The sequence below is a fragment of the Polaromonas sp. genome, from assembly GCF_029945685.1.
Lineage (GTDB): Bacteria > Pseudomonadota > Gammaproteobacteria > Burkholderiales > Burkholderiaceae_C > Polaromonas.
Window position 1 is genome coordinate 111643 of sequence record NZ_JAQSDA010000003.1, and the last position, 56803, is coordinate 168445.

Here is a 56803-nt window from a genome sequence, read left to right on the forward strand (position 1 = left end):
GTAAGGTGGAGGACTCAGCCACCTGCCAAGGAGACCTCATGCGTGTCGACATTTACCGCCGGGCCGAAGCCAATCGCCAGTTTTCCTACCTCGCTGTGCCCGAAGGGCGGCTGATTCCCGAGGAGGCCACGAACAGCGATTGGGAGACTGAAGCCCGGGCGGTGGAAATGGGTGCCAGCGCCGAGAAGATCAGCCAGTACGCGATTCCCCGCCCCGAGCAGCAAATTGCCGAAAAAGGATATGCCATCACCAGCGTGAACGGCGCCGGTCACTGAAACCGCCTAGCCTGCGCGCGCTGCCGCAGCCCGGAGTTTGTCTTTCTTGCTGGGGCGTTTGCCCTTGATGCCGCCCGTCGCAGGCGAGCTGCCGGCCTCGTCAGTTGACGGTTCCGTCGGTACCGGTTCAAAACCTTCGATCTGCTCTAGCGGCAGGCTCAGCCGCTGGCGTTTTTCGATCAGGCGCCAGTGGGCAAGCGTGTCCGCGCTGACAAAACTCAGGGCGACGCCGCTTTCTCCGGCGCGGCCGGTGCGGCCGATGCGGTGGATGTATTCCACCGCCGAGCGCGGCAGGTCATAGTTCACCACCACCGGCAACTGCGCAATGTCCAGGCCGCGGGCCGCGACATCGGTGGCGATCACCACCTTGAGTCGCGAGGCCTTGAAGTCGGCCAGCACCTGCGTGCGTTTGCCCTGGCTCAGTTCACCGTGGAAAGGCTCGGCGTTGATCCGGGCCTTGCGCAGCTTGTCGGCGACCATTTCAGCCGCATGTTTGGTGGCCACGAAGACCAGCACGCGGCGCCAGCCGTTGGTCTGAATCAGGTGGCGCAGCAGCTGGGTGCGCCGGCCGGCGTCCACGGCCATGGCCCGCTGCACGATGTCGGGTGCCTGCTCCGGCCCGGCCAGCACGTCGATGCGGACCGGCTCGCGCAGCAGCTTCTGCGCCAGGGCCAACACGGCGGGCGGCAGGGTGGCCGAGAAAAACAGGTTCTGGCGCTGCGGCGCGAGCAGGGCGAGGACGCGCCCGAGTTCGTCCGCAAAACCGAGCTCGAAAAGGCGGTCGGCCTCATCAAGCACCAGCAGGCGGACGCTGGACAACACCACGGCGTTGTGGTCCACCAGGTCCAGCAGACGGCCGGGGGTGGCGACCACGATGTCGGCTCCGCCGCGCAGGTTCATCATCTGCGGGTTGATGGACACGCCGCCAAACACAGTCGCCACCTTCAGCGCCTGGGGCAGTTGCTGCGCCAGGCTGCGGACGGTCTCGCCGACTTGCGCCGCAAGTTCGCGTGTCGGCACCAGGACCAGCGCACGTACCCTGCGCGGCTTCTCGTGGGGGCCGGTCAGCAGTTGCTGCAGCAGCGGAAGCACAAAGGCTGCAGTTTTGCCGGAGCCGGTCTGGGCCGATCCGAGGACATCGCGTCCCTGCAGCACTGCCGGAATTGTTTCTGCTTGTATGGCGGTGGGTGCGAGATAGCCGCGCAGGCCGACGGCGCGCAGCAGGGGAGGGGATAAACCCAGGGAAGAGAAGGGCATGAGCGGCTTTGTGACGGGGGCGATGGCTCGGGCTAGCCTCACCGCAAGGGTCCAGTTTAAGCTGCCCCAGGTCGCATAATCGAAGGCTTGAGACTCAGGTCCGCCAGGACAGGGTCATCGATCGACATCAGAGGCCGCCGTGAAAAAGACATTTCAGTTGAATATCGAAGGAAAAAACCGCGATCGTGTGCTGGACGCCGTCAAGCATGACATTCGCAAATACGTCAAAAGGCAGCGCCGGGTACCTTTGCCGGAAGGTGTGGATTTCTGGGACTTCGACTGCCGCTTTGGCCCCACCCAGGAGACTGCCACGGTGGTGCATTTCGCAACCATCTTTCCGCTGGTGGATGGCGCCGCGAAAGAGGGCGCCGATACCTTCTACCTGGAATTGCTGGCCAAAGAGGGCCGGCGTACGCACCGACCCCGCCCGCTGGGGGTCGATGATGGAAGCGGTGTGACTGCGCAGGACGCCGAATCCGGCGAATGAGGCTGCAGTTTCTCGTTTTCGACCACAGCGAAGACCCACAGGGAGGCGGCAGCTTTGACGCCATGGCCTCGGTGCGTCAGCCGCAGCTTGTTGCGTTGCGCGCCGAAATTGCCGAGGTGGTGGACTGGGCCGAAACCGTGTTCGCCGGACAGCGCGCGCCGCTGGACGAGGGAGGAGAGTGGGATATGGACTTGCAGGAGCAGACCGATGCGGCTTCTCCGCTGTGGCATGTGCTGACTTTGTCCATCAGCGGCAGCGCGCTCTTTTGCGCCGCGTTCATCCAGCGCTTTGGGTTGGACTAGTCCTGCAGCACGGAAGTAGCGAGGGCGCTGGTTCTGCTGCCAACTGCGAACGACTGTTTATGGCGTGCGCGATAACTTGCCCAGGTCGACGACCTACTTCCACATGGCGAAAAAGCCTACGCCACCGTGTAAGAAAAAGTGACAAGCTGTCTATTGAGCCGATCACGGCTTCAAGGAAACACGCCATGACATATTTTTCATCCAAAACCCGCCTCGTGACATTGGCCATCGCCACCCTTTTACTTGCGGGGCCCGCATTGTCAAAGGGAAAGGACGATGACGACAACCATGGAAAAGGCAACGGCAAACACGCCCAGAAGTTTGAGGAAAAAGAGCAAAAACGCGAATCCAAGGAGCAGGATAAGGCCGCGAAGCGGGAGCGTAAAGAAATTCAACCGGGCAGCTATTTCAACGATCAGCAGCGTACGGTTGTGCGTCAGTACTACGTGCAAAATTACTCAAACGGCAAAAAATGCCCTCCAGGGCTGGCCAAGAAGAACAATGGCTGCATGCCCCCAGGCCAGACGCGCAACTGGGCTGTTGGCCAACCGATCCCGCGAGGCGTCACGATCTATTCCGTGCCTCAACCCGTCATTGTGCAGCTACCGCCCGCACCTTACGGCTACCGCTATGCGCGCATTGGCGGCGACATCGTATTGGTACAGCAACAAAACAACCTGATTGTGGACATTATTCAGGGTCTGCTGGGTGGCTGATGCAGGGAGATAGCCGGGTAGTCATGGTGATCCAGGCATGACAACCCGGGCCACATTCCAGGAACCGGGCCTATTGGTCTTCGCGCGCCCTAGCCCGGCGGCAATCCCAGCGCGTTAAAGGTCAGCATGGCGGCCCAGGCATCATTGGCGGCGTAGACCAGCTGGCTTTCGCTGAGCTGGCGGTTGGCCCAGTTGGAGGTGGTGGCCTTTTTCGATTTCAGGAAGCGGCGATTGAATAACACGGCCACCGCACCACGCACGCCAATCTCTTTCGCATAACCCCTTTTCCGGAACACCACGTTGAGGTCCAGCACATTGCGCGGCTCCACGCCCAGGGTCCGGCGGATCTGCGTATGGTCGCCGGCCAGGCCGAAGCCAACCTTGGTAATGTGGCCAGCTTCCAGCAGTGCTGCCACCACCTCCCGGCAGCGCGGATCGAAAAGCTGGAACACCCAGGCACGCTCCAGCGTGGACAATTGCACCACATGCGGACCCTCGGAGACCTGGTCTCGAAAAAACGTGGGCTTGGACTCGGTGTCGAAACCGAGTGCGCTGCAGCCCGACAGGAAATTCCAGGCGTCCTCGGCCTGCGCCGCAGTGGCGACCAGCACGATGTCCGCCAGGCCCAGGCGCTCCAGTGGCTCCAGCAGCGCGAGTTCATCGCGGCTCGGCGAGGTGAATTGCGGCATGGTCGACGCGGGCGCCCGGCCTCAGCCCGGCACCACCATGCTGGGAATGGTGGTGGCCGGCGGCGTGTTGCGGCTGCGGCCGCTGCGTACAATGCCGTCGATCATCACCATGCCCACACCGGGGATGTCGCCGCGCTGGACGCTGTCGAGCAGGTTCAGCCCGGATGAATGCTGGGCCTTGTCCATGAACACGAAGTCGGCATCGCGGCCGACCTCGATCAGGCCGCAGTTGAGCTGGCGGATACGCGCGGTGTTGCCGGTGGCAAAACAGAAGGCCAGTTCGGCCGGAATGTTGCCCAGGCTGGACAGCAGGGCGATGAGCCGCAACATGCCCAGCGGCTGCACGCCGGAGCCGGCGGGCCCGTCGGTGCCGAGAATCACCCGGTGCGGGCATTTGAGCTGCAGCGCGGCCTGCGCTGCGGCAATCGCGACCTTCTCGTTGCCGTTGTGCACGATCTCGATGGCGCGCGAGGACTTCTCACAGAGCTCGCAGACATGCTGCTCGGACAGGGCGGTGTGGCCGCCGTTGATGTGGCCGATCACGTCGGCGTCGGCTTCCAGCACCACGTCCTTGTCGATCAGGCCGGAGCCGGGAATCGACGGGCCACCGGTGTGGATGGTGCTCTGGATGCCGTACTTGCGGGCCCAGGCCACCATCTCCCTGGCCTCGTAGCCGGCCTTGACCGAACCCAGGCCGACCTCACCGAGCAGCGTGACGCCGGCCTCGGCCAGCTGTTTGAAATCGTCCTCGACCATGCCTTTTTCGATGATCGGGGCGCCAGCCAGCACCTTGACGCCGCCGGGACGGAAGTTGTCGAAAGCGCGCTGCGCGGTGATGGCCAGGGCCTTGAGCCCGACGATGTCCTTGGGGCGGCCGGGCAGGTGCACCTCACCGGCCGAAATCATGGTGGTGACGCCGCCGTGCATGGTCGAATCAATCCAGCCGATCTGGTTTTGCCGCGGCGTCCAGTCGCCGAACACGGGATGGACATGGCTGTCGATCAGGCCCGGGCAAACGCAGGTCTGGTGCGCATCGATGATGGTCTGTGCGCCCTCGGTGTCGCAGTCTTTGGCCTTGCCGACGGCGACGATCAGCCCGTCGTTCACGACAATCGTGTCCGCGTCCAGAATCGGCTGGTCGATGTCACCGGACAGCAGCAGTCCGATGTTTCTGATCACCACTTTTCCGGATTTTCCGGTCGATACAGCTTCTGCCATGTTGTTTGCCCTCTCAAAGGTCGTGTGTGGGAATGTCCGCCGGCGGCGCGCAGATGTCAGGGGTTGAGCATCACCGTGCGCAGCACGGTGCTGGTGATGAAAGCCTGCCAGTCGGCCAGGGCCTCGGGTGTCTGCAGGTCTTCCCCGAGAAAGGCAGACAGCGTGTGGCGGTTGGAGATGTAGAAGTAGCCGGTCGCCGCGATCAGCAGGTACACATTTCGTGCGGAGATGTCAGCGCGAAACACCTTCTTTTTCACCCCGCTTTCCAGCAGCTTCTGGATGATCGCGATGGCGGGCGACGAGTATTCCCGGGCACGCATGGACTTGGAGATGTGTTTGCCGCGGTGCAGGTTTTCGGTGTTGAGCAGCGTGATGAACTCGGGGTTCTTGCTGTAATAAGTCACGACAAAACGGATGACTTCCTTGAGCGACTCCACCGGCTGCTCCAGGTCGAGGTCGAGCTCCAGCTCGGCATCGTTCATCCGGCGGTACATGTCTTCCAGCACTTCGATGAACAGGCCTTCCTTGCTCCCGAAGTAGTAGTAAATCATCCGGTCGAAGGACTTGGCCGACAGCGAGATTTTTTCCACGCTGCCGCCCTCGTAGCCGTACCGCGCAAAGACCTTGGTGGCGGCACGCAGGATATTGTCGCGCGTGGTTTGCGCAGCCTGCTCCCGCACGCCCGGCCGCTTTGCTGAGGCGAGCCGGGCAGTCGCCGAGCGTGGGGATGTGGGTTTGGTGGCCATGGCGTCAGCTAGCAGGCAATAAGCGTGGAGGTCTTCTCTTCACCAGCCGGGTCCGCGGAGCCGGCTTTGCCGGGCCGCAGGCGAAGCGCCCCCTCGGTGGGCAGCGTCGTAGGCGTAGCGACAAGCGTGGGGGCCATATTCACTGCTCGGCAAACGCGCGTTCGATCACGAAGTCGCCGGGTCTGGAGGTGTTGCCTTCCACAAAGCCGCGTTTCTCAAGCATGTGTTTCAGGTCCTTGAGCATGCCCGGGCTGCCGCAGATCATGACGCGGTCCTGCGCGGGGTCCAGCGCAGGCAGCTTCAGGTCTTCGAACATCTTGCCGGTTTCCATCAGGTCAGTGACGCGGCCCATGTTGCGGTAACTCTCGCGCGTCACGGTCGGGTAATACAGCAGCTGCCTGGACACCATGTCGCCGAGGAACTCGTGTTGGGGCAGATGGTCCACGACCAGGTCGTGGTAGGCCAGCTCGTCGGCCTGGCGCACGCCATGCACCAGAACGATCTGCTCGAACTGTTCGTAAGTTGCCGGGTCGCGGATGATGCTCATGAAGGGCGCCAAACCGGTTCCGGTGGACAGCAGGTACAGCCGCTTGCCGGGAAGCAGGTAGTCGATCACCAGGGTGCCGGTCGGCTTGCGCCCGACAATGATGGTGTCGCCCACCTTGATGTGCTGGAGACGCGACGTCAGGGGGCCGTCGGGCACCTTGATGCTCAGAAACTCCAGGTGTTCCTCATGGTTGGGGCTCACGATGCTGTAGGCCCGCAGCAGCGGCTTGTCGTTGACCCGCAGGCCTATCATCGTGAAATGGCCGTTGCTGAAGCGCAGCGAGGTGTCACGGGTGGTGGTGAAAGTAAACAGGCGATCCGTCCAGTGATGCACGGACAGGACACGTTCTTCGTTGAAGGCGCTCATGGTGGTGAATGTAGGGGCTGAAGGTTCGGGTTGGATGATTCAGCCGTCGAGATGAATGCTCGCCAGCTTACCGGTTTTGTCTTTCCATTGCTCCGCCGTCGCCAGGGGCGCGATGCGCCTGGAAATGGTGGGCCATTGTCTGGCGAGGCGCTGGTTGAGCTCGAAAAAGGGTTCAAACTGCGCGGGCATGTCCGCGTCGGCGTAAATGGCGTTGACCGGACATTCGGGAATACACACGGCGCAGTCAATACACTCGTCCGGATCGATCACCAGAAAGTCCGGACCTTCCTTGAAGCAGTCCACCGGACAGACGTCCACACAATCCGTGTATTTGCATTTGATGCAGGCATCGGTGACGACGTGGGTCATGGGATCCTTGGGGAGGGGGCTGCAGGTCAGGCCGCTGGCGCTCGATGGCGTCAATGTGCCATACAAATGTAGTGAATGCAACATTTAAATGTAGTGCCCATAACATTTTTTGAGTGTTGCCGGACCTGACGCGTAAACACTATTGCACAGACCCGATGTATGCGCTACATTGATTTCAAATGTAGCGAGCGCAACATTCCAGTTAAGCAAGCGCTACATCCGGAATGACGTACAGGATGACCGGCGGTACGAAGGCAAACACGATGACCGAGCATACAAAAACGGACGGCTTACCAGGCATGGATTCCCCCGGGCTTCCCCAGGTCCTGGAAAAGGCCCGGCCGCGCAGCGAGCGAATGAACAGCGAGAAGATTGAATGCAATGCCTGTCCTGTGTTGTGTCAGATCTCCGACGGCCGCAGCGGCGCCTGCGACCGGTATGCCAACCAGGGCGGCACGCTGGTGCGGGTCGATCCGGTGCTCTTGCTGCGGCGCACCCTGGACGGCGGCGAGCCTGTGCTCGTGCCGTTCACGGCCCGACCTGTTGCTGCGGATGCGCCCGATGCTGCCGCATTGCCCGATGCCGCGCCGGAAGAAACCTCCTGGCGTGGTGATCTGCTGCTGGCCGACGAGGTGTTCGTCACCGGCGTGGGCTCCTCGACGACCTACCCCGACTACAAGCCGGCGCCTTTCATTGTGTCCTCCCGGGTAGCGGGGGTGGACCTGGTCACGGTGGTCACCGAGGGCATCTTCAGCTATTGCAGCCTCAAGGTGAAGATAGACACCGACCGCTTCCTCGGCGCCGAGCAGGCCAACGTGCGCTTCAAGGGCGAGGTCGTCGGCCATGTGACCACGGCGGAATACGGCTCCCAGATGCTGTCGCTGGGCGGAGTGCACCACCTGACCGGGGGCAGCAAGAAAGAGGGCCGGGTGACGGTCGAGATGATGATGGCGCTTGGCAACAAGCAGCCGGCTGAACTCACGATTGACGGCGGCTCCCAGATCCTGATCCAGGCCGGCCGGGCACCCGTCGTCAACGGGGTGGAGGAAAAGCGCATGCGTGTGGGTTGTGGCTCGGCCACCATCGGCATTTTCGCGAAACAGTTCTACGGCAAGCTTGACGAGGTGGTGGTGGTCGATGATCACATCACTGGCGTGCTGACCGAGCACCAGGCCGGCCGCTGCCTGGACATGCGTCCCTCGGGGATCAGGATGCAGGGCCGCAAGTCGACGCCCGGACGATATTTCCAGGTGGCCAACCCCGGGACGGGGTGGGGTGGCACGGACATCGCCGATCCACTGGCCATCATTGAAGGGTGGGACGCCGAGGCGGCCTGGCCGGGCCTGCGGCTGCTCATGACGTCGACCACCGGCGAGCACGCCGGCTGGTATGTCCTGGACGACCAACTCCAGCCGGTGGAACAGGACATGCCTGAAGAGGTGCGCCGCATCGTCGAGCGTATCGGCGAAAACTGCGAGCCTTCGCTGACCACCGTGCTTTTTCTGGGCGGCGCCGGCGGCAGCCTGCGCGCGGGGGTCACGGAAAACCCGGTTTTGCTGACGCGCGCCATCAAGAACGCGCTGGTCAATGTCACCTGCGGCGGGGCGCCCGCCTATATCTGGCCCGGTGGCGGAATCACCGTGATGGTGGACGTCATGCGCATGCCGGACAACAGCTTCGGCACCGTACCGACACCGGCCATCGTCGCCCCGATTGAATTCAGCATGAAGCTCGATGACTACCGTGCATTGGGCGGCCACATGGATCATGTGCGCACGCTGGACGATGCACTGCGGCGGGGAGCCTGGCACAACGAAGGTGCGCCCACGGCCCGTCAGTGGGTGCAGATGCCCGCAGCCAATCCGTGGCCGCTCGCGCGGCCGCCACTGCTGGGCTGAGCCAGGCGACCCATGGATGCCCAACGCACGCTTCTGCCCGACGGCCGCTGGCACTTCCAGCATGGTCCGATGGACATCGTCATTGGGGCCAGCGGCCGTCCGGCCTGTGTCGAGGCTGCCCATGCGGCGGCGTGGGAGCGCTTCACCGGCATGCTGGACGAACTGGTGCAGGAGCTCGCTGCCATGCGACAACCGGTGAGCGGCGACTGTCCCTTGCGGGGCCCCATCGCCCGGCGCATGTGGCACGCCTGCCAGCCTTATCAAAGCAGTTTCATCACCCCGATGGCCGCAGTGGCCGGCGCCGTGGCGCAGGAACTGGTGGCCTGTTACGCCGTTGATGGCGTGACGCGTGCATGGGTCAACAATGGTGGTGACATCGCCTTGCATCTCACCCCCTCGCAGTCGGTGCGCATCGGGCTCTATGCTGATCTTTCGCGCCTGAGCATCGGTGAAATTCTCGACGGGGTGCAGACCGATGGTCAGTTCGAGGTGGCCAGTGTGCTGCCCGTGCGCGGTGTGGCCACCAGCGGCTGGCGCGGCCGCAGCTTTTCGCTTGGAATTGCAGACAGCGTCACGGTTCTCGCACGCACCGCGTCCGAGGCCGACGCCGCGGCCACCGTCATTGCCAATGCGGTCAATCTGCAGGATGCCCGCATCCGCCGCCGGCCGGCCTGCGAATTGAAGGATGATTGCGACCTCGGCGCGATTCCCGTCACGGTGGATGTCCCGCCACTGGAGCCGGCGCTGGTGCAGCAGGCCTTGCGGGCCGGCCTGAAGCGCGCGCAGGCTTTGCGCGCCGCAGGCCTGATCTGGTCGGCCGCGCTGGTTTGCCAGAATCAGGTGATGACCACCGATGCGGCGGAACGGGTGACCCTGAAAAACCGGGTCGCCGACGGTCGCAGAATGCAACTTGGTTCAGTATTTGCTTAATGAAATGGATGGACGCCAACCGATGATTGAAATACGACGTATCTTCACGCATGTGGAGCAGATCTGGCACGAGTTCGGCCCGGTCGCCCCGGTGCCGCTGATGCGCGGCGCCATAGCAGCCGTGCTGACCAATCCGTTTGCCGGTCGTTACGAGGCCGACATCCTGCCCATGATGGACGGGCTCCAGCCGGTCGGCATCGACATGGCCGAACGGTTGCGCGCGGCGATGGGCGTGCCGGCGGAGCGCATCGAGGGTTACGGCAAGGGCGCCATCGTCGGCGCGGCGGGTGAGCTCGAACACGGTGCACTGTGGCACGTTCCCGGCGGCTACGCGATGCGGGAACTGCTGGGCTGGAAGGGTGATGCCGCGGCTTATGCCAAGGGGCAAGGCGAGGAAAAATCCGGGCGCCCCGGCAATGCCCTGTCCATCGTGCCTTCCACCAAAAAGGTGGGCGCGCCGGGCACTGCGCTGGATGTGCCGATGACGCACATCAATGCTGCCTATGTGCGCAGTCATTTTGACGCGATCGAAGTTCGCGTTCCCGGCGCCCCCCTGCCGGATGAAATTGTCTTTATTCTTGCCATGAGCACCGGTCCCCGTGTCCACGCCCGTGTGGGCGGGCTGGCAGCCCACGCCATCAGCAAGTGGGACGGTCTGCGCTAAAGCGCCATCTACACAACGACAATACGCAAGGAAGAAGCAGCATGACAGCCATGATCAGAAAAATCATCGTCCAGGTCGACGAGACCCGGATGGAAATGGGGCAAGCGGTCCATCCACCGACGCGGCGGGCGCTGGCCATGGCGGTGATCGCCAATCCGTTTGCCGGCAAGTACGTCGAGAACCTTGACGAGCTGATCGCCATCGGGGAAGAGCTCGGCGGACTGCTGGGTGAAAAATGCGTGCAGGCGCTGGGCATCTCGTCCGACCAGGCACAAAGTTACGGCAAGGCGGCGATTGTCGGCGAGGCTGGAGAACTGGAACACGCCGCAGCCATCCTGCACCCCAAGCTGGGTGCGCCCCTGCGCCTGGCGGTCCAGAAAGGCGCGGCGCTTGTGCCCTCCAGCAAGAAGCGGGGCGGCCTCGGGACCGCCATTGACGTTCCGCTCGGGCACAAGGACGCGGCTTTTGTGCGCAGCCATTTTGACGCCATGGAGGCGCGGGTCGCCGATGCACCGCGTGCCAATGAAATTGTGGTTGCTGTCGTCGTCACAGACAGCGGCCGGCCACTACCGCGCGTGGGCGGCTTGCAAGTCCACGACATCAAGGGCGAGGATGGGCTCCGCTAGGCGGCGCTCCTCACCATCCATTCCGATCCACGACAAGCAGGAGTTTTTTATGAAGATGCAATACAGGATGCTGGGCACCGTGACTTTTCTGGGTCTGATGGCCTCGCTGGGGGCCGCCCACGCGCAGGGGGTCATCAAGATTGGCGAGATCAACAGCTACAAGGCCCAGCCCGCCTTTCTCGAGCCCTACAAGAAGGGGATGGAGCTGGCTGTCGAGGAAATCAATGCCGCCGGCGGCGTCAACGGCAAAAAGGTCGAACTGATTGTCCGCGACGACAACGCCAACCCCGGTGATGCGGTTCGTGCTGCCGAGGAGCTGGTGTCGCGCGAAAAAGTGGACGTGCTCACCGGCTCCTTTCTCTCGCACATCGGCCTGGCACTGACGGACTTCGCGAAGCAGAAGAAATTTTTCTTTCTGGCTGCTGAGCCGCTGACCGACAAGATCGTCTGGCAAAACGGCAATCGCTACACCTACCGCCTGCGTGCATCCACCTACATGCAGGTGGCCATGCTGGTGCCCGATGCGGCCGCGATGAAGAAAAAACGTTGGGCCGTCGTGTACCCCAACTACGAATACGGCCAGTCCGCGGCCGCCAGCTTCAAGAAGCTGCTCAAGGAGGCGCAGCCCGATGTGGAGTTCGTTGCCGAACAGGCGCCGCCTCTGGGCAAGGTGGACTCGGGCAGCGTGGTGCAGGCCCTGGCCGATGCCAAGCCGGACGCCATCTTCAATGTGCTTTTTGGTGCCGACCTCTCCAAGTTCGTGCGTGAGGGCAACACCCGCGGCCTGTTCCAGGGTCGCGAAGTGGTCAGCCTGCTGACGGGAGAACCCGAGTACCTCGATCCTTTGAAAGACGAAACGCCCAATGGCTGGCTGGTCACCGGTTACCCGTGGTACGGCATCCAGACGCCCGAGCACAAGGCCTTTTTCCTGGCTTACCACGGCAAGTACAAGGACTATCCGCGCCTGGGTTCCGTGGTGGGCTACAGCGCCATCAAGTCGCTGGCAGAAGGCATGAAAAAAGCCAAGTCGACCGACACCGAGAAGATGATTGCAGCCTTCAGCGGCCTGAAAGTCAGCACGCCTTTTGGTCCGGTGGTCTACCGTCCTGAAGATCACCAGTCCACCATGGGAGCCTACGTCGGGCGCACCAAAAACGAGGGTGGCAAGGGTGTGATGGTGGACTACCGCTACATGGACGGTGCGAAGTTCCAGCCGTCAGCCGCAGAAGTCAAGAAGCTGCGTCCGGCCGACTGAGCGGGCTCAAACGCTGCGAAGCCCAGTCCGGTCCCGCGCCGTCCGCGCGGGCGCCGGCTGCGGGGTTCGCCGCCAATGGACTCCTGCCCGGCGGCCCATGCCTGTCACGGCGCCTGCAAGGGGCTGCCTCCTCCCGTATAAAAAGGTAATTCATGAGCTTTTCAGGCTTTGTCGTCCAGTTGCTCAACGGGCTGGCCGGTGCTTCGTCGCTGTTTCTGGTGGCGGCCGGCTTGTCGCTGATCTTTGGCGTGACACGCATCGTCAACTTCGCACACGGCTCATTTTTCATGGTCGGCATTTACGTCGCCTATTCCCTGGTGGCCAACTTGGGCGGCACGATAGGCTTCTGGCCGGCCTTGCTGCTGGCCGCGCTCGCCGTCGGTGTGCTTGGTGCGCTGGTCGAGGTACTGCTGCTGCGCCGCATTTACCGTGCACCCGAACTGTTCCAGCTGCTGGCCACCTTTGCGCTGGGCCTGGTGATCAAGGACGGGGTGTTGTGGTTCTGGGGGCCTGAGGAATTGCTCGGCCCGCGGGCGCCCGGCCTGACCGGTTCCGTGTCCATTCTTGGCCGGCAATTTCCTTCCTACGATCTGTTCCTGATTGTTGCCGGTCCGGTGGTTCTCGGCCTGCTCTGGCTGCTGCTGACCAAAACCCGGTGGGGGACGCTGGTGCGTGCCGCCACGCAGGACCGGGAGATGGTCAGCGCGTTGGGTGTCAACCAGGCCTGGCTGTTCACCGCGGTGTTTGCACTCGGTGCGCTGCTGGCGGGACTGGGCGGTGCGCTGCAGCTGCCGCGCGAACCCGCCAACCTCGAGATGGACCTCAACATCATCGGCGCCGCCTTTGTGGTGGTGGTGGTCGGCGGCATGGGCTCCATTCCCGGCGCCTATGTGGCGGCGCTGCTGATTGCGGAGTTGAAGGCCATCTGCATCTGGCTGGGCCTGGTGGAAATCTGGGGCGTCAGCATTTCGTTCTCCAAACTCACCCTGGTGGTGGAGTTTCTGGTGATGGCCGTCGTGCTGGTGGCCCGTCCCTGGGGTCTGTTCGGTCGGCCTCAGGCGACCAGCCGCCACGCCGGCACCGCCGAGGAACCCCTGCGGCCGCCTGATCGCCTCTACAAGTTCGGCGGCGCCGCCTTGCTGGCCCTGCTGGTCCTGATGCCTGCGCTGACCGCACAGTCGCCCTACGTGACGGTCCTGCTGATCGACCTGCTGGTGGCTGTGCTGTTTGCGGCCAGCCTGCACTTCATCATGGGCCCGGCCGGCATGCATTCCTTTGGCCATGCGGCTTACTTCGGCTTGGGTGCCTACGGCGCGGCCCTGGTGGTGCGCAGCCTGAACCTGCCGATGGAGGTGGCACTGGTCGTCGCGCCGGCACTCGCGGCGCTGGGGGCCTTCATCTACGGCTGGTTTTGTGTCCGCCTGTCAGGGGTGTACCTCGCCATGCTGACGCTGGCGTTTGCCCAGATCACCTGGGCGATCTGTTACCAGTGGGATGCCTTCACCGGCGGCAGCAATGGCCTGACCGGCGTCTGGCCGTCCGAATGGCTGGCCGACAAGAAGATGTACTACTACCTGACGCTGGCATTGGTGGCCGGGGCCGTGCTGATGATGCACCGTATGTTGTATTCCCCCTTTGGTTACGCCATGCGTGCTGCACGCGATTCAGTGCTTCGCTCAGATGCAATAGGCATCGACGTCAAACGCATGCAATGGGTGGCGTTTGTCATCGCCGGCACCTTCGCTGGCCTGGCCGGTGCGCTGTATGCCTTCTCCAAAGGCAGCATTTCCCCGGAAAGCCTGCATGTGAGCAAATCCATCGACGGTCTGGTCATGGTGCTGCTGGGCGGTGTGCAGACACTGGTGGGCCCCATTGTCGGCGCCGTCACCTTCACCTGGCTGCACGACACGGTGGCGCGCAACACCGACTACTGGCGCGCCATGCTGGGCGCCATCATCCTGATTCTGGTGCTGCTGTTTCCGCAAGGAATTGCCGGCTTTGTCCAGCAACTGCTGTCGCGTCTGCGCGGCGCGAAGGAGGGGCAGTCATGAGCTTGCTCAAAGTATCCGGTCTGGGCAAATCGTTCGGTGGCGTCAAGGCGGTCGATGGCATCAGTTTCGAGCTGGCCGCCGGAGAGTTGCTGGCGCTGATCGGGCCCAACGGCGCCGGCAAGTCGACCACCTTCAACATGGTCAACGGCCAGTTGCGGGCCGATGCCGGTTCGATCGAACTGGGCGGCCAGGAACTGATTGGCCTGGCCCCGCGTGACATCTGGCGGCTCGGCGTCAGCCGGACCTTCCAGATTGCAGAGACCTTTTCCTCCCTGACGGTGGTGGAGAACGTCCAGATGGCCTTGCTGTCGTCGGACCGCAAGCTGTTTTCCATGTGGCGCCGCGCGGCCGGCCACAAGCGCGACGAGGCGCTGGTGCTGCTCGACCAGGTCAACATGAAGACCCAGGCCGACCGGCCCTGCAGCGTGCTGGCCTATGGCGACGTCAAGCGCGTGGAGCTCGCCATGGCCATGGCCAACAACCCCAAGCTGCTGCTGATGGACGAACCCACGGCCGGTATGGCGCCCAGGGAGCGCAACGACCTGATGGCCCTGACCAAACAGCTGGTCGTCGACCGCGGTATGGCGGTGCTTTTCACCGAACACAGCATGGATGTGGTGTTTGCCTATGCCGACCGCATGATCGTACTGGCGCGTGGGCGGCTGATCGCCGAAGGCAAACCGCTGGAGATCCGCGACCATCCCAAGGTCCAGGAGGTCTATTTCGGCAGCGGCAAGACCTTCGAGAAAAAGTCACTGGAAAAGGATGCCGCCTCATGAGCGCTGCGAACGAAGTCCTGCTGCAGGCCCAGGGCCTGTGCGCCTGGTATGGCGCCGCCCAGATTCTCTACGAAGTGGGCATCGAAGTGCGGCGCGGCGAAGTGGTGGCGCTGATGGGGCGCAACGGCGCCGGTAAATCCACAACGCTCAAGGCGCTGATCGGCATGCTGGACAAGCGGCGCGGCAGCGTGTCGTTTCTGGGTACCGACATCTCGAAAAGTGAACCCCACCATGCGGCGCGCATGGGTCTGGGTTTTGTGCCGGAAGACAGGCGTATCTTCACCGACCTGACGGTGATGGAGAACCTGGAAGTGGGGCGCCAGCCGCCACGCCGCTGGCCGGACGGCAGTGAAGCGCCGGTCTGGACGCCCGAGCGGCTGTTCAAGCTGTTCCCGAATCTCGGCGAGATGCCGGACCGCCAGGGAGGCCGCATGAGCGGCGGCGAGCAGCAGATGCTGACGGTGGCACGCACCCTGATGGGCAACCCCTACCTGGTGCTGCTCGATGAGCCCTCGGAAGGGGTGGCTCCGGTGATCGTCGAGCAGATGGCGCACATGATTCTGGAGCTCAAGTCGCAGGGTGTCAGCATTTTGCTGTCCGAGCAGAACATGCATTTTGCGGAGCTGGTGTCGGACCGGGCCTATGTGCTCGAAAAAGGCCAGATCCGTTACGAGGGTTCGATGGCCGAGCTGTCGGCCAACGAAGAGGTGCGGCGCGCCTACCTCAGTGTCTAGCGCCGGTTGTTGTCAACGTCATTCAACCCGTTTCAAGGAGATCGCATCATGCATCCAGCTACCCGCAGAACCCTGTTGAAAACCCTGTCCGGCGCCGGCCTCGTGGCGGCGGCCGGCCTGGCCGGCCGCGTGGCCTTCGCCGCCGGCATCAAGCCTGACGCCAGAAGCGCGCTGATTGTTGTCGATGTGCAGAACTGTTTTGTGACTGGCGGCACCTTGCCGGTCAAGGGCGGCGAAGAGGTGGTTCCGGTCATCAACAAACTTGCCGCAGCGTTCGAGAACATCGTGATCACGCAAGACTGGCACACCAAGGGTCATGCGTCCTTTGCCAGCACCCACGCGGGCAAGAAGCCCTTCGAGGTCAAGAAACTGGCCTACGGCAACCAGGTGCTGTGGCCTGACCACTGCGTGCAGGGTACGGACGACGCGGCCCTGCACAAGGACCTGGCGCTGCCCACGGCCCAGGTCATCGTGCGCAAGGGCTACCACCAGGAGGTGGACAGTTATTCGGCCTTCACCGAGGCCGACGGCAAGACGCCGACCGGCCTGGGCGGCTACCTCAAGCAGCGCGGCATCAAAAAGGTGTTCGTGACCGGGCTGGCGACCGACTTCTGCGTCGCCTGGACCGCGATGGATGCGCGCAAGGCCGGCCTCGAGGTCTACGTGATCGAGGACGCCACCCGCGCCATTGACCTGAACGGGTCGCTGGCGGCGGCCTGGAAGCAGATGGCGGCCAAGGGCGTCAAACGCATCCAGTCCACCGACCTGGCCTGAAGCACGTCCTGACTTGCCACGGGATCCGATGAGCGCGCAGGTTGTGACTTTCAGCGTCAACCGGGTGACGCGGACGCTGACGGTCTCGGCGCAGGCTTCCCTGCTGGGGGTGTTGCGCAACGACCTTGAACTCAACAGCCCCAAATACGGCTGCGGCCTGGGTGAGTGCGGGGCCTGCACGGTGCTGGTGGACGGCGTGGCCGCGCGCGCCTGTGTGGTCCCGGCCGCCGGTGTGGCCGGCCGCGAGATCACCACGCTGGAGGGACTCGGGTCCCTGGAGGCGCTGCATCCGGTGCAGCAGGCTTTTATCGACGAGCAGGCGGCCCAGTGCGGCTACTGCCTGAGTGGCATGATCATGATGACCACCGCCCTGCTGGCGCGCAAGCCGGACCCGACGGAGGACGAGATACGCCGCGAGTTGTCCGGCAACCTGTGCCGCTGCGGTACACACATCGAGATCGTGAACGCGGTGCGACGCGCGGCAACACTCACGCGGCAGGCCCGTGACAAGGGGCACCGACCATGACCCGCCGCGCCGACACACCGCTGACGCGCGCCGACTTTCATGCGGCCGGCGGTGTGCTGCTGGTCACGCGCGAGCCGCCGCCTGCGCCGCCGCCCGCCCCGGGGCAGCCCGCACTGGTCAGCGGCAATCCACTCGAGGGAGTGGAGATCCTGCTGGCTGTCTGGGACGACGGCAGTGTGACCGCCCTGAACGGCCACGTGGACCTGGGCACCGGCATCCGCACCGCGCTGGGCCAGATCGTGGCCGAAGAGCTCGATGTTGCGCTGGCCGGCATCAACATGGTGCTGGGCGATACCAGCCGCGCGCCGAATCAGGGCGCGACCATCGCCAGCGCGTCGATACAGATTCATGCCGTGCCCTTGCGGGCGGCCGCTGCCCAGGCGCGCGCCTGGCTGGTGGACCGGGCCGCCGGCGTGCTGCAGGTGGACAGGGCACTGCTGACGGTCCGTGACGGCGTGGTGTCGGTGATTGGCCATGACGGCCGATCGGTGGCCTACGGCGCCCTGCTTGAGCAACAGCATGTGGAGCTCTCGCTGGCACTGGATTCACCGCTGAAGTCCCCGGAGGACTACCGCATCGTGGGCACCAGCACGGCGCGGGTGGACATTCCGGCCAAGGCGACCGGTGCGTTGACCTTTGTGCACGACATGCGTGTGCCGGGCATGCTGCATGGCCGTGTCGTGCGCCCGCCTTATGCCGGTGCCGACCATGGCGACTTCATCGGCAACACGCTGGAAGCTGTGGACGAGTCCTCGATTGCACACATTCCCGGCATTCGGGCGGTGGTGGTCATCCGCGATTTCATTGGCATCGTCGCCGAGCGCGAGGAGCACGCCGAGCAGGCATTGCGTGAGCTGCGCGTCCGGTGGAAGCCCTGGCCCGGCCTGGCGAACCTCGATGATCTTGAAACGGCCATCCGCGCCAACCCGGCGACGCAGCGCAAGCTGATTGACGAAGGCGATGTGGATGCCGCGATGGCGGGCGTGACCCAGCATTTGCCGCGCAACTATGTCTGGCCTTACCAGATGCACGGTTCCATCGGCCCATCTTGCGCACTGGCGGACTGGCAGGCTAAAGAGCCCCCACGCTCGCCCACTTCGTGTGGCTCACTGCCCCCCGAGGGGGCCGCGTCCCGCCTTGGGAGCGGCCCGGCGGCGGAACATCGCCTGACGGTGTGGGCAGGCAGCCAGAACCCGCACGTGTTGCGTGCCGACCTGTCGCGCCTCATGGACTTGCCGGACATGGCCATCGACGTGATCCGCATGGAGGCGGCCGGCTGTTACGGCCGCAACTGTGCCGACGATGTGGCCGCCGATGCGGCCCTGCTCTCGCGCGCCGTCGGTGCGCCGGTGCGGGTGCAGCTCACGCGCGAGCAGGAGCACGCCTGGGAGCCCAAGGGCGCGGCCCAGCTCATGCAGGTCAACGGCGGGCTGAACGCCGACGGCTCGGTCGCCGCCTACGATTTTCAAACCTCCTACCCGTCCAACGGCGCGCCCACGCTGGCGCTGCTGCTCACGCGCACCGTCGAGCCGGTGGCGCGCGCCTATGAAATGGGCGACCGCAGTGCGCGACCGCCCTACGACTACGAAAACCTGCGCGTGTCGGTCAACGACATGCCACCCATGCTGCGTGCCTCCTGGCTGCGCGGTGTGTCGGCCCTGCCCAATTCCTTTGCGCACGAGTCCTACATCGACGAGTTGGCCACGGCCGCTGGCGTAGACCCGGTCGAGTTCCGCCTGCGTTACCTGAGCGAGCCACGCGCGGCGAAACTGCTGCGCGCCACGGCCGATCGTGCCGGCTGGAAGGTGCATACCCAGCCGCAGCAGGCTGAAGAGCAAAGCGGAGCATCCGACATCGTGCACGGACAGGGCGTGGCCTACGCGCGTTATGTCCACAGCAAGTGGCCGGGTTATGGCGCGGCCTGGGCCGCCTGGGTGGCCGACGTCGAGGTCAACCGCAAGACCGGTGAAGTGCAGGTCAGGCGCGTGGTGGTCGGTCATGATGCCGGCACGCTGATCAACCCCGCCGGTGTGCAGCACCAGATCCACGGCAACGTCGTGCAGACCACCAGCCGTGCCCTGACCGAGCAGGTCAGCTTGAACCCGAAGACGAACACCGTGGCCAGCCTGGAGTGGGGCAGCTACCCCATCCTGAGTTTCAGGGATGTTCCGGTGATCGAGGTGGTGACCATGGCGCGCCCGGGCGAGCCGCCGCTGGGCGCGGGCGAGTCGGCCTCGGTGCCCGGCACGGCGGCCATTGCCAATGCCATTTTTGACGCGACCGGCGTGCGGTTTCGCCAGCCGCCTTTCACCGCGGAGGTGGTGCGGGCCGCGCTGCAGCCGGCACCTGACCATGTGACGCCCCCGTCGCCGGTCCTTGCCGCTCCAGCGCCTGTCCCTCGCCCACCGGAAAATGCGCCCTGGCCCCGCGGCCTGAGCCGTTGGTCCCGCGCCGGCGCCGTGTTCGCTGGCGTGTTCGGCCTGGCGGCTGCCCTGCTGGGCTGGCGGCCCGCGATTGCACCGGTGTTGTCCAGCAGTTCTTCGATTTACACCGCGGCGACGATTGAACGCGGCCGGCAACTCGCGGCCGCTGGTGACTGTGTGGTGTGCCACACCGCGCCCGGCGGCATTCCGAATGCGGGTGGCCGTGCGATGGAGACGCCCTTCGGCAAGATATTCACCACCAACCTCACGCCCGATGCCCAGACCGGCATCGGCCTGTGGTCTTTCAGCGCCTTCCAGCGCGCCATGCGTGAAGGCATCTCGCGCGACGGCCACCACCTGTACCCCGCCTTTCCCTACACGGCCTTTGCCAAGACCAGCGACGATGATCTGACCGCGCTGTACGCCTGGCTGATGGCCCAGCCGGCCGTGTCTTCGGAGACACCCGCCACACAGCTCGCTTTTCCCTTCAATGTGCGTCCGCTCATGGCGGCCTGGAATGCGATGTTTCATGACCCGGCGCCTTACCGCACGGACCCGACACAAACCGTGGAATGGAACCGCGGCGCCTACCTGGTCAACGGCCTGGGCCATTGCGGCGCCTGCCACACGCCGCGCAATGCACTGGGTGCCGAACGCGGCGGCCCGGCCTTCCTCGCCGGTGCCGTGGTCGATGGCTGGGAGGCGCCGGCGCTGACGGCCTTGTCGCGCGCGCCCGTGCCCTGGACTTCAGGCGAGTTGTACCGCTACCTGCGCGGCGGTTACAGCCTGCAGCATGGCGCTGCCGCCGGGCCCATGGGTCCTGTGGTCAAGGAGCTCGGCGCCTTGCCCGACGACGATATCCGGGCCATGGCCAGCTACCTGACCTCGTTCAACCAGCCCCTGGCCGAGCCCGAGAGTGCCGAACGCGCCAGGCAGGTGGTGCTGGCGGCGCAACAGAGCGGCGCGGCGCTGCCCGGACCCGGCCAGCGCCTGTTCAACGGCGCCTGTGCCTCCTGCCACCACGACGGGGACGGACCGAAGCTGCTGGGCGTCAACACGCCGCTGGCCCTGAACAGCAAGCTGCAGAGCGAGCGACCCGACAACCTGGTTCGTGTGATCCTGGACGGCATTCGCACGCCCGCGACGGCAGAGATAGGCTTTATGCCGGCCTTCCGCCACAGCCTGGACGATGACCAGATTGCTACGTTGGCAACTTACATGCGCAGCCGGTATGCGCCGGGGCAGCCGGCCTGGAAAGACCTGCCTGCGGCCGTGTCGCGCCTGCGCGCCACGGCTGAGGGCCATGAGACTGACGCGGTATCGCTATCAAATAAATAGCTGTTGGCGCACTTCCCGTAAGGGCTGGAGGCCTTTTTTATCAAAAAACTGAAGCTGGGGTGCAGGCCTCAGGCCGCCGTTCCCACGCCCAGCCATTGCGCCAGCACCTCGGCCGTGTGCTGCCCCAGCATGGGCGGCGGCCGCTGGTAAGCCACCGGTGAGCCGGACAGGCGGATCGGGTTGGCCACCAGCGGCACGCTGCCGGCCAGCGCGTGCGGCATGTCGATGTGCAGGCCGCGCGAACGCACCTGCGGGTCGGCAAACACTTCATCGATGCGGTTGATCGGGCCGCAGGGCACGCCGGCGGCTTCGAGCGCGGCGATCCAGTCGGCCGAAGTGCGCATCACCGTGGCCTGGCGCAGCAGGGGCACCAGCACCGCGCGGTTCGCCACGCGCTGTGCGTTGGTGGCAAAGCGCGCGTCAGCCGACCAGTCGGGATGGCCCGCGACCTTGCAGAATCTGGCGAACTGCTCGTCGTTGCCCACCGCGAGGATGATGTCGCCGTCGGCCGTGGGGAAGGCCTGGTAGGGCACGATGTTCGGGTGTGCATTGCCCATGCGGCGCGGCACGGTCTGCCCGGCCAGGTAGTTGGAGGCCTGGTTGGCCAGGCAGGCAATCTGCACGTCCAGCAGCGCGAGGTCGATGTGTTGTCCCAGGCCCGACTTTTCGCGCTCGGCCAGGGCGGCCTGCACTGCAATCGTCGCATAAAGCCCGGTCATGATGTCGGTCAGGGCCACGCCGACTTTCTGTGGCCCGGCACCAGGCTCGCCGTCCGGCTGGCCGGTCACGCTCATCAGCCCGCCCATGCCCTGGATCAAAAAGTCATAGCCGGCGCGTGCCGCGTAAGGGCCGGTCTGGCCAAAGCCGGTGATCGAGCAGTAAACCAGGCGCGGGTTCGCCGCGCTCAGGCTGGCGTAGTCCAGGCCATACCGCTTGAGCCCGCCGACCTTGAAGTTTTCCAGCACCACGTCGGCCTGCTGGGCGAGGGCGCGCACCTGCGCCTGTCCCTCCGGCGTGGCGATGTCGATGGCGACCGAACGTTTGTTGCGGTTGGCGCAGAGAAAGTAGGCGGCCTCGCTGGTGTCGCGGCCCGAAGCATCCTTCAGGTAGGGCGGTCCCCAGGCGCGGGTGTCGTCACCGCCCTGCGGTTTTTCGACCTTCACCACGTCGGCGCCCAGGTCGGCGAGCAGTTGCCCGGCCCAAGGGCCGGCGAGCACACGTGACAGATCCAGCACCCGTACGCCGGTCAGCGGCGGCGGGCGAACAGAAGGGGCTGACATGAGCTCAGGAAAACGCGGCGATGCCGGTGATCGCGCGGCCGAGGATCAGCGCATGCACGTCGTGTGTGCCTTCGTAGGTGTTGACCACTTCGAGGTTGACCAGGTGCCGCGCCACGCCGAACTCGTCGCTGATGCCGTTGCCGCCCAGCATGTCGCGCGCCATGCGGGCAATGTCGAGCGCCTTGCCGCAGGAGTTGCGTTTCATGATGGAAGTCACTTCGACCGCAGCCGTGCCTTCATCCTTCATGCGGCCCAGGCGCAGGCAGCCCTGCAGGCCGAGCGCGATTTCGGTTTCCATGTCGGCGAGTTTTTTCTGGATCAGCTGGTTGGCGGCCAGCGGGCGGCCGAACTGCTTGCGGTCCAGCGTGTACTGGCGTGCCTTGTGGAAACAGTCTTCGGCCGCACCCAGCGCACCCCAGGCGATGCCGTAGCGGGCGGAGTTCAGGCAGGTGAACGGGCCCTTGAGGCCACGCACCTCGGGGAAAGCGTTTTCCTCGGGGCAGAAGACTTCGTCCATGACGATTTCACCGGTGATGGAGGCGCGCAGGCCGACCTTGCCGTGCACGGCCGGGGCGCTCAGGCCTTTCCAGCCTTTTTCGAGTACAAAGCCGCGGATGGCGCCTTCGTCGTCCTTGGCCCAGACCACAAACACGTCGGCGATCGGGCTGTTGGTGATCCACATCTTGGCGCCCGAGAGCTTGTAGCCGCCGTCCACCTTTTTGGCGCGCGTGATCATGCTGCCGGGGTCGGAGCCGTGGTTGGGCTCGGTCAGGCCGAAGCAGCCAATCCATTCGCCGGTGGCCAGTTTCGGCAGGTACTTCTGTTTCGTGGCTTCGTTGCCGAACTCGTTGATCGGCACCATCACCAGCGAGGACTGCACACTCATCATGGAGCGGTAGCCGGAGTCGACACGTTCGACCTCGCGCGCGGCCAGGCCGTAACAGACGTAGTTCAGGCCGGCGCCGCCGTAGGCTTCGGGAATGGTGCTGCCCAGCAGGCCCAGCGAACCCATCTCGCGAAAGATCGCGACATCGGTTTTTTCATGGCGGAAGGCTTCCAGCACGCGCGGTGCCAGCTGCTCCTGGCAATAGGCGCTGGCGGTGTCACGCACCATGCGTTCGTCGTCGCTCAGCTGCTGGTCGAGCAACAGGGGGTCGGCCCAGTGGAAGCTGGCTTTTTGGGGGCTGGGGCTCATGGGGAATCTCCAAAGACAAAAGGGTGGGGGAGGCCTGTCTGTGTGCATAAATCGCAACTCAGGAGACCGGCGAAAGCGTGTCGATGGGTGAAGCATACGCTCAGCCCGCGCCCTGGCGCAACCGATGATTTGGAACGGGTTTGTGCAAAAATGGAACTCCAACCACGCAGCCCCCGCAGGAGTCCGCCATGCGACGAAAAATCCCTTCCACCGCGGCGCTGGCGCTGTTCGAATCGGCCGCGCGCCACCAGAGTTTTACGCAGGCGGCGCAGGAGCACGCGGTCACCCAGAGCGCGGTGTGCCGCCAGATCGCCGGTCTGGAAGACTTCCTGAGCGTGAAGCTGTTCCGGCGCACCAAACGCGGCGTCCTGCTCACCGAAGCGGGCACCAACTACGCCCGCAACGTACGCGCCCGCCTTGATGATGTGGAGCGCGACACGCTGTCCCTGATGGCCAAGGGCGGTGCCGGCGGTGCGCTGGAGCTGGGCGTGGTGCCGACGTTTGCCGCCAAATGGCTGGTGCCGCGGCTCGGCGATTTCCAGCGTTTGCACCCTGATATCACGGTGCACCTGTCGTCGCGCACGCGGCCCTTCCTGTTTGCCGATACCGCGCTGGACGCGGCGATTTTTGCGGGCGACGCCGGCTGGCCGGGTACGGAGTCCTGTTTTCTGATGGACGAGCAGCTGGTGGCGGTCGGCAGCCCGGCGCTGGTCAGGACGCGGCGCACGCTGAAGGCCGCCGACCTGGCGCACCTGCCGCTGCTGCAGATGAGCACGCGGCCTTACGCCTGGCGGCAATGGTTTGAATCGCTGGGCCTGCAGATCGACAACGATCTGGCCGGCGCGCGCATGGAGCTGTTTTCCATCACCACCGAGGCGGCCATTCACGGACAGGGCCTGGCGCTGATCCCGCGTTTCCTGATTGAAGAGGATTTGAAACACGGCCGCCTGGTCCCGCTGATCGAGCACGAATTTATCAGCGACCGGCGTTATTACTTGATTTACCCGGAACAGAAGTCCGACAACACGGTGCTGGGGCTGTTTCGAGCCTGGCTCGACGACCAGGCCACCCGTTACCGGGATGCGCCGGGTTCTGTTCCCGAGGTGGCCTGAGAGGTTCTAGCGCTGGGTGCCGCTGGTCAGGCGGCCCTGTTCGCGCCGGTTCTGGGCCTGCTCGCGCAGGGCGCGCTGGCCCAGCGACTCCTCGCCTTGCCGTTGCCTCTGGTCGTCCTGGCGTGTCAGCTCGCGCTGCTGCCGCCATGCGTCGCGTTGCAACTGCTGCTGTTCGCGCCAGGCCAGTTCCTGGTCGCTTGGGCCGGGGCGCTGGGGCTGCCAGGTGCCGTTGCGCTGCGCCTGCTCCCGCAGCGCACGCTCGCCCAGGCTTTCCTGGCTCTGCCGGATCTGGGCGTCCTGCTGGCGCGTCAGCTCGCGCTGCCGGCGCTCGTGTTCGCGTTGCATCTGCCATTGTTCCCACTGCGCCCGCTCGATGGCGCTGTAGTAGGGCGGCGGGCCGGTTCCTGTCCAGGTTTCGGTCCGGGTGGTGACGGTCGGCAGTTGCGCCCAGGCGGGCGCCAGCGCCAGCACCAGCAGGCCGGCGACTGGCCAGGGAAGCATGCGTCCCCGGTATTTGCGTGGTTTCAACGTTGTGCTCATGGGTGTCTCCATCTGTGCGCCCGGTGCATTTCAACACCCTACTGTACGCAAAGCGAAAAACAGCGTCGGCAACCCGGACGCTGGACTGGGGTGGGTTGTAGCGGCAGTTTTTACCAGGACCAGCCAGCGGCCATCCGGTTTTCGGGACTTTACATAAAAATACCCTACCGGCCCTTATTCCACGGGCGCAACCAGCTATTTAATTCATAGCAAATTGCCGCCATGCGCAATGTGCGACGATTGCCCCCATGCAAAATTTCTGGTCTTCCAGCGGCTTCCACCAGCTTCAGATCACCCCGAGGGGCTGGCTGGCCCCCACCGACGATTACCTGCGCCTCTTCCTGAACCGTCCCGAACTGGCCCTGGTGCGCGAGTCCTGCGCGGCTGAGCACGCTTTGCACGCGGCCTTGCTGGCCGCACCGTCGCGGCTGGTGGCCGAGGCCGAACTGCAGGCCCTGCAGGACGCCGACGCCCGCGAGAGTTACGGCCTGTTTTTGCGCTTTCGCGACGGGCTGCTGGCGGCCGGCACGCTGGAGGCTTATTACCTGGGCTTATTCCGTAGCGGCAGCATCAGCATTGCGCCCCTGTTCATCGACCTGCTGGCCCAGGCCATCCTGCGCAAGGTGCTGGACGAGACCACCGATGCCTACGAGGTGCGTGCTGCTGAAATGCTGTTCCGCGTCCAGCGCGTCGGCACGCAGGACGGCCAGGTGCTGGCCGGCGACCGCGATGTCCTTGACATGTTCAACGAAACCGGCGGCCTGGGCGACTTCGGACGCTTCCTGGCGGAGGCGCAAGCGCCGCTGCGCAGTATCAACATGCAGGTGCTGACGGACGCCAACGCGCCCGACTACTGGCCAGCGAGTGACCGCCACAACTTCCTGCTCGACCTCACCCATGAAATCAACAACGACCTGAGCCACGGCCTGGTGTTCACCATGACGCGCGCCCGCTCGGGCCTGACCGCGCTGGCGCGGGTGCTGGAAAAGTGGGTGCGGCATTTCCTCGGCGTGGAGGTCAGCATCAAGCCCCTGCAGAAGATTGAAGATGAGGCCTGGCGCTGGCATGTGGGGCTGGACGTGGAGGCGACGGCGCTGCTCAATGACCTGTACGAGGGCAGGGAGGTGGAGGCCGGGCGCATGCAGCGCCTGCTCAGCCTCTTCAGGCTGGATTTTGCGGAGCCGCAGGAGATGCGCGCCGATGTGGCCGGCAAGCCGGTCTACCTCGGCCTGATGATGAATGCCCACGGCGTGTTGAAGCTGAAACCGCAGAATCTGCTGCTGAACCTGCCGCTGAAGCAGGCCATGTAAATCGGGTTCGGCCGGCCGGCCGGCCCTGCGCTGACTCGACCGGGGCGCGGTAGCTTAAAATGCCGGGTTCTGCCAATTTTTAATCCGGAGTCTTCCATGTCCAAAAAAATCCGCGTCGAAGCCGACATCTGCGCACCAAAACCTGTTCCCGCCCCCGGCATGACCCGCACGGCCGGGCGCGGCCAGAAGATCAGCCTGGAGCGCGGCACCTGGACCCGCAGCAAAAAGAACCCCGGCAAGCGCCCGCACAAAGGCGGTTGATTGGCGTCCAGCCGGTCCCGCTTGTGCCGGGAACCGGTTTTTGTCCGCTTCGGTTCAGATCACCAGCTAAGGTGATCGAAATCAGCCTTCAGCCCTGATGGATAAAGCGCAGGCAGCTATTGATAACATAGCAAATGGCGCAACGCCCGGGACTTTCAGAGGCCGGGGCTGCGGCCCCTTCTCACATATTGCGACGGTACTGCCCGCCCACCTCGAACAGCGCGTGGGTGATCTGGCCCAGTGAGCAGACGCGCACCGCGTCCATCAGCACCTCGAACACATTGTCATTGGCAATCACCGCCTGCTGCAGGCGCTTGAGCATGGCGGGAGCTTCCCTGGCATGGCGCTGGTGGAAATCCTGCAAACGTGCCAGCTGGCTCTGCTTTTCCTCGTCGGTAGAGCGCGCCAGCTCCAGCTTGTCCTGCACGGCGTCGCCATGCGGGTTGCGGAAGGTGTTGACGCCGATGATGGGCAGCTCGCCCGTGTGTTTGAGCATTTCGTAATGCATGGATTCGTCCTGGATGCGGCCACGCTGGTAGCCGGTCTCCATCGCGCCCAGCACGCCGCCGCGTTCGGCGATGCGTTCAAACTCGGCCAGCACCGCCTCTTCCAGCAGCTCGGTCAGCTCCTCGATGATGAAAGCCCCCTGTGACGGGTTTTCGTTTTTCGCCAGGCCCCACTCGCGATTGATGATGAGCTGGATCGCCATCGCGCGGCGCACCGATTCCTCGGTCGGCGTGGTGATGGCTTCGTCAAACGCGTTGGTGTGCAGGGAGTTGCAGTTGTCGTAAATCGCAATCAGCGCCTGCAGGGTGGTGCGGATGTCGTTGAACTGGATCTCCTGCGCATGCAGGCTGCGGCCGCTGGTCTGGATGTGGTACTTGAGCTTCTGGCTGCGCTCGTTGGCGCCGTATTTCTCTTTCATGGCCACGGCCCAGATGCGGCGCGCCACGCGGCCCATCACGGTGTATTCCGGGTCCATGCCGTTGCTGAAGAAAAAACTCAGGTTGGGCGCGAAGTCGTCGATGTGCATGCCGCGCGCGAGGTAGGCTTCGACAAAGGTGAAGCCGTTGGACAGCGTGAAGGCCAGCTGGCTGATGGGGTTGGCGCCGGCCTCGGCGATGTGGTAACCGCTGATGGAGACGCTGTAGAAATTGCGCACGCGGTTGTGCACAAAATACTCGGCGATGTCGCCCATCACCTTGAGGCTGAACTCGGTCGAGAAGATGCAGGTGTTCTGGCCCTGGTCTTCTTTCAGGATGTCGGCCTGCACCGTGCCGCGCACGTTTTCCTGCACCCATTCGCGGATTTTTTCGGTTTCGGTCGCGGTCGGTTCGCGGCCGTTGTCGGCCCTGAACTTCTCCAGGTTCTGGTCGATGGCGGTGTTCATGAACATGGCCAGGATGGTCGGCGCCGGGCCGTTGATGGTCATGCTGACCGAGGTGCTGGGGCTGCACAGGTCAAAACCGTCGTAGAGCACCTTCATGTCGTCGAGCGTGGCAATCGATACGCCGCTGTTGCCAACTTTGCCGTAAATGTCGGGCCGCAGGTCGGGGTCGTTGCCGTACAGCGTCACCGAGTCGAAGGCCGTGCTCAGGCGTTTGGCGGCCATGCCCTGGCTCAGCAGCTTGAAACGCGTATTGGTGCGAAACGCATCACCTTCGCCGGCAAACATGCGGGTAGGGTCTTCGCCCTCGCGCTTGAAGGCAAAGGTGCCGGCGGTGTAGGGGTAGCTGCCCGGCACGTTGTCCAGCATCAGCCACTTGAGGATTTCGCCGTGGTCTTCGTACTGCGGCAGCGCGACTTTGCGGATCGGTGTACCTGACAATGATTTGGTGACCAGCGCGGTGCGGATTTCCTTGTCGCGGATTTTCACCACATATTCTTCACCCGCGTAGGCCTGTTGCATGTCGGGCCACTGACCCAGCAGCTGCCGCGCATCGCTGTCCATGCGGGCCTTGCGTTTGCCTGCCAGATCCAGCGCGGCTTCGGCCGCCGGTGCGCGCTCGGGTTTGTCGACCTTGAGCATGGCGGCGGCGGCCTGAAGTTGCTGCACTTCGCGCGCCAGCTGGGCCTGGGCGCGGGCGCGCTTTTTGTAGCCGCGCACCGTGTCGCTGATTTCGGCCAGGTAACGCGTACGGGCGGCCGGCACCACCGGTGTCTGGTTGGTGCTGTGGCGCACATTGACGGCGGGCAGGGCGCTGTCGGCCAGCTTCAGGCCAAGCCCGGCCAGGCGCGGCTTGAGGGCCTGGTACAGCGCGGTGACGCCGTCGTCGTTGAAACGCGCGGCCATGGTGCCGAACACCGGCATCTGGTCAGGCGCGGTGCCCCAGGCTTCCTTGTTGCGCTGCACCTGCTTGGCCACGTCGCGCAGGGCGTCGAGCGAACCCTTGCGGTCGAACTTGTTGATGGCGACAAACTCGGCGAAGTCCAGCATGTCGATTTTTTCCAGCTGGCTGGCGGCGCCAAACTCCGGCGTCATCACATACATGGGTACGTCCACCAGCGGCACGATGGCGGCATCGCCCTGGCCAATGCCCGAGGTCTCGACCACGATCAGGTCAAAACCGGCCACCTTGCAGGCGGCAATCACTTCGGGCAAGGCCTTGCTGATCTCGCTGCCGAATTCACGCGTGGCCAGGCTGCGCATGAAAACGCGCTGACCCTGCTGCCAGGGGCTGATGGCATTCATGCGGATGCGGTCGCCGAGCAGCGCGCCGCCACTTTTGCGCCGTGAGGGGTCGATGCTGATGACGGCCACGCGCAGCTGGTCGTTCTGGTCCAGCCGCAGGCGGCGTATCAGCTCGTCGGTCAGCGAGGACTTGCCGGCACCACCGGTGCCGGTGATGCCCAGCACTGGTATCTTTTTGATAGCAGCCTGCGCCTGCAGCGTCTGGACCAGCGCCGGATTGGCCTTGTCGTTTTCAAGCGCGGTCATCAGTTGCGCCAGCGCGCGCCAGGCCATCTCGCCATGGCCTTCGATCGCCTGAAGGTCGGTGGGCGCGAAACCGGTCAGGTCCTTGTCGCAGCGCATGACCATTTCGCCGATCATGCCGGCCAGGCCCATTTTCTGGCCGTCTTCGGGGCTGTAGATGCGCGCGACGCCATAGGCATGAAGCTCGCGGATCTCGGGCGGCACAATCACGCCGCCGCCGCCGCCGAACACCTGGATGTGTTCGCCGCCGCGGCTCCTGAGCAGGTCGACCATGTATTTGAAGTACTCGACATGCCCGCCCTGGTAGGAGCTGATGGCAATGCCCTGCGCGTCTTCCTGCAGCGCCGCCGTGACGACTTCGTCGACGCTGCGGTTGTGGCCCAGGTGAATCACCTCGGCACCCATGCCCTGGAGGATGCGCCGCATGATGTTGATGGCCGCGTCATGGCCGTCAAACAGCGAGGCGGCCGTGACAAAACGCACCTTGTGCGTGGGGCGGTAGCTGGCAAGGGCCTGGTAGTCGGCGGACAGGTCGGTCATGGCGGCGCTCTCTGGAGGTTGTCTCGTGACTGGTGTGAAATTATTCGATCTTCAGTCCGGCCAGCGCCGGATCGTCAGGCGGGTAGCGCAGGTCCAGCGACTTGAGTTTGTCGCGCACCAGCGTGGCCACCATCAGGTTGCGGTGGGTCTTGGAGTCAGCCGGCACCACGGTCCAGGGCGCCCAGGGGGTGCTGGTCGCCCCCAGCAGCGCCTCGTAGGCCGTCTGGTAGTCGGCCCACTGCTTGCGGGCCTCCAGGTCGCCCATGGCGAACTTCCAGCGTTTGGTCGGGTCGTCGATGCGTTCCTGCAGGCGCTGGCCCTGCTCCTCGAAGCTGATGTGCAGCATGAACTTGAGGATCACCGTGCCGGTTTCGGCCAGCAGGCGTTCGAACTCGTTGATGTGGGCAAAACGCTGCGCGGTCTGCTCCGGGGTGATCCAGCCCTTGACCACCGGCACCAGCACGTCTTCGTAGTGGCTGCGGTTGAAAATCATGGTTTCGCCCGCCCCGGGCATCTGGCGATGGATGCGCCACAGGTAGTCGTGCGCCCGCTCTTCCTCGCTCGGCGCCTTCCAGCCGACGGTGTGCACGCCCAGCGGGCTGGTCCGGCTGAACACGGCGCGAATCGTCCCGTCCTTGCCGGAGGTGTCGGTGCCTTGCAGCAGGACCAGCAGCTTGTAGCGCTTGTCGGCGTAAAACAGGTCCTGCAGGCTGTCCAGTTCCATGGCCAGGGCTTCCACGGCGGCCTTGTCGTCGGCTTTGGCTCCGTTGGAAAAGGGCTTGGCCGAGGGCTGGAGTGCGGACAGCCCAAACGGCCGGCCCCGCCCGGTGGTGGGCGGTTGCCAGGGGGCCAGCAGGGCCGCGCGCTTGCTGTTGCCGTTGGACATGGCTGTCTCCGTGTAGATGATTGACGTTTACGTAAACGTCAATCTTACCGTTTTTTCAAAACAAAAGGGCGCCTGCGCGCCCCCTTGCTTGCCCACAGGTGGGCGGTGCCAGATAGCGCCTTATTTGTACAGCAACTGCGGCAACCACAGGCCAATGGCCGGGAACTGGTACAGCAGGATGATGGCCAGGATCTGGATGCCCATGAAGGGAAGCATGCCCAGGAAAATCTGGTTCAGGGTCACATGTTTGGGTGCAACGCCCTTGAGGTAGAACGCGGCCATGGCCACCGGCGGGCTGAGGAAAGCTGTCTGCAGGTTCAGCGCCACCAGCAGGCCGAAGAACAGCGGATCGACGCCGAAGTTGTCCAGCAGCGGAATGAAGATGGGCATGAAGATCACGATGATCTCGGTCCACTCCAGCGGCCAGCCCAGAATGAAAATGATCGCCTGGCTCATCACCAGGAACTGGGTTTTGCTCAGGTTCATCCCGAGCACCCATTGCTCGACGAGTTCCTGCCCGCCCAGCAGCGCAAACGCCGCCGAGAAAATGGCCGAGCCGACAAACAGCCAGCACACCATGGCCGAGGTCTTGGCCGTCAGGAACACAGACTCCTGCAGCACCGACAAGGTCAGCCGCCGGTAGGCCGCTGCGAGCAAAAAGCCCCCCAGCGCGCCCATCGCGGCCGCCTCGGTCGGCGTGGCCAGGCCCATCACGATGGACCCGAGCACCGCGATGATGAGAATCATCAGCGGGAAAAAGGACGACAGGAGCATCTTGAAGATCTCCAGTCGCGCAAAACTCAGGAACAGGTAGAACAGGGCCACCAGCGCGCCGAGGATCGCAAAGCAGACCCACCACCAGGTCGGTGCATCACGGGTGGTGGCGCCGGCCGGTGTGTTGTCCGCAGTGGCGGATGACGCAGCCGCAGGCTCGGCCAGCGCCGCTGCGGCCGGTACGGACGATGCTGCTGCTGTGCCGGCAGGCTCTTGCACGGCGCCGGACGGTGGCTCTTTCACGTCGCCGGACGGTGGCTCTTTCACGTCTCCCGACGGGGGGGCCTGCAAGCCGCCCTCGGCGGGCGGTTCCTGCAGACCCTGGCTTGGGGGCTCCTGCAAACCGCCGGTGTCCCTGGCGCGCTCCGATGAATTCGAGCCGATCTGCTGGATGTCATAAACCGCTTCGGCCTCCACGGTGGTCACCGCGCGATAGCTGGTGACCAGCACCAGCAGGAAAAGCAGGCCCGGCAGCACCACAATCGCCAGCTGCCGCAACAGATGGCCCATCGGCACATCGGTATTGCGCTTGCCCTTCATGGCGCCGACCAGGCTGGTCAGTGCGTGGCTGGAGGTGTCAGTCGTCAGGCGCTGTGTCAGCGGCGGAAGTGTGACCACCCGGTCCGCTGCCGACAGCGGCGGGGCCCACTTCGGTTTGAGCTTGGCGACCAGGACCACATAAAGGATGTACAGGCCGGTCAGCATCAGGCCCGGAAAAAAGGCGCCTGCGTAGAGCTGGACAACGGAAACACCCGCGGTGGCACCATAGACGATCAGCAGCACCGACGGCGGGATCAGGATGCCCAGGCAGCCGCCGGCGGTGATGGCGCCTGCCGCCAGCGGCACGCTGTAGCCGGCGCGCAGCATCGCCGGCAGGGCCAGCAGCCCCATCAGGGTGACCACGGCGCCAACGATGCCGGTCGCGGTGGCAAAAATCGCGCAGGTGACCAGGGTGGCGACCGCGAGGGAGCCCGGTATCCGGGCCATCGCCAGGTGCAGGCTCTTGAACAGTTTTTCGATCAGGTTGGCCCTCTCGACCAGGTAACCCATGAAGACAAACAGCGGCACGGCAATGAGTACGTCATTGGCCATGGTTTTGTAGGCGGCCTGAACCATCAGGTCCAGCGTTTTGGTCGCGTCCCGGTTGTAGGCCAGCCAGGTGAAGATCATGCCCATGCCCATCAGCGTGAACGCTGTCGGAAAGCCCAGCATGATGGCCGTCACGACCAGCGACAGCATCAGCAGCCCGAGGTGGCCGTTGGTGATTTTTTCGACGCTCAGCAGCAAGGCGCATGCGCCGATGATCACCACGGCCATGAAAGACAGGCCAAACCAGAGTTCTTTGCGGATTTTCATTTGCCGCTCTCCTTGAGGGCCAGCTCGCGCTCGAGGGCGGCCATGTCTTCGTCCTTCACATGCACCATGGCCTTGAGTTGCTCGACGTTGACTTCCTCGACGTCGCCGTCACGCGCCGGCCAGGCGCCTGTCTGCAGGCAGAGGATGCAGCGGATGATCTCGACCACGCCCTGCAGCAGCAGCACACTGCCGGCCAGCGGGATCACGAATTTGAAGGGGTACAGGGGCAAGGCATCGGCAGAAAAAGTCTGCTCGTTGATGGCCAGCGATTCCTGGAAATAGACCCAACCGGCCCAGGTCAGCGCGACCACACCCGGCAGGAAAAAAATCAGATACAGCGTCAGGTCAATGACGGCTTGCGTGCGGGGCTTCAGGAAGCCGTACAACACGTCGCCGCGCACATGGCCGTTCTTGCTCAGCGTATAGGCGCCGGCGGTCATGAACAGCGTCCCGTAGAGCATGATCTGCGCGTCAAGCACCCAGGCATGGGGTTTGTTGAGTGCATAGCGGGAGAACACCTCCCAGCTGATCAACAGGGTCAGCAGCACCACGCTCCACGCGAAGGCTTTACCTATCCAGGTGGAAAAACGGTCCACCGTCAACAAAACTGATTGCATTTCAACTCCAGGCACGACGTTGCGTGGTTGCAAAAAACAAAAGGGGGCACCGGGATGGGTGCCCCCCTTCAGGTCACAGGCTGATCAGGCCTTCTTGGCGTTTCGGCCAAAGTAGTGGTTGAACGCCATCTTGAAGTCGACGGTGTAGTCGTTCTGCCACTGACCGGCGCGCTGGGCAAAAGCCTTTTGCGATTCCAGCACCTTCTTGAACATCGGGTTCTCGGAAGACTTCTTGGCGATGGTCTTGTCCCACGCTGCGAGCTGCGCGCGCAGGATGGCATCCGGTGTCTTGTAGAACTTGATGCCCTGCTTTTTCAGTGCTTCATAGTCTTCCGAATTGCGCGAGATGGCTTTCCAGCTCATGTCGGCACTGGCCGCCTGAACGGCGTAGTCGATGATGGCTTTCTGCTCGGCCGGCAGCGCGGTCAGTTTGGTCTTGTTGAACAGGATCTCGAACTGCTCGCCACTCTGGTGGAAACTCTGCAGCATGCAGTTCTTGGCCACGTCGGGGAAACCCAGGATGCGATCAGAGGTGGCGTTGTTGAACTCGGCGGCATCGATCAGGCCGCGGTCCAGGGCCGGCACGATTTCGCCGCCAGGCAAGGGATTCACCGCTGTGCCCATTTCGGTGAACACGTCCACCGCCAGGCCGACCGTGCGGAATTTGAGACCCTTCATGTCTTCCACCTTGGCGATCGGCTTCTTGAACCAACCCAGGGGCTGCGTGGGCATCGGACCGTACAGGTAGGACTGCACGTCGAGGTTCAGGCTCCTGTAGATCTCGTCGACCAGCGCCTTGCCGCCGCCGTAGTTGTGCCAGGCCAGGACCATGTTGGCGTCCATGCCGTAACCCGGCCCCGAGCCCCACAGTGCCAGCGCGGAGTTTTTGCCGTACCAGTAAGCGACCACACCGTGACCGCCGTCGAGCGTGCCTTTGCTGACGGCATCCAGCAGCTGGAAAGCAGGCACCACGGCACCGGCTGGCAGCACCTCAATCTTGAGCTTGCCGCCGGCCATGTCGTTGACTTTCTTCGCAAAGTCATTGGCGTATTCATGGAAGATGTCCTTGGCCGGCCAGGTGCTCTGGAAGCGCAGCGTGGTGGCAGTTTGCGCGGTTGCCAGCATGGGTGCGGACATGGCACCGGCGCCGGCGGCGACGGCTGCGCCCTTGAGCAGGCTGCGGCGGCGAGGGGTCTTGATATCGGTCATGGCTTGTCTCCTGTTGTAAAAATAACGTTAGCGCACTATCTTTTGTCATCGATGCTTTGCACGTAAGAGGGTTTTTACCAACGGCCCGCCGCAGATTGCGCCTAATTGGGGTGAAACTGTTTATCAGGGCTCTCTCAAATGCTGTTCCGTCAGCTTTTCGTCAAGCTTCGAGGCCGTCGCGCGGCGACAGCCCCGGTATGGGGGTTGGGCGAGTCTTATGAATTATTCTGGCCTTCAGCCCTTATCCCGCAAGCGCGAAAAGCTATAAAAATGAGAGCAGACAGGGCCAGGGTCCCTCTTTGCGGCAGAAGGCCCTGAGGTTCTAAACTTGTCATGCAGGCCGGTCGGCCTGTCGCCTGCCCCCGTACGGAAGCCTGCCATGACACCTGTTCAGCTTTTTGACCCCGCCTCCAGCACCTATACCTACCTGCTGTTTGATCCGTCCACACGCGAGGCCCTGATCATCGATCCGGTGGACCAGCAGGTCGAGCGCGACCTCGAGGTGCTGCGCGAGCACCAGCTCAAGTTGTTGTGGACCGTGGAGACACACGCCCATGCCGACCACATCACCAGCGCCGGGCAGCTGGCGGAACACACCGGCGCCCGCACGGCGGCACCGCAAGGCTGCGGCATTGCCACAGCCGCCCGGCAGCTTGGTGATGGTGATGTGTTGCAGGTCGGCGCAGAGCAGGTCCGCGTGCTGCACACCCCGGGGCACACGGCCGGCAGCGTGAGTTACCTATGGCGCAACCATGTGTTCACCGGCGACACCCTTCTGATCAACGGCTGCGGCCGCACCGACTTCCAGTCCGGCAGCGCAGAAGATCTCTACCAAAGCATCACCGGGCGGCTGTTCACGCTGCCGGACGACACCGTGGTCTGGCCGGGACACGACTACCAGGGCCGGACCCATTCAACGATTGGCGCCGAGAAGGCCGGCAATGCGCGCATCGCGGGAAAAAGCCTGGCCGGGTTTGTCGCCACCATGGCGCAGCTCCAGTTGCCGCGGCCCGCGCGCATGGACGAGGCGATCCCCGCCAACCAGAGTTCGGGCATGGGGACCGGCCGCCACGATGCCGGTGGGGCCGGCGCGCTCCAGGTTCAGCCGGCCGAGGGTTATGCCGGCAATGTGTCGCCCGAGCTGGCCTGCCAATGGTGGCAGGCGGGCCAGGCGGTGCTGGTCGATGTGCGCACCGACGCGGAGCGGGAATGGGTGGGTTTTGTGCCTGGTGCGGTGCCGCTGGCCTGGAAACAGTGGCCCGGCATGGCCATGAACCCGCAGTTCGACCAGGGCCTGCAGGCCGCCGTGCCGGCGGGCCAGAAGGCGGTGCTGCTTTGCCGCAGTGGTGTGCGTTCGATCGCCGCCGCCCGACGCGCCACTGAGCTGGGGCTGGAGGCCTACAACATCCTGGAGGGTTTCGAGGGCGACCCGGATGCGCAGGCCCATCGCGGTGCACGTGGGGGCTGGCGCTTTCGCGGCCTGCCGTGGCGGCAGAACTAGAGCCAGAACTAGCGCCCCCACGCTTGTCGCTTCGCGTACTGCGCTGCCCCCCGAGGGGGCGCTGCGCCTGCGGCCCGGCAAAGCCGGTTCCGCGGCCCCTGCTTGAAAATGTGGCCCCCGGGCCGTGCATGGAACCGCCCCGAGACAGCGCGGCTTGGTTCACATAAACTGGCCGTATGAACAATGACAGTCTGCTCAAACGCATTGAATCGAAACGCGACGAGGTGATTGCGCTCACCCAGGACCTGGTTCGCATTCCCACCATCAACCCGCCGGGGGACGCTTACGAAGCCTGCGCCCACCTGCTCGGCGAGCGGCTGCAAAAACGGGGCTTTGCCGTCGAATACATACGGGCCGCCGGGGCACCGGGCGATCGCAACTCCCATCCTCGCATCAATGTGGTGGCCCGCTACGAAGGCGCACCGGGTGGCGAGTGTGTGCACTTCAACAGCCACATCGACGTGGTGGAGGCCGGGTCCGGCTGGACCACCGACCCCTTCGGCGGCGAGGTCCGGGACGGCAAGGTCTACGGACGCGGCACCTGCGACATGAAGGGCGGACTGGCCTCCAGCGTGATCGCCTGCGAGGCGATCCTTGAGGAAGGCCTTCCCTTTGCCGGCGCGCTGGAAATTTCCGGCACCGTCGATGAAGAGTCGGGTGGCTTCGCGGGCGTGGGTTACCTGGCCGAGCGCGGGTACTTCACGAAGCCGCGCGTGCACCATGTGATCATCCCCGAGCCGCTCGGTGTGGACCGCATCTGCCTGGGCCACCGCGGTGTCTGGTGGGGCGAGGTCGAGACCCTGGGCCGTATCGCCCACGGCTCCATGCCTTTCCTGGGCGACAGCGCGATCAATCACATGAGCGCCTTCATCCATCTGCTGGAAACGCAGTTGCAGCCGCGCCTGTCGCAGCGCCACACGGCCGAGCCTGTGGAGCCGCCCGGTGCCCGGGTCAGCACGCTCAACATCAACAGCCTGCACGGTGGCCAGGTCGAACAGCTGTTTTCCATGGACGCTTTGAGCCGGCCGACCGGCGACCTGCCGGCACCGGTGGTGGCACACTCCTGCCGCGCTGTGCTGGACCGGCGTTTCATTGCCGAGGAAAACCTGGAGGCCGTGAAGGCCGAGATCGTGGCCATGCTCGATGAGCTCAAGCGCAGCCGACCGGGGTTTGACTACGGCATCCGGGACATCATGAGTTTTGTGCCGACAGCCACGCCCAGGGATGCCCCGGTGGTGCTGGCCACCGCGCGTGCGATCGCCCGGGTACTGGGCCGCGAAGCCAGCTACATCTCCAGTCCGGGTACTTACGACCAGAAACACATCGTGCGCACAGGCAAGCTCGATGCATGTATCGCCTACGGTCCGGGCATCCTCGATCTGGCGCACCAGCCTGACGAATATGTGGGCATTCAGGAGCTGGTGGACAGCGCGAAGATCATGGCACTGGCAGCTTTGAGCCTGACCAGTGGTCGCCAGGCAACATCAAAGTAATACCAAGGTAGTGATTTAAGACAATCGCTACACCGGAATCCGACTTTCGGCGGCCGACCCCTGTCAATGTTGACAGGGGGGGCAACGCCGATTTTGTCAATTTCATCTTCAATGGTGGTACTTTTTCACAAGGTAACCACCATGCACTCTCAACTTCTCGAAAAACTTCCTGCACAACTCGTAACAAAAACTCTTGTCAACCCGGGCCTCTCGCCGCATCTGCAGCAGCGAATTGCGCGCGAATTCACGCCGCGCTGGCAACAGCAGTGGGGTGGCAAGTTTGTCCTTCACGGCAGAACCGCCGGTCCGGATGCCGTCCGTCTTGACGGCAACGATTACCTCAGCGTGACCGGCCATCCCGACATCGTCAGCGCCCAGGTGGCAGCCTTGCGCAATGACCGGGAGTTCGTGATCCAGTCCGGCGTGTTTGTACATGGCGAGCATCCCGCCCGGACACTGGAAAAGTCCCTGGCCCAGTGGGTCGGAAAGGAAGACGGGTTTGTCTGCCAGTCCGGCTATGCGGCCAATGTCGGTTTGCTGCAGGCCATTGCCGATCCACAGACCCCGGTGTACCTCGACACGCTGGCGCACACCTCGCTGTGGGAAGGTGCGCATGCGGCGCGCGCACCTGCGCATCCGTTTCGCCACAACGATCCGGCCCACCTGGACCGGGTGTTGTCGCGGCACGGGCCGGGCGTGGTGGTGGTGGACTCGGTGTACAGCACCACCGGTGCCCTGTGTCCTTTGCGCGAGATGGTGGAAGTGGCCGAGCGCCACGGTTGCATGATCCTGGTGGACGAGTCGCATTCGCTCGGCACGCACGGACCCGGTGGCGCCGGTCTTTGCGCCGAACTCGGTCTGACGGACCGGGTGCATTTCATCACGGCCAGCCTGGCCAAGGCCTTTGCCGGGCGCGGCGGTTTCTTCACGGCGCCCGCTGACTTGCGTTACTACATCCTCAGTTCCAGCTACCCCAATATCTTCAGCTCCTGCCTGCTGTCCCACGAGATTGCCGGCCTCGGCGCCACGCTCGCTGTGATCGGCAAACGCGACGAACAGCGCCGGCGTCTGCGGGCCCATACGCTGCGGCTGCGCAGCAGTCTGTCTGACATGGGTTACCCGATCCACCAGGGCACGGAGCAGATCATTTCACTGGAGGCCGGCACCGAGCCCGACACCATGGTGCTGCGCGACCATCTGGAGGACCGCGGTGTTTTTGGCGCGGTTTTCTGTGCCCCGGCAACCAGCCGCAACCGGGCCATGGTGCGCCTGACCCTGCACGCGGGGTTGACCGATGCGGAGCTGAGCCACGTGGAGGCGGTCGCGTACGAGATCGCGCCACTGGTCAAGCCCTGGGACTGGCCGATTGCGCGTCGGGCGCGGACGGCTGAAACGAATTGAGGCCGGTACCGGCGGGGCGACTCAGTCCCGCACGGTGCGTCGGCCGTGTTTTTTAAGCCAGTGCTTGTAACCGGTCAATCCCGGCGGGCTGGCGGCCAGCTCGACCGGAAACAGGGCCCCCAGCAACGTGCCTTCGTGACCGATGGAAAAAGCCGGGATGAGCCGCGCCGGTCCGGGTTGCCCCAGGGCTTGCTGAAGCTCGAGGTCGACCAGGTGGCGACCGGCCCGGATGTCGTCAGCGGCAGCCGCCTTCAGGCCCTGGGACTCAGCCAGCTCCGCCAGGTCGGCCAGGCCTGCGGCAGACTCCAGCTGCAGCCAGCTGGCCCGTCCGTCGGCGTCCATGCCCAGGACGCCGAAGGGCTGGCCAATGACCACATGTTCGACCCAGTGGCTGCTGGCCAGACTGGCCAGCTGGCGGGCCACCGAAGGCACCTGCAGCAGCGCGTGCTGGGGCTGGGTCAGTGCGGCGCGCCAGATCTGCGAATGACGCATTTGTGGCTGCGCCAGCATGCGCTGGATGACGGTGATCAGGTGCTGGGAAATGTCGACGGTCTGCTTGGCAATGAACTGGTCAATCAGCCCCCGGTTGAAGGCGCTCACCGCCACATGTTCATCGGCCTGTCCGGTCAGCAGCACCCGGCCACCCGGCCAGTCTGTCAACTCGCCCAGAGCCTGCAGGCCGTCCATGCCGGGCATGGCGTAGTCGAAGACGCAGACCCTGGCCAGCCCGAACCGTTCGGCATGGCTGGCCCAGTAGTTCAGGACTTGCGGAATCAGCGGCCGACCGGCCCGCCAGCGTTCGATCATTTCCTGCTGCGTCCATGCGTCGGCCTCCCACAGCGGAGGCTCCTGTTGCAGCTGGTTGATGCAGGTCTGCGGCCGCAGGTACAGCTTGACGTGCCACTGGCGCGGCAACACCATCGCCAGCATTTCCAGATAGGCCGGGTCATCGTCAAGAAAAACGATGGCGCCCGGGCGGTGAAACAGGGGAAAACTCATGAATGCGCGGTGGGTTGGGTTACCTGAGAATCGGAAGCTCGATGATGAAGATGGCGCCGCGCCCGGGTTCCGACTTCACCCGGATGGTGCCGCCGGAGCCCTCGACGACCTGCTGGCAAAAAGCCAGTCCCAGGCCGTGACCGGTGCCCCGATCGGTCGAGAAAAAGGGCTCGAAGATGCGTGCCTGCAATTCAGGCGCGATGCCGGTCCCCTGGTCGGTGACGATAATGCGTCCGTAACCGTTAAGCACCCCGACTTCAATGCGCAGGTCGCCGGGCTTGGGGGCCGAACTGGTAGCCGCCAGCGCACGGAAGGCGTTTTTGAGCAGGTTGTTGATGACCTGCGCAAACAGCCGGTAGGACGACTCGAAGGAAAAATCCTTGCGCAGCACCAGCACCACACTTTCACGTTCCCTTGAATTGCGATAAGGGTAGTCCTTGACCACATTGCGCAGCAGTGCGGCGGCGGCCACGGATTCCCGGTGTGTCGGCAGCCGCAGCAGGCGAGCGTTGGCAATCTGTGTGTCGATCTGCTGGTTCATGTTGCGCACCAGGGTGTGCAGTCTGACGACCAGCTGGTCCAGCCGCTCGCCGCCACCGGGCTCCTTGACCTGACGGCTTTCATTGCGCACGGCGTCGCCGATCAGCGACATCGTGGCCAGCGGCGTGCGCAGCTCGTGCGCCATGATGCCCATGGTGGTCAGCGTGTGTTGCAGGTGCTCGCGCCGCAGGTTGGCCGACGACAGCCCCAGCAACAGGGCACTCGCCCAGCTGAACGCGATGACAACAGCGTTGATGGAAAACTGCTGCTTGCTCAGGGGAAGAGCGGCCGGGCCGAATGCCTGGAACAGTGCCCAGGCCAGCAGAGCGCCGCTGACCGTCCCCAGAGTGGCCGCCCGCCAGTCGGTCACATGGTAATAAATCAGCACCATGGCGCAATAGCTGGCCAGCCAGACGGTGTTGCCGTTGTTGCAAAGATACATCCAGCTGAAAAACACCGGCAGCTGGATCCAGAAAACCACGGAAAAAATCCGTGCCGAGAGTTTGCTGGAGGGATCGTTGGTGATGCTCTCCGAGATCAGCAGCAGGCCCAGCGTGCCCATGACAGCGCGAAGCGCGGGGCTCTCGTAAGGCTGCGGCAACCACTGTCCCCAGATCCATCCAAACAGGGGATGCCCCACCAGCGTGAACAGTCCGAGCCAGCGCAGACGCCAGCGCGACGGGTGCAAAATGAGAACCAGTTGCTCCTGGAGCAGTTCAGTCCTGATTCGCTTACTCCACAGCCGCACCCACGCGCCGGGGCTGATCCACAGCGTGCGAATCATTTGTTTGATCCTGGCGGGTACTCCGGAAGTCATGCTTAAATTTTCGAACATATCACAATACATTGTCACAGCTCCGGAGCAAAAATGACGATGCGTCCCCCTGTCAACTTTGACAGTATTGCGCTGGACAGCATGTTGAGTGACTGGATCTCCGCATTGCGCGAATATTCTGTCGAGGCGGTGGTGGTGCTGAGCCCTGACCCGTTTGGCCAGCGGCAGGACCGGCTGGTGGCGGCGGTCCATCCGCCCCGGTTTATCGACGCTGCGCTTGCGCTGGCAGAAAGCCAGGACTTCGGTGCGCCGTGGCGCGAGTCAGATGCCTCCCTCGTGGCCTGGCAGCACATCGGCAAGGCGGAGGCCGGCAACACCAGCCGCTGGCGCCTGTTGTGGCTGGCCCACGGCTTTCAGAGTGTGGTGCGCATCGAGTTTCCCCTGCCATCAGGGCGGGCCTTCGAGTGTTTTATTTTCAGTCCACGCCAGTTTCACGACCGCGCCGAAGCTGCGGCGCTGGTCTGGTCGGCCCTCAATATCTGGCCCCTGTTCAAGCGCACGATGGCACAGGCCAGCAGTCCGCTGAGCCCGCGCGAGGGCGAATGCCTGGCGCTGGCCTTTGAAGGCCTGACGGCACGCCAGACCGCTGAGCGCATGCATTGCGCCGAACGTACCGTGAACTACCACCTGTCCAATGCCATGGCCAAACTCAAGGTGGACAACAAGATGTCGGCGATTCAGCGCGCCTGCTGGCTCGGCGTGATCTGAAGAATGTCCTGCGCCACCTCTTCGTAGGCCTGCGCCAGTTGCAGCACGGCCCGGTCGCCCCGCGGTTTGCCGATCAGCTGCAGGCCCATCGGCAGGCCCTGCGAGTTGAAGCCCGCCGGCACGCTGATGCAGGGCAGGCCGGCGAAAGTGGCGTAGATCACCACTTCCATCCAGCGGTGGTAAGTGTCCATGACGTGACCGTTGATCTGCCGGGGCCAGCGCTCGCCCGCTTCAAAGGGCCACACCTGCGCCGCCGGCAGTGCCAGAAAGTCATACCGTTCGAACAGCGTGAGCATGTGCTGGTAAAAAGCGGTGCGCTGCGCGCTGGCCGCTGAAAAGCCGCTGGCGCTCAGGCCCTGGGCCTGGTCGTATTCCCACAGTGCTTCCGGCTTGATCTTTTCGCGGTTGCTGCCCTGGACCAGAAACGGCGCAATGCGCGAGGCGACCAGGGCTCGCCGCCACACCAGCCAGGCCTGCCAGACCCGGTCGGGGGGCATGCCCAGTGCCGTCGCTTCCACCGCACAGCCGAGCCCTTCGAAGCGCCGCAGGGCCTGCTCGCAGGTGGCCAGAATGCCGTGCTCCATCGGCAGGTAGGCGTCGAGGTCGCCCAGCCAGCCAATCCGGAGCTGGGTGATGTCCAGCGCGGGCAAGCTCAGGAACTGGGCACCATCCTCCGCAATCGACAGTGGCGAACGCGCATCCCAGCCAGCCTGGATGCTGAGCAACCGGGCGACGTCCTCCACGGTGCGGCCCATGGGCCCCTCGGTCCCCAATTGACCGAGATATACATCCTGCACCGGCCACATCGGCACACGGCCCTGGCTGGGCCGCAGGCCAAACACGTTGTTCCAGGCGGCCGGGTTGCGCAGGCTGCCCATGAAGTCGCTGCCGTCGGCCACCGGCAGCATGCGTGTGGCCAGCGCCACTGCCGCACCGCCGCTGCTGCCGCCCGCGCTTTTGGATGGGTCATACGCGTTGCGCGTGACGCCGAATACCTCATTGAAGGTGTGCGAACCCAGACCGAATTCCGGGGTGTTGCTTTTGCCGATCACGATGCAGCCGGCGGCCTTCATGCGGGACGCCATGAGGCCGTCTTCCCGGGCGACAAACCCCTGCATCAACGGTGAGCCCATGGTGGTGGGCAGACCCTGTACGGCGGCCAGGTCCTTGATGGCCTGCGGCATGCCGTGCATCCAGCCCATGCTGCCGGTGCGCGATTTGCCGGGCGCCAGCTGTGCATCGCGTTCGTCGGCCTGCGCCAGCAGCGTGCCCGCTTCCTGCAGGCTGACCAGCGCGTTGTGAATCGGATTGAGCTGGGCGATGCGCTCCAGGTAGGCCTGCATCACTTCGCGACAGGAGACCCTGCGCGTATGGATGGCGCTGGACAGTTCGGTGGCGGACCATGCGGTGACCGGGCTGGCGGGCTGTGGGCTGATTTTCATATGGCTTGAATATTGCGTCAGAACTGTGGTTACATTACAAAGCAGCTTGTGATTGCTGCCTGACTCTCCCCAACTCTTGTTGCCAAGGAAAAATTGTCATGAAACGTCGCTCCCTTTTCACCCTGGCCGCTTCGGTGGCCCTGGTTTCCGGTTTGCTGTTGCCGCCTGCGGCCCAGGCCCAGGCAAAGACGCTCAAGGTCGTGCCGCATTCGAACATCACCATTCTGGACCCGATCTGGACCACCGCCTTTGTGACCCGCAATCACGGCTACATGATTTATGACACGCTGTTCGGGACCGACCTGGCCGGCAAGGTCAAGCCGCAGATGGTGGACACCTGGAGCGCTTCCAGGGACAACAAGGTCTGGACCTTCACGCTGCGTGACGGCCTGGAGTTCCACGACGGCAAACCCGTCACCAGCGAGGACGTGGTGGCATCGCTCAAGCGCTGGGCCAGCCGCGACAGTTTCGGCGGCGTGATGGCCAAGAGCCTGGCGAGTTACGAAACCCCCGATGCCAAGACCTTTGTCGTGAAGTTCAACCAGCCCTTTGGCGTGATGCTCGAGGCCTTGGGCAAACCCTCGTCGAACGTACCTTTCATCATGCCCGCCCGCATTGCCGCCACGCCCGGTAGCGAGCAGATCAAGGAAAACATCGGCTCCGGTCCCTACAAGTTCGTCGCGGCCGAGTACAAGCCCGGCGAGAAACTGGTGTACGTCAAGAACGACAAGTACAAGCCGCGTGCGGAAGCGCCGGACGGCACCACCGGCGGCAAGGTGGTGTACCTGGACCGGGTCGAGTGGATCATCATCCGCGACCCGCAGACCCAGTTCAATGCGCTGATCGCCGGCGAGGTCGACATCATCGAGCAGCCCGCCTTCGAGCAATACGCTTCGCTGAAGGCCGCCAAGGATGTGCAGATTGTCGATGCCCAGCCGGCCGGCCTGCAGTACATCTTCCGCTTCAACCACCTGCATGCACCGTTTGACAACGTGAAGATCCGCCAGGCGGCCATGGTGGCGATGGGCCAGGAGGCTTTCCTGAAAACCCAGGTGGGCGCGCCCGGCATGTATAAGTTCTGCAAGAGCATTTTCCCGTGCGGAACGCCTTATGCCAGCGACAACACCGGCATCTACACCGGCATGGCCAATCCGGCCAAGGCCAAGCAGATGCTGGCCGAGGCTGGCTACAAGGGCGAGCCCATCGTGCTGATGCGGCCGACCGACCTGGCCTCGATTGCCAAGCTGCCGCTGGTTGCCAAACAACAGCTCGAAGCCGCCGGCTTCAAGGTGGACATGCAGCAGTCCGACTGGGCCACGTTGCTGGCCCGCCGCGCCAAAAAGGATGCTCCGGACAAGGGCGGCTGGAACGCCTTCATGACGGCCTGGACGGCCGGCGACATCCAGAACCCGCTGACCATGGCCATGCTCAACGCCACGGGCGACAAGGGCTGGTTTGGCTGGCAGGATGACAAGGTCATTGAAGAGCTGAAGGTCAAGTTTGCCCAGGCCGGCACCGAGGCCGAGAAGAAAAAGCTCGCCGAGCAGCTGCAATTGCGTGCCATCGAGACGGCCTCGCATGTGCATCTGGGGCAGTACAACAATCCGGCCGCCTTGCGCTCTAACATCTCCGGGCTCGTGCCGGGCGGTGCGCAGGTGTACTGGAACATCAAAAAGAACTAGGGCCCCCACGCTTGTCGCTTCGCGAGCCTTCGGCACTCCGCTGCCCCTTGCACGAAAAAGAGGGGCGCTGCGCCTGCGGACTGGCGAAGCCAGATCCGCGGCCCCGGCTGGTAAATACAGCTTGTCCTGAGGCTCATCGGGCGCTGGCGGGAATGGCGGCGATATCCCTTGGGAAATCCCCATGCTGAGATTCCTGCTCCAGCGCCTACTCGCCACCATCCCTGTGTTGCTGGTGGTGGCCGTCGTGGTCTTCCTGATCCTGCGGCTGACGCCGGGCGATCCGGCGGCCGTGATTGCCGGCAACAACTCGACCAACGAGGACATCGAGAAAATCCGTGAGACCCTGGGCTTGAGCAAACCCCTGCTGACCCAGTTCTGGATCTGGTTCAGCGGTGTCTTGCAAGGTGATCTCGGTTACTCGTTTTACCTGAACAAACCCGTCACCGAACTGATCATCCAGCGGCTGGAGCCAACGCTCAGTCTGGCGGCGGGGACGCTGGTGCTGGCGGTGCTGGTGGCGGTGCCGCTGGGCACCATCGCTGCCTGGCGCATGGGAGGCTGGCTGGACCGGGTGCTGTCGGGCTTTTCGGTGGCCGGGTTTTCGATTCCTGTGTTTGTCACCGGTTACCTGCTGATTTACATCTTTGCGGTGCAGCTCGAGTGGTTCCCCGTGCAGGGCTACCGGCGGCTGTTCGGTGCCGACGGGCAGGGGCTCTGGGCCTGGGCGCGTCAGTTGGCTTTGCCCTGGCTCACGCTGGCCATGATTTACGTGGCGCTGATTGCCCGCGTCACCCGCGCCAGTGTTTCCGAGGCGCTCACCGAAGACTACATCCGCACGGCCCGGGCCAAGGGCCTGACCGAATCGGCCGTGCTGATGCGGCATGCGCTGGCCAATGCGGCGGTGCCCATCGTCACCGTGATCGGTATCGGCATCGCGCTGCTCATTGGCGGTGTGGTGGTGACTGAAACCGTGTACTCCATCCCCGGCCTCGGCTCGCTGACGGTGGACGCCGTGCTGAACCGCGACTTTCCGGTGATCCAGGGGCTGGTGCTGTTTTTCAGCCTGCTTTATGTGGGCGTCAACCTGCTGGTGGACGTGAGTTATCTGTTTCTGGACCCGAGGATCCGCTACTGATGCAGTTCTGGCAACTTCTTTCCCGGCGGCTCTGGCGCAACAGCGCCTTCCGCTTCGGCGTGCTGGTGCTCGGCGTGTTGCTGGCGCTGGCCGCGCTGGCGCCTTTTCTCGGCACGGTGGACCCGGCGGCCATGGACTCGGCCCATATCAACACCGCTGCCGGGGTGCGCGGCGAGTTTGCGCAGCTTGACGGCACGGTGGTGGCGCACACCTTCTGGATGGGCGCCGACAACTTCGGCCGCGACATCTTCAGCCGGGTGTTGTTCGGCACGCGCACCTCGCTGCTGGTGGCGGCTTTTACCGCGGCGGTGGCGATTGGCGTGGGGGCGCTGCTGGGCATGCTGGCCGGCTACTTTCGCGCCGTCGATGCCGTGCTGATGCGTTTCATGGACGGGCTGATGGCCATCCCGGCCATTCTGCTGGCGATCGCGCTGGTGGCGGCGCTGGGCGCGCAGCTGTGGACGGTGGTGGTGGCGATTGCCATTCCCGAAATTCCGCGCGTGACACGCCTGGTGCGGGCCATGGTTCTGACCTTGCGCGAGGAGCCGTTTGTGGAAGCTGCACGCGCGCTGGCCACACCGACGCCGGTGATTTTGTGGCGGCATATTCTGCCCAACGCCATGGCGCCGCTGATCGTGCAGGGCACCTTTGTGGCGGCCTCTGCCGTGTTGACCGAAGCCATTTTGAGTTTCCTGGGACTGGGCCTGCCGGCCGACATTCCGACCTGGGGCAACATCATGGCCGAGGGCCGGGTGCAGTTCACCCAGTACCCGGGCAATGTGCTGTTTCCGGCGCTGTTCCTGGTGCCGACGGTGCTGGCCATCAACCTGCTGGGCGACGGGCTGCGCGATGTGCTGGACCCGAAATTTTCAAAGCGTACGTCATGAGCGAGAACGCCGCGCCGGTTCTGGTCATCGACAAACTGCACGTCGCCCTGCCGCCGGGCAGTGACAGGCCCTATGCGGTGGAAAACATCAGCCTGAGCATCCATGCCGGCAAAACCCTGTGTGTGGTCGGCGAGTCAGGTTCCGGCAAATCGGTCATGGCTACGGCGGTGATGGGGCTGCTGGCGCGCGAGCTCCGGCCCGGCCCGGGCCGCATTGTGCTGCAGGGCGAGTCGCTGCTGGAAGCCTCAGACCCGCGTCTGCGCGCGTTGCGCGGCCAGGCCATGGGCATGGTGTTTCAGGAGCCGATGACCGCATTGAACCCGGTGATGACCTGCGGCGACCAGATCGACGAGCTGTTGCAACAGCACACCGACTGGGGCGTGAAGCGGCGCAGCGAAGCGGTGCTGGATATCCTGCGGCGCGTCAAGCTGCCCGAGCCCGAGCGCATGATGCGCAGCTACCCGCACCAGCTCTCGGGCGGGCAGCGCCAGCGCATCGTGATTGCCATGGCTGTCATTTTGCAGCCGGCCCTGCTGATCTGCGACGAGCCGACCACGGCGCTCGACGTCACCACGCAAAAGGAAATCCTCCGGCTGATCGAGGAGCTGCAGGCGGACCTGTCGGGGGGCCACCGCTGTGCCGTGCTGTTCATCACGCACGACATGGGCGTCGTCGCCGAGATTGCCGATGACGTCCTGGTGATGCACCAGGGACGGGCGGTCGAATATGGCACGCGTGATGCAGTGCTGCTGGCACCGCAGGCTGACTACACCAAAATGCTGCTGGCGGCCGTGCCCAGCATGACGCCGCCGCCGGCCCGCCCGGCGCCGCAGGGCGCGCCGCTGCTGCGCGGCCAGGGCGTCAGCAAAACCTACAGCGCCCGCGACTGGCTGGGCCGCAGCCGGCTGACGCACGCGCTGAAGGCCGCGTCGGTGGCCGTGTCGGCCGGGGAAACCGTTGGCATTGTCGGCGAGTCCGGTTCGGGCAAGTCGACGCTGGCGCGCTGCCTGATCCGGCTGATCGACCCGACCGGTGGCCAGGTTTTGTGGCGCCAGGACGCGCGGGGCGGGGACGATGCCCTGCTCGACGTGGCCCGCTTCAGCGAAGGCCGGCTCCGCCCCTTGCGCAGTCAGGTGCAGGTGGTGTTCCAGGACCCGAATCGCTCGCTCAACCCGCGCCGCAAGGTCGGTGATTCCATCATCGAAGGTGCTATGAATTTTGGAGCTACCCGCGCCGAAGCCATGGCGCTTGCGGCCAGTTTGATGGACAAGGTCCGGCTGCCCGCCGAAGGCCTGCAGCGCTACCCCAGCCAGTTCTCCGGCGGGCAGCGCCAGCGCATCGCGATTGCCCGCGCGCTGGCCTGCCGGCCGCGTGTGTTGGTGGCCGACGAGGCGGTCAGCGCCCTCGACGTGAGTGTGCAGGCTCAAATTTTGAGGCTGCTGCGCGAGATCCAGACCGAGCTGGGCCTGGGCATGCTGTTCATTACCCACGACCTGCGCGTGGCGGCGCAGCTGTGCGACCGCGTCATCGTCATGCACCAGGGCGAAATTGTGGAAGAGGGCCCGACCACCGCGTTGTATGCGCAACCGCAGCACGACTACACACGCCGGCTGTTCGCGGCCGCTCCCGGAGCGATATTTTGAAAAACCTGAAAGTCCTTGTCGCTGGTTACCAGCATGAAACCAACACCTTCGCCCCCACCAAGGCCGACTGGGCGGCGTTCAACCGGGGCGACTCCTTTCCCGCCTTCATCCATGGCCAGGCGATGCTGGACAAACTCGCCGGCATCAACATTCCCATGGGCGGCTTCATCGAGGCGGCGCGGACCATGGGGTGGCAACTCGTGCCCAGCAGCTGGTGCGGCGCGATTCCTTCGTCGTATGTGACCGAAGACGCGTTTGAGCGCATCAGCGCCTCCATCCTGGCCGATGTGCGCCAGGGTGGTTTCGATGCGGTCTACCTGGACCTGCACGGCGCGGCCGTGGCCGAACATGTCGCCGATACCGAGGGTGAGCTGATCACACGCATACGCCGCGTGGTGGGGGCCGACCTGCCCATCGTGGCCAGCCTGGACCTGCATGCCAATGTCACACTGCGCATGCTGCAGGAGGCCGATGCTCTGGTGTCCTACCGCAGCTACCCGCACGTCGACATGGCCGCCACCGGCGAGCTGGCAGCGCAGTTGCTGGCGCGCCGTCTCAAGCTTGGGCGGCGCGAGCCGCTGCATTTCCGGCGCCTGCCTTTCCTGATTCCGCTCAATGCACAAAGCACCTGGATGGAGCCGGCCAAAAGCATTTACGAAGAACTCCTGGTTCTGGACCGTGACTTCGCTTCAGTGCTGAGCTTTTGCATGGCCTTTCCCGCTGCGGACTTTGCGGAGTGCGCGCCCATGGTCTGGGGCTATGGTGAACACGCGCAGCAGGCCGTGCAACGCCTGGGTGACCGCGTGTCCGAGCCTTCCCAGTGGCGGCTCGCCAAACTGGATGCTCTGGACGCCGTGGCCCATGCCATGGCGCTGGCCTCGAACCGCAACAAACCGGTGGTGATGGCTGACACCCAGGACAACCCCGGCGCCGGCGGCGACAGCAACACCACCGGCCTGCTGCACGCGCTGCTGCAGCAGGGCGCCGGGCGGCGCTTTCCCGGACAGGTCGCGCTGGGCCTGGTGTTTGACCCCGAGGCGGCCGCGATGGCGGTGGCGGCCGGCGTGGGTGCGACGATAACCATCACGGTGGGCAAGGCCGTGCCGACCTTCACCGGGCACCTCAGTGACCCGCCCGTTGCCGGCTCGTTCAAGGTGCGCGCGGTTCACGACGGCACGGTCACGCTCAAAGGCGCGATGATGACCGGGCTCACCGTGCACCTCGGCCCCTGCGCCTGCCTCGAGATCGACGGGGTGCTGGTGGCCGTCAGCAGTGGCAAGAAACAGATGCTGGACCGCGAGCTGTTCCGCATGGTCGGCATCACGCCCGAGCTCATGAAAATCATCGTCGTCAAAAGCTCCAACCACTTCCGCGCGGACTTCACGCCGCTGGTGGAAAATGCCGCGACCGACATCCTGATTGCCAAAGCCGCGGGTCCGATGGCAGCGGACCCGGCCGACCTGCCCTGGAAAAACCTGCCCGACGCGATCCGGCGCCGCCCTTGACGGGTGGGTCATCCGGACCAAGCCACGACTGGAGTAGCTGATGACCCCTTCCCCCATCTCCCCCATCTCCCCCACCTTGCCCGGTCTGGCCGACTGCACGGCGAGCGAACTGCTGCAGCTGTACCGAAGCGGCCAGGCCTCACCGGTCGAGGCCACCCGCGCCGTTCTGGCGCGTATTGACGCGCTCAACCCGACCCTCAACGCTTTCTGCCTGGTGGCGCAGGAGTCCGCGCTGCAAAGCGCCCGGGACAGCGAAATGCGCTGGCAGCAATTCCGCCAGGGCGGTGCGCCCTGCGGCGAACTCGACGGTGTGCCGGTGTCCATCAAGGACCTGATCCTGACCCGCGGCATGCCCACCCTGCGCGGCAGCCACACGGTGGACCCCAGCCAGCCCTGGGAGGTGGACGCACCGGTCACCGCACGGCTACGCGAAGCCGGGGCGGTGATTCTCGGCAAAACCACCACGCCGGAGTTCGGCTGCAAGGGCGAAACCAATTCACCGCGCACCGGCATCACGCGCAACCCCTGGGATGTCAGCAAGACCCCGGGTGGCTCCTCCGGCGGCGCGGCGGCGGCGGTGGCGTCCGGCATGGGACCGCTGGCCATAGGCACCGACGGCGCCGGCTCGGTGCGTATTCCGGCGGCGTTTTGCGGCAACTTCGGCCTCAAGCCCAGCTTTGGCCGCGTGCCGGCCTACCCGCTGTCGCCCTTCGGCTCGGTCGCGCACCTGGGGCCGCACAGCCGCAGCGTGTCTGATGCGGCGCTGATGATGAACGTGCTCAAAAAGCCGGACGCCCGGGACTGGACCTCGCTGCCGCCCGACAGCAGCGACTACCTGTCCGGGCTCGAAGACGGCATCCGCGGCCTGCGCATCGCCTGGTCGCCGGCGCTGGGTTATGCGCGCAATGTGGATCCCGAAGTCGCCCAGTCCGTGGCCCGCGCGGTGGCGCTGCTGGCCGACCTCGGCGCCTTGGTCGAGCAGATCGATCCGGGCTTTGAAGACCCGCTGGAGATCACCACCGGCCTGTGGTTTGCCGGCGCCTGGACGGTCTGGAACACCCTCACCCCGGCGCAGCAGGCGCTGACCGACCCCGACTTTCGCGCCCAGGCGCTGCTCGGTGAGACGTTCAGCCTGCTGGACATCCAGCGCCTGCACCTGCAACGCGGTGCGCTCGGCTCGCACATGCGCCAGTTCATGCTGCGTTTCGACCTGCTGGTCACGCCCAGCGTGGCGGTGCCGGCGTTCGAGGCGCGGCCGGCCGGGCACAGTCCCATGAATCCGGCCGCCATGCTGGGCTGGACACCGTTTTCCTACCCCTTCAACCTGACCCAGCAGCCGGCCAGCACGGTGCCCTGTGGCCTGACCGCCGCCGGCCTGCCCATCGGCCTGCAGTTTGTCGGGCCCATGTTTGGCGATGCGCTGGTGCTGCGCGCCTCGCGTGCGTACGAGGCCGCGCGGCCTGCTGGCGTTGATTTCAAGCGACCGGTGGCGCCCGCATCGTGAACGCCTGCAGCCAACGGCTGCCGCAGCGTGTGCCACCACTTACTGGAAAACCTCTAGGCCTGCCGGCGGCCCGGGCCCCGGAAGCTGTTCATAATCGGGTGGCATGACTTTTTTAGCACTCGATGTGGGCAACACCCGGTTGAAGTGGGCCCATTACGCGGCCCCGGTGGCCGGGTCGCCCGTTCTGGCCCATGGTGCGGTGTTTCTGGAAAACATCGACAAGCTGGCGGACGAGGAGTGGTGCGGTCTGCCCACACCGTCGCACATCCTGGGCTGCATCGTGGCCGGCGACGCGGTCAAACGCCGCGTCGAGGAACAGATGGAGCTCTGGGATGTGCTGCCGCGCTGGGTTGTTTCCAGCGCCCAGGAGGCCGGCGTGACCAACGGCTACGACCACCCGACCCGTCTGGGTGCCGACCGCTGGGTGGCCATGATAGGCGCGCGGCACCGCCTTCTGGGCCGCGGCATCCGCAAACCCTGCGTGGTCGTGATGGTGGGCACGGCGGTCACGGTCGAGGCGATCGACGCTTCCGGCAAATTCCTGGGGGGCATCATCCTGCCGGGCCACGGCATCATGCTGCGTGCGCTTGAATCCGGCACGGCCGGGCTGCATGTGCCGACCGGTGAGGTGAAAGACTTTCCCACCAACACCAGCGACGCGCTGACCAGCGGCGGCACCTTTGCGATTGCCGGCGCCGTGCAGCGCATGGTGGAAAACACCACCCGGCATTGCGGCGAGGCGCCGGAGTGCATCATGACCGGCGGCGCGGGCTGGAAGATGGCGCCCAGCATGTCGGTCAAGGTGGAGCTGGTGGAGAGCCTGATTTTCGACGGCCTGCTGGAAATTGCCGCGCAGCGCCTGGCGGTCTCGGTCTGAAAGCAGTATTGATTGCTATCAATTCAGTAGCTGTTCGCGCTTATCCTATAAGGGCTAAGGCCCTTAAACACTGAAAATCACGACGCAGCGTCGCCCCAGGGCAGCATCAGGGTGACGATGGACAGCTTGGCGAACTCGGGCACAAACTCGTCGATGATGCGCTGCGGCTCCGGGCACAGCGTGCTGTCGGTGATCACGCCGAACTGCACGCCGCCGCCGTAGCTGAGGATGGACACGCCCAGCCCGACATCACCCGACTGCGGTACCCAGAACATGCTTTGCTCCAGCGTGGCGCCGCAGAAGCTGAGCTTTTCGCGCGGGCCCGGCACGTTGGTCATCACCGCCGTGGTTTTTTTCGAAAACAGGTTGAGCATCGCGTCCTGTGCCGGCTTGATCAGCAGCCCGGCAATCGCCAGCAGGCTGAAGGCCAGCAGCGGCTGGTAGCTGCCCTTGAGCGCCGCCATGCGGCGCCGCACCTCGTACACGCGTTCCACCGGGTTGTCCACGCCGATGGGCAGCACCAGCGGCACCAGGCCGAAGCGGTTGCCCAGCTTGTAGGCCTGCTCGATGGGCCGCAGGTTCACCGGCACCATGGCACGTATCTCCTGGCCCTTGACGTCGTCGCCGTGCGACTTGAGGTATTCGCCAATCGCGCCGGCCACGCAACTGAGCAGCACATCGTTGATAGAGCAGTTCAGCGCCTTGCCGACAGCGCGGACTTCGTCCAGCGGTATCGGCTGGCACCAGGCCACCTTCTTGGTGGTGCCCGGCTTGCCCTTGAGCCGGGTTTTGGAGTCGTCGGGCATCAGCGCCAGCGCGGCGCTGTCCTTGAGCACCTGCAGCATGACCTTGGCCATGTCGACCGAGCCGGCCATGCCCTTGTGCGGGTCGCTCAGCAGGTTCAGCGACCGGGCGGCGCCCTCGCCGGCGGCGCCCAGGGCCTTCACGGCCAGGTCGGTAAACGGTTTGAGCAGGGTATCGGCAATCCAGTCTTCGGCGCCGCCACCGGTTTCCTTTTTCCGGCGTTCAGGGGGAGCCTCTCCGCCGTCCACCAGCGACATGGTCACCGAAATCAGCGCGATGCCGTCGGCGATGCAGTGGTGGATGCGCACAATCATGGCGCTGCCCTTGACGCCATCGGGGCCGGTGTAGTCCTCGATCAGGTGGATCTGCCAGAGCGGACGCTTGCGGTCCAGCGGCTGCATGGCGAGTTCGGCCACGCGGTCCTGCAGCGCTTCCTGCTCCTTGCCCCTGGCCACCTTCGGCAGTTTGTCGGCCACCACGTGGTTCTGCAGGTCGAAGTAGCGGTCCTCGACCCAGGTCGCGCCGGCGGCGTCTTCCATCACGCGCTGGCGAAAACGTGCGTACTTCAGCAGGCTGCTTTCCATGCGCTCACACACCGCCGCATGGCTGACACCCGGCGTGAGCTGCCAGACCCCGACGATCATCATCAGGTTGGACGGCGTGTCCATGCGCAGCCAGGCGGTGTCGACCTTGCTCATGCGCTCGCCCGACAGACCCAGTGTGCCGGAGACCGCGCGCGTGACGTTTTTCTGAACGTTCTTTGCGACCTTTTTGCCCGTTGCCTGGGCCGAAACGCGTGTGACCATGAAAACTCCGTGTACCAGACACCCCGGATGGGGTGAATTCCCTATTCTGCAGGCAAGGCAGTGGCTAAGATACCGGGCAGTTACCCGAATTCATTTCCACTTCCAACCCCCACGGAGCTTCTTCATGTCAGACCTCAAAGCCGCTTTCGACAAGGCCATGGCCGATTCCAAGAACCTCAGCGAGCGGCCCGACAACGCCACCTTGCTGAAAATTTACGCACTGTACAAGCAGGGCAGCACGGGAGACAACACCGACAAGAAGCCCGGCTTCAGTGACATGGTGGCGCGCGCCAAGTGGGATGCCTGGGACAAGCTCAAAGGCACCTCGCAGGAAGATGCGATGCAGCAGTATGTGGATTTGATTGAGTCGTTGAGCTGATTGGCGCCGGTGGTCCTCCGGATTTTTAGCCGGTGTTCGCCGCCGATGCGGAGACTGTGGACAACACAAGTTCATTTCCCTTGGGAATAGCCGCATATTCCTTATCAGCCGGCAAGAAGCCAATCGGTAAGGGGTTTAGTGCGTTCGGATTGTGAACGACAGCAGATGGCTCGCTATTGCCGATGGCAGAACCGCCGTTGAAGTCGAGTGCCCATATAGCACTCACCGCATTGAATCGTGGATCCAGGAATAAGAGCGCAGGGACTTTTGCTCGATTTTGGTTGAGCACGAAGGGGCGGTGTTGGTGACCGCGATCAACCACTTTCAATGTATCCCTGTCGATCCTTAGTTGATACGGGCCAACTGGGAATACGGCTTCGGCAGCGAATGGAAACTGACTAATGCCTAAGAGCGCAGGGAACGGCCCGCTTCTCAGCCGACAACCGTTCACGGCAATGACATATGCATCTTCAGGATCGACCACACCAGATTTGAGGTAGCTCGCTCGGATTCCGTCGTCGCTTCCGACAAGCCTTTCGGACTTCGCTTTGATGGCACTGGCCCATCGAAGAAGGATCGCCTCGTGCGGGAAGGTGATCGTTTCGCCAGATTTTGGATTGAGCCAGTCGGAGGGCACGTTTATGGGCTCTGGACATATGACCTCAATCCAGACTTTGCGACTGCCGTCCATAACTAAGAAATCGGGCCCTGCTCCAATTGTCTTGCGCTTGCCAAATTGCTTACCGCGTAGGCGAGCAGCAATGAGCGCTTCCGAAACGCAGGCCCAGAACTTCTGATCTGAGTTACTTGTAAGCTCTCTGACGAACTTTGGGTCTGCCAGACCCGAATCGACGAACTCCACGACAGCTTTGTAGATGTGCTCGCGCACCGCAATCGTGCGAGGGTGATTCCCAGGGAAGTGCTTCTCAAGCTGGGGCAGAATCATTGCGATGGCTAACGCGAGGTGACCGGCGCTACACAGCAGAAGTTCGCTCAGCGCCCGCGTTGAACGGCATAGTAGCCCGCATGGTCATTCGCTGCGCACCTCTGAAATCGACTCCAGCCGAAAACGCTGTGCAAGCGGGAGATCGGGAAGGTCATGCTCCATTTGGCCGCACAATTGATCGTAGTTGGTAATCGCCCGGTCGATAATGCGCCGCGCCTCAGATTTCGAGTCCATTGACACCTCGTGACCTGTCTTCCCGGCATGCTTGGAATGGTTGTACGAGTGATTCATCAGATCACCAATTTTCTTCTCGGTCGTGGGCTCCACGTCCCCTTCCTCTTTCAGCGCATTCGCGATCCGCGTGATAATTGCACGTTCTTGGGGCCAAGCTGGCTCAAGCCCACATTTCAGCATGTAGCCAGCAAAGAGCTGTTCGGCAGCACCTGCCAAGACGGTTGCAGAATGGTGACGCCCTTTGAAGTACGCCTCGAGCGCGTCCTCAAGTTGCTCAAGAGCGATGTCGATTTTCTGAATTTTCTGCATTGTCAGATGTTTGTCGTGCAGGCTAAATCAATGTATACCGCTCAGCCTACGGTATAACTCGGTCCGCTGATTTGCCGCCAAGTCCCGGTCACACCAAGAGTTTTTATGCATGGACGCTTTCTGTCATGTAGTTCAATCGCACCCTAAACACCGCACGATTCTAGTTTCGACATGTAATATAGCCAAAT

General features: G+C 64.1%; 50 protein-coding genes and 1 pseudogene. 31 read left to right on the forward strand and 20 right to left on the reverse strand.

Annotated elements, in window-relative coordinates; all coding sequences use genetic code 11:
- Window positions 1-38: 38 nt before the first annotated feature.
- Window positions 39-275 carry a DUF6139 family protein gene (locus PSV26_RS00870; protein WP_300517519.1) on the forward strand — a complete coding sequence of 79 codons (237 nt, stop codon included), beginning with the start codon at window positions 39-41 and terminating at the stop codon, window positions 273-275.
- Between the two features lie 6 nt (window positions 276-281).
- On the opposite strand, the gene PSV26_RS00875 is transcribed toward PSV26_RS00870, so the two are convergent.
- Window positions 282-1532 (reverse strand): DEAD/DEAH box helicase, encoded by a 1251-nt coding sequence (locus PSV26_RS00875; RefSeq protein WP_300566529.1) that lies wholly within the window; start codon window positions 1530-1532, stop codon window positions 282-284.
- 139 nt (window positions 1533-1671) lie between these two features.
- On the opposite strand from PSV26_RS00875, the gene PSV26_RS00880 reads away from it, so the two are divergent.
- From PSV26_RS00880 to PSV26_RS00890, 3 genes are all read left to right on the forward strand, one after another.
- Window positions 1672-2019, forward strand: a complete 348-nt coding sequence (locus PSV26_RS00880) for a DUF6172 family protein (RefSeq protein WP_300517525.1) — start codon at window positions 1672-1674, stop codon at window positions 2017-2019.
- A complete protein-coding gene (locus PSV26_RS00885; RefSeq protein ID WP_300566532.1) occupies window positions 2016-2321 on the forward strand; it encodes a hypothetical protein in 306 nt (101 codons plus the stop codon). The genes PSV26_RS00880 and PSV26_RS00885 overlap by 4 nt, the downstream gene beginning before the upstream one ends.
- 185 nt (window positions 2322-2506) lie before the next feature.
- A complete protein-coding gene (locus tag PSV26_RS00890) occupies window positions 2507-3037 on the forward strand; it encodes a DUF1236 domain-containing protein (protein ID WP_300517531.1) in 531 nt (176 codons plus the stop codon).
- An 89-nt stretch (window positions 3038-3126) separates the two neighbouring features.
- Here PSV26_RS00890 and PSV26_RS00895 read toward each other — a convergent pair whose 3' ends face one another.
- The 5 genes from PSV26_RS00895 to fdxA form a co-directional block, all read right to left on the reverse strand.
- The gene (locus PSV26_RS00895) at window positions 3127-3726 is read right to left on the reverse strand and encodes a 3'-5' exonuclease (protein ID WP_300517534.1); all 600 of its coding nucleotides are present in this window, start codon (window positions 3724-3726) and stop codon (window positions 3127-3129) included.
- A gap of 21 nt (window positions 3727-3747) precedes the next feature.
- Window positions 3748-4944, reverse strand: coding sequence for an amidohydrolase family protein (locus PSV26_RS00900; RefSeq protein WP_300566535.1), 1197 nt, complete (start codon window positions 4942-4944; stop codon window positions 3748-3750).
- Between the two features lie 56 nt (window positions 4945-5000).
- Window positions 5001-5690 carry a TetR/AcrR family transcriptional regulator gene (locus tag PSV26_RS00905; protein ID WP_300517540.1) on the reverse strand — a complete coding sequence of 230 codons (690 nt, stop codon included), beginning with the start codon at window positions 5688-5690 and terminating at the stop codon, window positions 5001-5003.
- A 139-nt stretch (window positions 5691-5829) separates the two neighbouring features.
- Entirely contained in the window at window positions 5830-6603 is a 774-nt protein-coding gene (locus PSV26_RS00910; RefSeq protein ID WP_300566538.1) for a ferredoxin--NADP reductase, read from the reverse strand.
- A 39-nt stretch (window positions 6604-6642) separates the two neighbouring features.
- Window positions 6643-6972: a ferredoxin FdxA gene (fdxA, locus tag PSV26_RS00915; RefSeq protein WP_300566541.1), complete on the reverse strand. Its 330-nt coding sequence runs from the start codon at window positions 6970-6972 to the stop codon at window positions 6643-6645.
- A 263-nt stretch (window positions 6973-7235) separates the two neighbouring features.
- On the opposite strand from fdxA, the gene PSV26_RS00920 reads away from it, so the two are divergent.
- From PSV26_RS00920 to PSV26_RS00970, 11 genes are all read left to right on the forward strand, one after another.
- Window positions 7236-8870: a 6-hydroxynicotinate reductase gene (locus PSV26_RS00920; protein ID WP_300566544.1), complete on the forward strand. Its 1635-nt coding sequence runs from the start codon at window positions 7236-7238 to the stop codon at window positions 8868-8870.
- A 12-nt stretch (window positions 8871-8882) separates the two neighbouring features.
- Window positions 8883-9800 (forward strand): UPF0280 family protein, encoded by a 918-nt coding sequence (locus tag PSV26_RS00925; RefSeq protein ID WP_300566546.1) that lies wholly within the window; start codon window positions 8883-8885, stop codon window positions 9798-9800.
- Between the two features lie 22 nt (window positions 9801-9822).
- Window positions 9823-10464 carry an amino acid synthesis family protein gene (locus PSV26_RS00930; RefSeq protein ID WP_300566548.1) on the forward strand — a complete coding sequence of 214 codons (642 nt, stop codon included), beginning with the start codon at window positions 9823-9825 and terminating at the stop codon, window positions 10462-10464.
- 41 nt (window positions 10465-10505) lie between these two features.
- Window positions 10506-11090, forward strand: a complete 585-nt coding sequence (locus tag PSV26_RS00935; protein WP_300566549.1) for an amino acid synthesis family protein — start codon at window positions 10506-10508, stop codon at window positions 11088-11090.
- A gap of 97 nt (window positions 11091-11187) precedes the next feature.
- Window positions 11188-12345 (forward strand): ABC transporter substrate-binding protein, encoded by a 1158-nt coding sequence (locus PSV26_RS00940; protein WP_300518301.1) that lies wholly within the window; start codon window positions 11188-11190, stop codon window positions 12343-12345.
- A 152-nt stretch (window positions 12346-12497) separates the two neighbouring features.
- A complete protein-coding gene (locus PSV26_RS00945) occupies window positions 12498-14396 on the forward strand; it encodes an ABC transporter permease (RefSeq protein ID WP_300566551.1) in 1899 nt (632 codons plus the stop codon).
- Window positions 14393-15175 (forward strand): ABC transporter ATP-binding protein, encoded by a 783-nt coding sequence (locus PSV26_RS00950; protein WP_300566553.1) that lies wholly within the window; start codon window positions 14393-14395, stop codon window positions 15173-15175. The genes PSV26_RS00945 and PSV26_RS00950 overlap by 4 nt, the downstream gene beginning before the upstream one ends.
- The gene (locus PSV26_RS00955; protein WP_300517559.1) at window positions 15172-15909 is read left to right on the forward strand and encodes an ABC transporter ATP-binding protein; all 738 of its coding nucleotides are present in this window, start codon (window positions 15172-15174) and stop codon (window positions 15907-15909) included. The genes PSV26_RS00950 and PSV26_RS00955 overlap by 4 nt, the downstream gene beginning before the upstream one ends.
- 48 nt (window positions 15910-15957) lie before the next feature.
- Entirely contained in the window at window positions 15958-16683 is a 726-nt protein-coding gene (gene pncA, locus PSV26_RS00960; protein WP_300517562.1) for a bifunctional nicotinamidase/pyrazinamidase, read from the forward strand.
- Window positions 16684-16711: 28 nt separating this feature from the next.
- The gene (locus PSV26_RS00965; RefSeq protein ID WP_300517565.1) at window positions 16712-17209 is read left to right on the forward strand and encodes a (2Fe-2S)-binding protein; all 498 of its coding nucleotides are present in this window, start codon (window positions 16712-16714) and stop codon (window positions 17207-17209) included.
- Window positions 17206-20970 (forward strand): molybdopterin cofactor-binding domain-containing protein, encoded by a 3765-nt coding sequence (locus PSV26_RS00970; protein WP_300566555.1) that lies wholly within the window; start codon window positions 17206-17208, stop codon window positions 20968-20970. The genes PSV26_RS00965 and PSV26_RS00970 overlap by 4 nt, the downstream gene beginning before the upstream one ends.
- A 68-nt stretch (window positions 20971-21038) precedes the next feature.
- On the opposite strand, the gene PSV26_RS00975 is transcribed toward PSV26_RS00970, so the two are convergent.
- Window positions 21039-22250, reverse strand: coding sequence for a CaiB/BaiF CoA-transferase family protein (locus tag PSV26_RS00975; protein WP_300566557.1), 1212 nt, complete (start codon window positions 22248-22250; stop codon window positions 21039-21041).
- 4 nt (window positions 22251-22254) lie between these two features.
- Window positions 22255-23445 carry an acyl-CoA dehydrogenase gene (locus PSV26_RS00980; protein WP_300566559.1) on the reverse strand — a complete coding sequence of 397 codons (1191 nt, stop codon included), beginning with the start codon at window positions 23443-23445 and terminating at the stop codon, window positions 22255-22257.
- Between the two features lie 188 nt (window positions 23446-23633).
- On the opposite strand from PSV26_RS00980, the gene PSV26_RS00985 reads away from it, so the two are divergent.
- Window positions 23634-24557 (forward strand): LysR substrate-binding domain-containing protein, encoded by a 924-nt coding sequence (locus PSV26_RS00985; protein ID WP_300566561.1) that lies wholly within the window; start codon window positions 23634-23636, stop codon window positions 24555-24557.
- A 6-nt stretch (window positions 24558-24563) separates the two neighbouring features.
- Here PSV26_RS00985 and PSV26_RS00990 read toward each other — a convergent pair whose 3' ends face one another.
- Entirely contained in the window at window positions 24564-25097 is a 534-nt protein-coding gene (locus tag PSV26_RS00990; protein WP_300566563.1) for a hypothetical protein, read from the reverse strand.
- A 248-nt stretch (window positions 25098-25345) separates the two neighbouring features.
- On the opposite strand from PSV26_RS00990, the gene PSV26_RS00995 reads away from it, so the two are divergent.
- Together PSV26_RS00995 and PSV26_RS01000 are read left to right on the forward strand one after the other, a co-directional pair.
- Entirely contained in the window at window positions 25346-26407 is a 1062-nt protein-coding gene (locus tag PSV26_RS00995) for a DUF6352 family protein (RefSeq protein WP_300566565.1), read from the forward strand.
- Between the two features lie 96 nt (window positions 26408-26503).
- Entirely contained in the window at window positions 26504-26668 is a 165-nt protein-coding gene (locus PSV26_RS01000) for a hypothetical protein (protein WP_168173476.1), read from the forward strand.
- A gap of 181 nt (window positions 26669-26849) precedes the next feature.
- Here PSV26_RS01000 and icmF read toward each other — a convergent pair whose 3' ends face one another.
- The 5 genes from icmF to PSV26_RS01025 all read right to left on the reverse strand — a co-directional run bounded on the left by icmF (window position 26850) and on the right by PSV26_RS01025 (window position 34985).
- A complete protein-coding gene (gene icmF / locus PSV26_RS01005; RefSeq protein ID WP_300566567.1) occupies window positions 26850-30143 on the reverse strand; it encodes a fused isobutyryl-CoA mutase/GTPase IcmF in 3294 nt (1097 codons plus the stop codon).
- Window positions 30144-30183: 40 nt separating this feature from the next.
- The gene (locus PSV26_RS01010) at window positions 30184-31029 is read right to left on the reverse strand and encodes a PPK2 family polyphosphate kinase (protein WP_300566569.1); all 846 of its coding nucleotides are present in this window, start codon (window positions 31027-31029) and stop codon (window positions 30184-30186) included.
- 120 nt (window positions 31030-31149) lie between these two features.
- On the reverse strand, window positions 31150-33159 hold the full coding sequence (locus tag PSV26_RS01015; protein WP_300566572.1) for a TRAP transporter large permease subunit: 2010 nt from the start codon (window positions 33157-33159) through the stop codon (window positions 31150-31152).
- On the reverse strand, window positions 33156-33776 hold the full coding sequence (locus tag PSV26_RS01020; RefSeq protein ID WP_300517591.1) for a TRAP transporter small permease subunit: 621 nt from the start codon (window positions 33774-33776) through the stop codon (window positions 33156-33158). The genes PSV26_RS01015 and PSV26_RS01020 overlap by 4 nt, the downstream gene beginning before the upstream one ends.
- Window positions 33777-33860: 84 nt before the next feature.
- Window positions 33861-34985, reverse strand: a complete 1125-nt coding sequence (locus PSV26_RS01025; RefSeq protein WP_300517594.1) for a TRAP transporter substrate-binding protein — start codon at window positions 34983-34985, stop codon at window positions 33861-33863.
- Window positions 34986-35364: 379 nt separating this feature from the next.
- Between PSV26_RS01025 and PSV26_RS01030 the strand changes: the two are divergent.
- The 4 genes and pseudogenes from PSV26_RS01030 to cqsA all read left to right on the forward strand — a co-directional run.
- Window positions 35365-35865 (forward strand): annotated as a pseudogene (locus PSV26_RS01030) (MBL fold metallo-hydrolase); the annotation flags it as partial.
- Between the two features lie 174 nt (window positions 35866-36039).
- Window positions 36040-36486, forward strand: coding sequence for a rhodanese-like domain-containing protein (locus tag PSV26_RS01035; protein WP_300566994.1), 447 nt, complete (start codon window positions 36040-36042; stop codon window positions 36484-36486).
- Between the two features lie 176 nt (window positions 36487-36662).
- Window positions 36663-37979, forward strand: a complete 1317-nt coding sequence (locus PSV26_RS01040) for an acetylornithine deacetylase/succinyl-diaminopimelate desuccinylase family protein (protein WP_300517597.1) — start codon at window positions 36663-36665, stop codon at window positions 37977-37979.
- A gap of 141 nt (window positions 37980-38120) precedes the next feature.
- Window positions 38121-39380, forward strand: a complete 1260-nt coding sequence (gene cqsA / locus PSV26_RS01045; protein ID WP_300566574.1) for an alpha-hydroxyketone-type quorum-sensing autoinducer synthase — start codon at window positions 38121-38123, stop codon at window positions 39378-39380.
- A 21-nt stretch (window positions 39381-39401) separates the two neighbouring features.
- Here cqsA and PSV26_RS01050 read toward each other — a convergent pair whose 3' ends face one another.
- Together PSV26_RS01050 and PSV26_RS01055 are read right to left on the reverse strand one after the other, a co-directional pair.
- Complete coding sequence (locus PSV26_RS01050) at window positions 39402-40379, reverse strand: response regulator (protein ID WP_300566576.1); 978 nt, start codon at window positions 40377-40379, stop codon at window positions 39402-39404.
- 19 nt (window positions 40380-40398) lie between these two features.
- Entirely contained in the window at window positions 40399-41703 is a 1305-nt protein-coding gene (locus PSV26_RS01055) for a HAMP domain-containing sensor histidine kinase (protein ID WP_300566578.1), read from the reverse strand.
- An 84-nt stretch (window positions 41704-41787) separates the two neighbouring features.
- Here PSV26_RS01055 and PSV26_RS01060 point away from each other — a divergent pair, with 84 nt between their 5' ends.
- Window positions 41788-42462 carry a helix-turn-helix transcriptional regulator gene (locus PSV26_RS01060; RefSeq protein WP_366945585.1) on the forward strand — a complete coding sequence of 225 codons (675 nt, stop codon included), beginning with the start codon at window positions 41788-41790 and terminating at the stop codon, window positions 42460-42462.
- Here PSV26_RS01060 and PSV26_RS01065 read toward each other — a convergent pair.
- The gene (locus tag PSV26_RS01065; protein WP_300566580.1) at window positions 42432-43904 is read right to left on the reverse strand and encodes an amidase; all 1473 of its coding nucleotides are present in this window, start codon (window positions 43902-43904) and stop codon (window positions 42432-42434) included. The two genes, PSV26_RS01060 and PSV26_RS01065, sit on opposite strands and share 31 nt — an antisense overlap.
- A 98-nt stretch (window positions 43905-44002) precedes the next feature.
- Here PSV26_RS01065 and PSV26_RS01070 point away from each other — a divergent pair, with 98 nt between their 5' ends.
- The 7 genes from PSV26_RS01070 to PSV26_RS01100 all read left to right on the forward strand — a co-directional run bounded on the left by PSV26_RS01070 (window position 44003) and on the right by PSV26_RS01100 (window position 53137).
- Window positions 44003-45586 carry an ABC transporter substrate-binding protein gene (locus PSV26_RS01070; protein WP_300566582.1) on the forward strand — a complete coding sequence of 528 codons (1584 nt, stop codon included), beginning with the start codon at window positions 44003-44005 and terminating at the stop codon, window positions 45584-45586.
- Between the two features lie 181 nt (window positions 45587-45767).
- Window positions 45768-46721: an ABC transporter permease gene (locus PSV26_RS01075; protein ID WP_300566584.1), complete on the forward strand. Its 954-nt coding sequence runs from the start codon at window positions 45768-45770 to the stop codon at window positions 46719-46721.
- Complete coding sequence (locus PSV26_RS01080; protein WP_300566586.1) at window positions 46721-47608, forward strand: ABC transporter permease; 888 nt, start codon at window positions 46721-46723, stop codon at window positions 47606-47608. Before PSV26_RS01075 ends, PSV26_RS01080 begins: the two co-directional genes overlap by 1 nt.
- On the forward strand, window positions 47605-49251 hold the full coding sequence (locus tag PSV26_RS01085) for an ABC transporter ATP-binding protein (RefSeq protein ID WP_300566588.1): 1647 nt from the start codon (window positions 47605-47607) through the stop codon (window positions 49249-49251). The genes PSV26_RS01080 and PSV26_RS01085 overlap by 4 nt, the downstream gene beginning before the upstream one ends.
- A gap of 5 nt (window positions 49252-49256) precedes the next feature.
- Entirely contained in the window at window positions 49257-50756 is a 1500-nt protein-coding gene (locus PSV26_RS01090) for a M81 family metallopeptidase (protein WP_300566997.1), read from the forward strand.
- A gap of 40 nt (window positions 50757-50796) precedes the next feature.
- Window positions 50797-52260 (forward strand): amidase, encoded by a 1464-nt coding sequence (locus tag PSV26_RS01095; protein ID WP_300566590.1) that lies wholly within the window; start codon window positions 50797-50799, stop codon window positions 52258-52260.
- A gap of 103 nt (window positions 52261-52363) precedes the next feature.
- A complete protein-coding gene (locus tag PSV26_RS01100; protein WP_300566592.1) occupies window positions 52364-53137 on the forward strand; it encodes a type III pantothenate kinase in 774 nt (257 codons plus the stop codon).
- Between the two features lie 77 nt (window positions 53138-53214).
- Here the strand turns inward: PSV26_RS01100 and PSV26_RS01105 are convergent, their stop codons facing one another.
- Complete coding sequence (locus PSV26_RS01105; protein WP_300566594.1) at window positions 53215-54747, reverse strand: wax ester/triacylglycerol synthase family O-acyltransferase; 1533 nt, start codon at window positions 54745-54747, stop codon at window positions 53215-53217.
- 124 nt (window positions 54748-54871) lie between these two features.
- Here PSV26_RS01105 and PSV26_RS01110 point away from each other — a divergent pair, with 124 nt between their 5' ends.
- Entirely contained in the window at window positions 54872-55126 is a 255-nt protein-coding gene (locus PSV26_RS01110; RefSeq protein WP_300566596.1) for an acyl-CoA-binding protein, read from the forward strand.
- A gap of 25 nt (window positions 55127-55151) precedes the next feature.
- Here PSV26_RS01110 and PSV26_RS01115 read toward each other — a convergent pair whose 3' ends face one another.
- Both PSV26_RS01115 and PSV26_RS01120 read right to left on the reverse strand, forming a co-directional pair.
- Entirely contained in the window at window positions 55152-56072 is a 921-nt protein-coding gene (locus PSV26_RS01115; RefSeq protein WP_300566598.1) for a hypothetical protein, read from the reverse strand.
- An 84-nt stretch (window positions 56073-56156) separates the two neighbouring features.
- Window positions 56157-56615, reverse strand: coding sequence for a hypothetical protein (locus tag PSV26_RS01120; protein WP_300566600.1), 459 nt, complete (start codon window positions 56613-56615; stop codon window positions 56157-56159).
- Window positions 56616-56803: the final 188 nt, after the last annotated feature.

Coding starts and splice junctions, on each gene's coding strand:
- PSV26_RS00870 (WP_300517519.1), top strand. CDS start 39: ATGCGTGTCGACATTTACCGCCGGGCCGAAGCCAATCGCCAGTTTTCC.
- PSV26_RS00875 (WP_300566529.1), bottom strand. CDS start 1,532: ATGCCCTTCTCTTCCCTGGGTTTATCCCCTCCCCTGCTGCGCGCCGTC.
- PSV26_RS00885 (WP_300566532.1), top strand. CDS start 2,016: ATGAGGCTGCAGTTTCTCGTTTTCGACCACAGCGAAGACCCACAGGGA.
- PSV26_RS00890 (WP_300517531.1), top strand. CDS start 2,507: ATGACATATTTTTCATCCAAAACCCGCCTCGTGACATTGGCCATCGCC.
- PSV26_RS00895 (WP_300517534.1), bottom strand. CDS start 3,726: ATGCCGCAATTCACCTCGCCGAGCCGCGATGAACTCGCGCTGCTGGAG.
- PSV26_RS00900 (WP_300566535.1), bottom strand. CDS start 4,944: ATGGCAGAAGCTGTATCGACCGGAAAATCCGGAAAAGTGGTGATCAGA.
- PSV26_RS00905 (WP_300517540.1), bottom strand. CDS start 5,690: ATGGCCACCAAACCCACATCCCCACGCTCGGCGACTGCCCGGCTCGCC.
- PSV26_RS00910 (WP_300566538.1), bottom strand. CDS start 6,603: ATGAGCGCCTTCAACGAAGAACGTGTCCTGTCCGTGCATCACTGGACG.
- fdxA (WP_300566541.1), bottom strand. CDS start 6,972: ATGACCCACGTCGTCACCGATGCCTGCATCAAATGCAAATACACGGAT.
- PSV26_RS00920 (WP_300566544.1), top strand. CDS start 7,236: ATGACCGAGCATACAAAAACGGACGGCTTACCAGGCATGGATTCCCCC.
- PSV26_RS00925 (WP_300566546.1), top strand. CDS start 8,883: ATGGATGCCCAACGCACGCTTCTGCCCGACGGCCGCTGGCACTTCCAG.
- PSV26_RS00930 (WP_300566548.1), top strand. CDS start 9,823: ATGATTGAAATACGACGTATCTTCACGCATGTGGAGCAGATCTGGCAC.
- PSV26_RS00935 (WP_300566549.1), top strand. CDS start 10,506: ATGACAGCCATGATCAGAAAAATCATCGTCCAGGTCGACGAGACCCGG.
- PSV26_RS00940 (WP_300518301.1), top strand. CDS start 11,188: ATGGCCTCGCTGGGGGCCGCCCACGCGCAGGGGGTCATCAAGATTGGC.
- PSV26_RS00945 (WP_300566551.1), top strand. CDS start 12,498: ATGAGCTTTTCAGGCTTTGTCGTCCAGTTGCTCAACGGGCTGGCCGGT.
- PSV26_RS00950 (WP_300566553.1), top strand. CDS start 14,393: ATGAGCTTGCTCAAAGTATCCGGTCTGGGCAAATCGTTCGGTGGCGTC.
- PSV26_RS00955 (WP_300517559.1), top strand. CDS start 15,172: ATGAGCGCTGCGAACGAAGTCCTGCTGCAGGCCCAGGGCCTGTGCGCC.
- pncA (WP_300517562.1), top strand. CDS start 15,958: ATGCATCCAGCTACCCGCAGAACCCTGTTGAAAACCCTGTCCGGCGCC.
- PSV26_RS00965 (WP_300517565.1), top strand. CDS start 16,712: ATGAGCGCGCAGGTTGTGACTTTCAGCGTCAACCGGGTGACGCGGACG.
- PSV26_RS00970 (WP_300566555.1), top strand. CDS start 17,206: ATGACCCGCCGCGCCGACACACCGCTGACGCGCGCCGACTTTCATGCG.
- PSV26_RS00975 (WP_300566557.1), bottom strand. CDS start 22,250: ATGTCAGCCCCTTCTGTTCGCCCGCCGCCGCTGACCGGCGTACGGGTG.
- PSV26_RS00980 (WP_300566559.1), bottom strand. CDS start 23,445: ATGAGCCCCAGCCCCCAAAAAGCCAGCTTCCACTGGGCCGACCCCCTG.
- PSV26_RS00985 (WP_300566561.1), top strand. CDS start 23,634: ATGCGACGAAAAATCCCTTCCACCGCGGCGCTGGCGCTGTTCGAATCG.
- PSV26_RS00990 (WP_300566563.1), bottom strand. CDS start 25,097: ATGAGCACAACGTTGAAACCACGCAAATACCGGGGACGCATGCTTCCC.
- PSV26_RS00995 (WP_300566565.1), top strand. CDS start 25,346: ATGCAAAATTTCTGGTCTTCCAGCGGCTTCCACCAGCTTCAGATCACC.
- PSV26_RS01000 (WP_168173476.1), top strand. CDS start 26,504: ATGTCCAAAAAAATCCGCGTCGAAGCCGACATCTGCGCACCAAAACCT.
- icmF (WP_300566567.1), bottom strand. CDS start 30,143: ATGACCGACCTGTCCGCCGACTACCAGGCCCTTGCCAGCTACCGCCCC.
- PSV26_RS01010 (WP_300566569.1), bottom strand. CDS start 31,029: ATGTCCAACGGCAACAGCAAGCGCGCGGCCCTGCTGGCCCCCTGGCAA.
- PSV26_RS01015 (WP_300566572.1), bottom strand. CDS start 33,159: ATGAAAATCCGCAAAGAACTCTGGTTTGGCCTGTCTTTCATGGCCGTG.
- PSV26_RS01020 (WP_300517591.1), bottom strand. CDS start 33,776: ATGCAATCAGTTTTGTTGACGGTGGACCGTTTTTCCACCTGGATAGGT.
- PSV26_RS01025 (WP_300517594.1), bottom strand. CDS start 34,985: ATGACCGATATCAAGACCCCTCGCCGCCGCAGCCTGCTCAAGGGCGCA.
- PSV26_RS01035 (WP_300566994.1), top strand. CDS start 36,040: ATGGGGACCGGCCGCCACGATGCCGGTGGGGCCGGCGCGCTCCAGGTT.
- PSV26_RS01040 (WP_300517597.1), top strand. CDS start 36,663: ATGAACAATGACAGTCTGCTCAAACGCATTGAATCGAAACGCGACGAG.
- cqsA (WP_300566574.1), top strand. CDS start 38,121: ATGCACTCTCAACTTCTCGAAAAACTTCCTGCACAACTCGTAACAAAA.
- PSV26_RS01050 (WP_300566576.1), bottom strand. CDS start 40,379: ATGAGTTTTCCCCTGTTTCACCGCCCGGGCGCCATCGTTTTTCTTGAC.
- PSV26_RS01055 (WP_300566578.1), bottom strand. CDS start 41,703: ATGATTCGCACGCTGTGGATCAGCCCCGGCGCGTGGGTGCGGCTGTGG.
- PSV26_RS01060 (WP_366945585.1), top strand. CDS start 41,788: ATGACGATGCGTCCCCCTGTCAACTTTGACAGTATTGCGCTGGACAGC.
- PSV26_RS01065 (WP_300566580.1), bottom strand. CDS start 43,904: ATGAAAATCAGCCCACAGCCCGCCAGCCCGGTCACCGCATGGTCCGCC.
- PSV26_RS01070 (WP_300566582.1), top strand. CDS start 44,003: ATGAAACGTCGCTCCCTTTTCACCCTGGCCGCTTCGGTGGCCCTGGTT.
- PSV26_RS01075 (WP_300566584.1), top strand. CDS start 45,768: ATGCTGAGATTCCTGCTCCAGCGCCTACTCGCCACCATCCCTGTGTTG.
- PSV26_RS01080 (WP_300566586.1), top strand. CDS start 46,721: ATGCAGTTCTGGCAACTTCTTTCCCGGCGGCTCTGGCGCAACAGCGCC.
- PSV26_RS01085 (WP_300566588.1), top strand. CDS start 47,605: ATGAGCGAGAACGCCGCGCCGGTTCTGGTCATCGACAAACTGCACGTC.
- PSV26_RS01095 (WP_300566590.1), top strand. CDS start 50,797: ATGACCCCTTCCCCCATCTCCCCCATCTCCCCCACCTTGCCCGGTCTG.
- PSV26_RS01100 (WP_300566592.1), top strand. CDS start 52,364: ATGACTTTTTTAGCACTCGATGTGGGCAACACCCGGTTGAAGTGGGCC.
- PSV26_RS01105 (WP_300566594.1), bottom strand. CDS start 54,747: ATGGTCACACGCGTTTCGGCCCAGGCAACGGGCAAAAAGGTCGCAAAG.
- PSV26_RS01110 (WP_300566596.1), top strand. CDS start 54,872: ATGTCAGACCTCAAAGCCGCTTTCGACAAGGCCATGGCCGATTCCAAG.
- PSV26_RS01115 (WP_300566598.1), bottom strand. CDS start 56,072: ATGATTCTGCCCCAGCTTGAGAAGCACTTCCCTGGGAATCACCCTCGC.
- PSV26_RS01120 (WP_300566600.1), bottom strand. CDS start 56,615: ATGCAGAAAATTCAGAAAATCGACATCGCTCTTGAGCAACTTGAGGAC.